The following is a 56025-nucleotide window of genomic DNA, read 5'->3' as shown; positions in this document are numbered from 1 at the left end:
TGATACTCCTGGTAGGCAGATTCATACTGAGTGGCAGTCTCTGGATTAATAGGAATCGTATGCTCATGGAAAAATAGCTTCATATATTCTTCAGACGCTTCTTCATATGCCGAATGCGATGCTTCCGAATGAACAAGTACATTCCATTCAACTCCATAGGTCAGCGCGGATCGAGATAAATTGGACGAACCAACAATGACAGCGGCTCTCCCGTCATTTTGCCCGAATAAATACGCTTTTGGATGAAAAGAAAGCCCGCCACTCTGCCACAATCGCGCCTCAACGCTACCGTTCAGATCAGCGAGAATAGCTAGCGCTTCCGGCTGTGTCACATACAAATAGTCACCTGTCAGAAGCTTAATTTCCGCACCGCGACGTTTGGCTTCTATTAGATGCGGACGCAGCAATTCAATACCCGACTTCATAGTGAATGACGTTAAAATATAAATAGAAGAAGCCTGCTGCATCTCCTGTATAATCTGCTGAATTACCTGAGAAGTAAGCAATCGAATTTCGTTCACTCTTTCACCTCAATCAATACGATGCCTTTCGCAAATCCTCCACGCTCTTTTGCTTTTTGAATGCGAAGTGTGTCAATATCCTGCAATGAGCTTCCATGTATATTCGCAAGAGCGCTAATTACCTCCAAGACATCCGCCAATTCCTCTTTTGCCTCTTCCTGTGTCTTTGCTTCCAGGTATTCTTTCACTTCTTCCTGCAGTTTGTTCTGCAGTGCAGCCTCATATTCTTCTTTTTCTACTTTTCGCGTTGTGCAGACTTTCCCGGCCTGCTCAATGATTTCCGGAATCAAATCGCGAACAAGCTTATGATAGCTAGGCATCATTTTCCTCCTTCTGATCCACAGGATACGGCACAAGGTTCGGAATCGCTTTTCTGATTCCGCCGCGCGGATCAGCCACATCGCCTTGATAGCGCGGAATCAAATGCAGATGCAGGTGCATCACAGTCTGCCCTCCATAATGCCCCACATTCACACCAATATTGTAGCCATCAGGCGCATACGTCTCATCCACAAGTGCTTTTCCTTCATGCAGTAAGCGATGCATAGCCAGGATTTCTTCTTCTGCTGCCTCAAAATACGTGGCGACATGCCGCTTTGGTACAATCAAGAGGTGTCCTTTTTGCACCGGGTAGAGATCATAGAATGCTTTTGCCAGCTCATTTTCCAGCACAATCTGTGAAGTCGGCATCCGACAGAATGGACATGTCATATCTCTTCCCCCTTTGCTTCAAACACGACCGTAACAAAGTCAATCCCTTTGTCCTTTAACGCTTCTTTATACACAGTAAGCTCTTCTTCCTCTTCAAAAAACAGAATATCATTTGGTTTCTCCGTCTTTTTTACACTTCCATCTTCACCAAATCCGGCAAAATATTCAACACCAAAATGGATGGCATATCGTTTCTGCATCGTCCGCTCTCCTTTCCATCATCACATGCTCAGCCACCATACTTGTCCACTAGCTTAGACAGCTCCCTTTTTATACCACCCAACAGCTCCGGCGGCTGCTCCACCGTTCCTTCATTACATAAGCCAATGAAGAACTTCGCAAAAAACGAAAGATCACTTTTTACAATGGTTCCCTCAAGCCAACCGGTTCCATCCGGCCGAGTATGAAGCATCGGTGCCGACCAGGGCTCTGCTTCACACACTTCTACACCCTCTTTCGTCAATTCCACAAAAAGAGACAGACTCTCCTCCCCGCTTTTCACTTCCCTATTTTCAAGGTGAATATGCTGCAGGTCCATCGGCTTTGTTGTCGACCGAGCGACCGAATGAATACGATCACAGCGGAACACACGAATGTCATCGTTCTGATAGCAATAGGCCGGACAGTACCACAGACCGTTTCTTGTATAGATTCCGATGGGCTGTATCTCCCGCTGGGACCGCTTTTTTCGGGATTCATAGTCTATGAGCAGAACGTTTTGCTGGATGGCGGCATCAAGCAAGGCGGATACATAGGGTGAACTGGCCTGCCTGGTAGGCGTTACAAAATCAACACGATTCCTCATTTGATTAATCCGGTTCCGGATGTCCGGTGGCATATGGTGATAAAATTTGCTTACGACCGAAGAGGATTCCGCTTCAAAAGGAAGAGATGAATAGTGGCGGAGAGCATGGATGGCAAAAAATATCGCGACGGCTTCTTCCTCTGAGAACGCAATCGGCGGCAGAATCCGTTCCTTCAACACACGATATCCGCCATGCGGTCCTACTTCAGAATATAAGGGGACCCCTATTTCACTTAACTCCTGTAAATCCCGCAGGATCGTTCGCTGCGAGACACCAAACTCCTGAGAAAGCTCCTTCACAGTAAACGTCCGTTTTTGATTGACGGTCATTAATAATTCCATGAGTCGTTTTGATTTGGACATGGCAGGACTCCATTTTTTTGATTATGACAGTTTCTGTCACTATTATCTGTTATCGTTAAGGCGAAGTCCAGTTGAATATGATTTGAAACGAAAAGGAGGACATGACATGCTTACTTCCGAGGGCAGTCCCTTACCAACGAGACATGATTTCACATCAGGCAATCTTACGCTTTCCTATCTTGATTTTGGTGGAGAGAGTGACAAGCTGCTGCTTATGCTGCATGGACATATGAATGATGCCAGAACATTTTTTGAAATAGCTGCTAGATTTACGGATTGGCGCGTGATTTGTTTGGATCAACGCGGCCACGGTTGGAGCGATCACTCTCCGGAAAGGGACTATACAAGAGAAAGCTACCTAGAGGATATGTACAACTTAATTCATACGGAGCTTAGCGGACAGCCTGTAACGATCCTGGGCCATTCCTTGGGTGGTGTAAATGCGTATCAGTTTGCCGCGCGCTATCCCACTCTTGTCAATGCCGTCATTGTGGAGGATGTCGGTGTAGAGATTAACGCTGACCTCTCCTTTACAGAAGACCTCCCCGATCGTTCTGCATCCTTAGAGGAACTAAGAGCGTCGCTTGCGCGTGTAGGGGTTAGAGCCATTGATTATTTTGCGGAAAGTGTGTTTGAAGATGAGAGGGGCTGGGGCTTTCGTTCTGATGTGAAGGGAATGAAATTTTCTCAACAAAATGTAAATGGCGTTTGGTGGGAAGACTGGCTGTCCTCTTCGTGTCCGATTTTGCTGATTCACGGTAAGAAAAGCTTCCTATTGGACGCCAATCAAGCTGAACAAATGGTGTCACGAAGGCTGAACACCAGGCTTGCGGTATTCGAGAAGTGCGGTCACGGTGTCCATATCGATGACCCGGATGGTTTTTATCTAGTCGTAAAGAGTTTTCTTGATGAGCTGCAGTAAAAGCATTCACCCTGGACAAAAAAGTGGAGAAGGGCAAACAATCCGCTCTTCTCCACAATCACGATCTTACCCCATGCGCAGGCTTTGTAATGCACGACTCCAGGAGAGAACTTGATCGAGCATTTCATTCGCATTTTTTGCATGATGCGCTGCTGGATTGAATCTCTTCATGTTTTCAAAGTCGGTGATGACAGAAAATGTGACCGCTGTACGGACATCGGCCACTTGCAGCTCACCTAAAATAAGCCGCAGATTTTCTATGGCCCGCGCACCGCCCAGCCCGCCGTATCCTACAAAACCGGCGGCCTTGTTGTTGACTTCTGCATTCAAGTAATCGAGTGCGTTTTTAAGGACACCTGTTGTTGCGTGATTGTATTCAGGTGTGACAAAAATATATCCGTCAAAGGCGGCCATTTTTTCTGACCAGGCTTTCACACTTGCCGCCGCCCTCTGCTGCATAACAGCAGGGACCACCTCTCCAAAGAACGGAAGAGGATACGCCGCAAGATCTACCAGTTCATACCGTACGTGATCGTTGCGATTTACAGCAAAATTATACATCCACCGGGCAACCGCTTCCCCGTTGCGCCCCTGACGTGTACTCCCAAGCACAATAGCGATATTCAACATGGGAATGCCTCCTTTTGTTTTTCCTTTGACTTACATCGATGTGCTTTTTTTATTCACCTGTTCTTTTCTATTCAAGCTGCCAAACTGAAAATAGTAGAAAAGCAGAATCGCTATATGCAAGGCGGCAAGAACAAGAAAGATATTGCTGTAAATCGCACCACTTGAATAAAAATTGACCGGATTCCAATGGGTCGTGGATCCGATATCTACGACTCTGCCATATACCCCGGTAGCCATTCCACCCGCAATGAAATTCAGCATGGATAGCATTCCCATGCCCACACCCGCCTGTTCCTTCGGCAGTGTCATCGAGACGGAATTGGACATTACAATCATCATAAACGATTGCCCGACATTACCAAAGATCAGAAACAAAGCGATGAATACAGCATGTGAACCACTGAAAGTGGAAAGCAAAATAAAGCATGTCGATAACAAGCCAGATGCTACAAAGAAAAGAAATGCGTTGCCTCTCGAGTCTGCGAGCTTCCCTCCTTTTCTTCCCAGAATGGCAGAAGCAGCAGCGGCAGGGACCATGGCAAAACCGATCCAGTTGGCTGGCAGCTTATGAACATCGGCCAATAACAAGGGACTCAGAAAATATAATGAAAAACCAATGCCGCTAACGAGAAACGCAATCACCAGGCTGAGTGTGTAGCGTTTGTTTGTGAAAAGCTTGGGCGGAACGAACGGCTCAGGGGTCGAACGTATTCGCAGGATAAACAAGACTAAAGCAGCCAATCCGCCCAGAAACCAGGCCGTTCCCATGGTTATACCCAGCAGCAGCAGCGTAACGCAAGCGGCAAGCAAACCACCCCCTAACCAGTCGAGTTTTGTAACGCTTCCCTTTTCATCCCCTAAATATTTACGATAAAAAGGCAGTGTACATACAATAAAGAGCGGGATGCAGAACAGCCAGCGCCAATGGCCAACACTTACAACGAGTGCCGAGATGACAGGCCCAAGCGCACTGCCAAGAGCAAGCCCGACAAATATTGTTCCCATTGCTTCCCCTCTTCGTTCAGGCGGGAAATAGCGCAGCGGAATCAGCATCGCTGCAGCTGGAATGACAGCGGCCCCTGCTGCCTGCAGACATCTTCCTGCTACTATCACCGGGAACGTTTGGGCGGTAAGGCCGAGAAGCGATCCCCCTACAAAAACGATTAATCCGAATGTCAGCAAATTCTTTAGCGCAAAACGATCCGCCAGCTTTCCATATATGACTGTACCGATTCCATAAATCAGAGCATACGAGGAAGAGATCCAGCTTACCTGAGCGTTTGTCAGATGAAACTCCGCACTGATTTGGGGAAGAACAAAGTTAAATACGAGTACACTCATAGCGGAAATGGTAAGCGTAAACATGAGAACGCCCATCAATTTCTCGCCCGCTTGCCTTCTTCCTTTCTTTTTCATATTCTGCAGCCTCCTAGAATAAAACCTCATCATAGAAAGTCAGTGCTAACTGTCATTGACTATAAAAAGAACACTAGGGTGTCAGTGCCCTAGTAAAAAGCGCTGCCGTTTGTTCGATAAAGCCTTCCATATGAACAGAAGTGAAGATCGGATCTTTATTGATCCTGCCTAACGCTGCGCCAAAATTCATATATAAAAAGGCAACCGCCATTTTCTCAGAATCGATGGGAATGATTCGTCCCTTTTTACCCATATCATCAAAGTATTTGGTTAAGTATTCTTTTAGCTGTTCAGGATGCTTATGTGTAGTTTCACGAAAGCCGGGAAGGTTATCTCCTTCCTTCATCGCGATTTGGAGCATTTTTCGGTTTTGGTACATGATTCGATGATAGTTCTGACAAATCATCAGCAAATCAGCATGAAGGTCCCATGTGATGTGCTGATCGAAGAGGGTCTTCATCTCCTCCGCATAATGATAGCGGTGAAAGGCGGCCTCCAGCAGCTTTTGCTTGCTTTGAAAATGGCGAAACAGGGTTTTTTCACTAAAGCCGGCTGTTTTGGCTATTTCTTCTGTCGTTACGCCATTGTATCCTCGTTTTGCCATTAGCTCGATGGCAGCCAGCATTATTTTTTCGGATGTATCCTGTTTTTTATGTACATGCATAGTAACAACCTCTATTTCTACAATGAATGTCAGTGATGACTGTCATAAACATATTCCATTATTTTCTTGATGCCAAGATTTATTTTACATCTTTTTACACAAAAAATCTTTTCGTAAATAGGAAATGATACGTCGAACCTCCTCTATCAGAAGAGGAAGTCTGCCATGCATGCATTCACTTACGCCCCAATGAAAATCGATGGTAAAAGGCTCTACACCGATCAATACGCCTTTCTTTTGGTGTTCAACCTGGTGCAGAAGATCAATAAAGTGTAAATGATGTAAAGACAGACCCGGCTTATTGGGTACCATCTCAGATAAGGGGAGCATCGAAACTTCTCCGGGTTGTTTCCCCGTCACCACAGCATCAATGACAATGATATATTCTCTGTTCTCGACCACATCCAGGCAATAATCCAGATCTGTTTCCCCAACAGCGTACTCTATCTGCGAATCCATAGGTGACTTCAGCATCAGCGCTTCCACCAGTTCGACACCGAGTCCATCATCCATCATTAACCGATTACCTAATCCAAGGACGAGTATGGGCTTCATCCAAATACCTGGATGGTGACAGGATCTTGACCGGGGGCATAGACATGGGTAGCGCATGACATGCAGGGATCGAATGAACGGAGGATTCTTCCCAGTTCCACCGGTTGGCTTACATCTTCAATCGTTGTTCCTATGAGCGCCTGTTCAGCTGTTCCGTTTATGCCTTTTGCATCCTGCGGTGAGAAATCCCACGTGGACGGCGTAATGATTTGATAATAGGAAAGAAGCTGATCCTCTATTTTTAACCAGTGTCCTAATGCGCCGCGCGTCGTATCAACCAGCCCTGCTCCCATCGCATGCTGCGGCAGCTCCCATTCCTTTTGAATGGAAATGCCGGGATGAATGCGGCTGAGCAGTATATGCAGCACATCAGCTACTTTTTTCAGCTCCAGCACTCTAGCAACGGTCCGATCCATAGTTGAAATGCCCCGCCGGTATTCGCCGCTGAGCCACAAACGAGCCAGTGGACCAACTTCAAAGGGAGCGCCGCGATAACGCGGAGCCTTGACCCAAGTATAGGCACGCGGCTTCTCCATATCCGGCTCAGGCATCTCTTCAAACGGAGTATACTCATTCTTTCCTTGGTACCAGGCATAGTCGATTTGTTCTGTAATGTTTTCCGCTTGTAACGGAAGGGTGATTCCGTTTTGGTATACCAGTGGATCTACATACAGCGTGCCGATCTCCTGGTATCGGTCAAAGACCCCGAAGCTGAGCAAATTTCCGGGTCCCTTGCCCATATGATAGTAATCATCATAGTAACGAGCGATTGCATACACATCCGGAATGGCCTTCGTTTCGATAAAACGCGCTAATTCACTAAGAATGGACTGCATCTGAACGATTTGGTCAACCGTTGGCGGTGTTGCCACGCCGCCAATGAATACTCCATGATTGTGAGGCGCCTTTCCTCCCATAACGGCTAGCATTTGATGCGCCAGGCGGCTCATCTGCAGAGCTTCAAAATAATGGGCCGTGAGCTCCTCATTGATCTGTCTGGGCAGACGAAAGTCTATATATTCCGTTTGGTAGATACGGCTAACCTCGGGCAGCTTTGCATAGTCAGGAAGCGTATATTGATAGAAATGCCTGAGATGATTTTGTAAAAACTCACAGCCATGAATGATATCGCGCAGATAACGGCCTTCTTCGCTTACCGTCACCTGCATCGCCTGCTCCAAAGCCAGAGAGGAACCCACAGAGTGTGCGGTCGAGCAAATCCCGCAAATTCTCTGCGTTAAGTAAATGGCATCGAACGGATTTCTTCCCACCATCATCTGTTCGAATCCACGAAACAAATTCCCTTTCGTTTTTGCGCTCACGACCACATGATTCTCGACGAGGACATCTATTTCCAAAAATCCGCTGATCCTTGTTAACGGATTAATAACAATTCTTTTTTTCATCCTCTACTCCCTTGTAATGTCATAGGAAACAAACGGGCTCATCTGATCCGGAAACCCGAACTGGGAACAGCCAATACAGGTACTCACGCCGATCGGCCAATTCACATGGCCGTTCCACTGCCTTGTCGGACAATCGATCCTTGTGACAGGTCCACGGCAACCGAGCTTGAATAAACATGTGGATTCTTCCAATGTCTTAGCAAATATACCTTTTTGAAAGAAATGAAGACGCGGACAACGTTCATGAATTGTTGTCCCGTAAAACATAAGCGGCCGGTCCATCGCATCGAGCGGCGGCTCCCCATACATCACCACATGAGCAAGCGTGCCTAGGAACCAGTCAGGGTGACAGGGACAGCCTGGCAGCTTAATCATGGGTCTTTGCACAACATCCGGTACGCCCACGCATTGGGCGGGGTTCGGCTTCGCAGCAGAAGGGCCGCCGTCCACAGCACAAGCACCTACTACGATGATATGAGCCGCCTTTTCCCCCAGCATCTGCGCTGCCTTTAGCGCTGTCAGCGGCTCACCCTGCCAGCTTCCAATAATGTTGTACAGGCCATTATTTTTGAGCGCGACAGCCCCTTCGACCGCTAAGATAAATTCTCCTTCTGTCTCCGTCATTAATTGTTTGATGGCCTCTTCCCCTTCGGCAGCCATTAAACTGTTGCTGTATACCAGATCCACCATCTCTGTGATTGCATATTCAAAATCGGGGGCGAAGCCGTCCAATAAAGAAATGATGTTACCAGAGCACCCGGTCAGCTCCAGCCATACGAGCTTTTTCCTTCGCAGCGTCCCTTCCCGAATGCGCTCTCTTACTTGTTGGGTCAAGCGCTGTGCAACCGCGTCTGCTTGGATCGATTCCGGGGGCAAAATGTATTCCTGATTCATCCAACCAGCCTCCCCACCGGCTTTAATGTGCGTAAAATCCACTGCTGCCCTGCATGGCAGGAGGCAAACTCTTTCGTCAGGTCCTTCCCCGCAGATAAACCAAAATGGGAGGCGGCGGACCACGCTTTATTATTGGTCACATCATATACGATGCCGTTAACGGCCACATACGCAGGCTGACCGTTTCTGCCGTTATATGCTGCCAGCTGACTCCTGCTTATGGAAGGTACGTTCTCGACGGATGGGGACGGAGTAGATGAATTCGTCGTTGTCACCTGCTGTGTCAGCTGCGGTAACGTGGGGGTGATGGGGAGGGAAGGAGATGGCTGATCCAGTAAGGCAACAAGAAAGTGCAGCAGCGAAATTTTGTTCCACAGCTGATTGAGTGTTAAATTTTTTGTATGATAATCCGTTGTCGAGTACAGTAGACGAATGAGGTACTGAATTTCATCAAAAGCCACCTGAATCTGCCTTTGAATGATTTCTTTATTGTTCATACTCTGCTTCTCCTTCGCTGACAAACTTTATGGGCCATTCTATTCGCTAAGGGAAGAAGAGGTGTATTTTACGATAGTGCCGAGAACGCCCCTTATTTTCAATGAGGGGCGTTCAGCGCAGGAATCTCGCGACTTCAGTCGTGAGTAGTTCAATTGAATACATGAATGGTAAACCCAGGCTCGGTCTTCCTCTCATTCTGCATCCGATGCTGCAGTGCTTCTAATGATTGTCGGAGTTCTTCCGCTTTTTGCAGCGTTATGGCAAAAGCGGTGTCCCACTCATTCATGCCCCTGTGCTCGGCGTGCTGTCTCCATTGATCGGTCGAACGCTCTACATATGCCGCCAATTGCTGCAGCTGTGCAACGGCTATGTGAATGTCCGATACGGACGCCCTTGTCTGACACATAAAAATACCTCCTTGTATGCATTAACAAATCCTTGGAAGCGGCGCACCTGACATCCTCTCTATTCTCCTCGTTCCACCATAGGAAGTGTTCAGCCAAACACAACCTTCACCGCTCTTTACTGTACCAATGATAGCTGCAAGAGATTGCTGGAACTGTTCTTTCAGCCAGTCAACTACCGCCTCCGCTTCTTCCTCGCCAACGATTATGATTACCTTTCCTTCATTAGCCAGATAAAGCGGATCAAGCCCTAAGATTTCCGTGACTCCACGAACATGTGATTGAATCGGAAGCCATTCTTCCTGCAGCATCATATCGACAGACGCTTTCCTCGCGATCTCCTGCAGGGCGGCAGCCACGCCACCCCGGGTAGGGTCACGCATGAACCGTATGGTTTGAAACCTCTCCAGCAAAGACTGCGTCATATGATTAAGCAGCATACAATCACTATAAATAGGAATCGCATGCTCCAGTTCTGCCCGGACACTCAGCACAGCAGCAGCGTGTTCTGCGATTCCTCCATTAATCAAAATACGATCACCCTGCCGTATTTTTGCATACCCCAGTCGATGTGGATATGGATTGATCCCTATTCCCGTCGTATTAATGTACAGACCATCTCCCTTTCCTTTTTCTACAACCTTCGTATCGCCTGCTACTAATCTTACTCCCGCCTGCTGGGCAGTATGCGCCATGGAATACACAATTTTCTCCAGCACTGCCACTGACAGGCCTTCCTCTAAAATGAAGCCGGCCGAAAAAAACTGGGGAATCGCTCCACTGACAGCCAAATCGTTTACCGTACCCGCTATTGCCAGCTTTCCGATATCCCCACCCGGAAATTCCAGGGGCGAAATGACGAAACTGTCCGTGCTCATCATGATAGCTCCCGATGCTAGAGTAAGGGCGGCTGCATCGTTTTCCTCATGCAAAATATCATCCTGAAATGCGGCTTGAAAAATATTGTTTATGAGCTCATGGGTGAGCTTTCCCCCATCTCCGTGGGATAATAAAATTTCCATTACGGCTCCCCTCTCTCATACAAATAATGCGCCGAGCAGGCCCCTTCTGATGAAACCATACAGGGACCCAGTGGTGTCTCCGGCGTACAGGCACGGGCAAAAAGCGGACAATGCATCGGGCTTGCCTTTCCCGTAATCACCTCGCCACAGCGGCAGCCCCGCGCTCTGTGGCTCCTCGATGCCTCCAGCGAAAAACGAAGCCTGGCATTATATTTGATATAGGCTTCCGATAGGTCCAGTCCGCTTTCAGGAAGCGAGCCAAATCCTCTCCATACAACTTCCTTTGTTTTAAACACTTCCGCAACCACCTGCTGCGCTCGAATATTTCCCTCTTCTTTTACCATGCGCGGATAATGATTAACGACCTGTCTATACGGCTTCCGCATTTCCTGGATCAGTCCGTACACCGAAGCGAGCAGATCAAGAGGTTCAAATCCCCCAATGACCGCCGGCTGGTTATATTTTTCTAAAAAGCGCCATCCCTTTCTTCCAATCACTACTGAGACATGACCCGGCAGGAGAAACCCATCAATCTGGTGTCCGCCTTCAACCAGAGCTTGAAGTGCGGGGGGAGTGCATTTATGAGCGGAATATACGGAGAAGTTGTTTACATTCTCTCTACGTGCAGTCTGAATCGCCAGGGCGGCGCCCGGAGCGGTCGTTTCAAAACCAACCCCCAGAAGTACAACCTCCTTATGTGGGTGCCGCTTCGCCAGCTCTACTGCGTGAGCGGCACCATGTACCACCCTGACATCTGCCCCTCTTGCCCTCTCGTGGTACAGGGTCGTGCCGGTTCCCGGAACCTTCATCATATCTCCATAAGTTGCGATCATGACCTCTTTTTGCCTGGACAGAGAAATCATTTGATCTATATCTGTCTGATCCGTGACACACACAGGGCATCCCGGGCCGCTCATTAACTCCACATAAGGCGAAAGAAGCTGACGAACCCCTGTTTTCGAAAAGGATACCGTATGGGTGCCGCATACCTCCATTACCCGAAGCTTCCGACCCAACGATTCCTGCATCTCTTCGAGCACGGGAGCCATTTTTTCAAAAAGAGCGGCAAATAGCTTTTCATCCCGGTATGTCTGTACGTTCATTCGTCTGCAATCCATCCTTTCCAAAGCTGTATGGTCTCCCGCGCCCGTTCCTCATCGATAACTTGAATCGCTTCTCCGGCGTGGACGAGAACGTATTGGCCGGGGGTTACCTGCTCAAGAAGGGCCACGCCGACAACCATCTGCGTTCCGAAGTATTCTACTTTGGCGCGAAGCAGCGCATCATACACTTCTAGAACTTTGGCCGGTACCGATAGACACATGCTGATGCCACCTCCATAAAGCAGATACAGCCTGCCCCAACGCAATGCCGCCATCTCCTGCCGGAATCCGCTGCGGCGTATATACGGTAAACCCTTCCTTTGTAAGCAGTCGCCTGGCATATGAAAGAAGGTAGCGATTGTTCCATACACCTCCGCCGAAAACGACGGTGGAGCAGCCGGTTTCTTCTCGGGCCAGCCGCGCTCCTTCATACAGCATGCGGGCTATTGTATGGTGAAATGTACGGGCAATCGTTCGAACTGGAACCGATTGCTGCACATCCCAGATCAGTTCCTGTATCAAAGGGCGAAGCAGAAACTGACCCGCTTTCAGCTGAACAGAATACCGCGCTTCATGCAGAGTGCTCTGACCCGGTTGATCCGCTTCCTCTCCCAATAAAATGGCCGCTTCACCCTCATAAGAACTCTCCAGACATACGTTCAGTATCGCGGATACTCCGTCAAATAATCGGCCTGCGCTTGTCGTGCGGGGAACAGGAATTTTTCCTTGTAATTGAGCCAATACAAGGGGGATGCTCTCTTTAAAAGCAGGAAAACAGGCTTCGGCCCAGCGTCGTGTGCATTCTGCGTCTTGAGTATAGTGATAATGAAGAGAAACGGCCTGCATCCACGGCCTCCGAATGGCCGCTTCGCCCCCCGGCAGCGGGATCGCTTCTAAAGAGCAGACACGAGAAAAATCGATATAGTCTCCCGTTAAAATTTCGAATCCCCAGAGAGTTCCATCCCTTCCGTATCCCGTACCATCCAAGATACATCCGATAACAGGGATATCCAATCCATGCTCAGCCATACAGGCAGCCATGTGTGCATGATGATGATATACTGGAATCAAGACAGCCTCAGGCTTTACCGTCCGTATTTCTTTGGATATACGAAATCCTGGATGAGGATCATACGCAACAATGTCAGGGTCCATGCGCAAAAGTCGGGTCATATGGTGCACCTCTTCTTTCCATACAGCCACCTGCTCCTCGTTCTCAATCTCACCAAAATGCTGGCTGAGAACCGCTTGCTGCCGAAGCAAGCAAACGGTGTTCTTCTGCTCCGCTCCGATCGCTAAAATGGACACCTCCCCGGTACTATCCGGGGGTTTTGGTATGTCGATGGATTGCGGCACATATCCCCGGGAGCGGCGAATAAGCTGTATCTCTTCATCCACCACCTGGCATACTGAATCTTCTACGCGCGCTTGAATATCTCGCGGGTGATAGACAAAAAGATCAGCAATATCGTGCAGTTGTACAGCGGCCTGTTCATTTGTTTTTACGATCGGATGCCCGTGCAGATTTGCACTCGTGGCAACAAGAAAAGGGAGAGCGTCGGAAAGCAGCAGGGCATGAAGCGGGGTATACGGAAGCATGACTCCCATGCGGGTGTATCCACATGCAAGGTGCGCAGTTGAAACGTACGTCTCCAAAAGCGAAGTCGGCTGCAAGAGAACGATGGGGGCTTTTTCGCCCACAAGCAGGCGTTGTTCTTCAGGGCTTACATGAAAACATTGGCTTACGATTGAGATATCCGCTGCTAGCAGTGCAAAGGGCTTGCGGACTCTTCGCTTGCGCAGACGAAGCTTTTCGATTGCCTGCGGCTGCGCGGCATCACACAGAAGATGAAAGCCCCCTAACCCTTTAACAGCGACAATGTCTCCACGCAGCAGAGAGTCCTGCACGACGGTACGCCACTCTCCACGGACGAGAACGTGATCACGATCTCTGAGCTCCACAAGCGGCCCGCAAGCGGGACAGCCGAGGGTTTGAGCGTGGAACCGACGGTTTGCCGGATTGTTGTATTCTGCTTCACAGGAGGCACAAAGCGGAAAAGGCTGCATCGCAGTATACGCCCGATCATAGGGCAGGTCGCAAATGATAGAAAAGCGCGGACCACAATCTGTGCAGCTGGTAAATGGATAACGAAACAAGCGATGGGCAGGGTTCTGAATTTCTAGCAAGCATGATTTGCAAACAGATAAATCCGGAGGAAAAGTGCAGGCGGCGGCTCCGTTATTTTCACTTGCACGAATGGTAAACTGTTCATAGCCGATAGGAATAAGCGAGGTGGTGCTGATTGTATGAATTTTTGCTGGTTCTTTTGTTTCATGCAGCAGCGCCTCTGTAAATGCCTGAAGCTGTGCTCCCGTTCCCTCTACCTCGATCGCTACCCTATCCATCTCGTTGCACACATACCCTTTCAGCTCAAAGCCTGCCGCCAAGCGGTACACAAACGGACGAAATCCAACTCCTTGTACCACACCGCTTACTTCGATTCTCCTTCGCTCTCTCTTTTGAACTCCGCCTGCTGATGCTGCAGCCAGCGAATCCATGAATCGATTCCCTCCCCACTCAGTGCACATATTTCAAATATGCGGACATCCGGATTCATTTCCTGTACTGCCTGATAAACATGTTCGAGGTCAAAGTTCACATACGGCAGCAAATCCATTTTGTTAAGGATGACCGCATCCGAGCATTGAAATACAGCTGGATATTTATGTACTTTATCTGTGCCTTCCGCTGTACTTAATATCGTAACGCGAAGATGTTCCCCTAGATCAAAATCTGCAGGGCAAACTAAATTTCCCACGTTCTCAATGATGAGCAGATCAAGCTCATACAAATCAAAGGCGGGCAATACGGAGGCAATCATGCCGGCATGTAAATGACAGGCCCCATGCGTGTTAATTTGAACTGTCTCCACGCCGGATGAAGAAATTCGTTCAGCATCGAGCGTAGTGGCTACGTCTCCTTCAATTACAGCCATCCTTAGTTTTCCTTTTAGACTCTCAACCGTTCTTTCCAGAAGGGTTGTCTTTCCGGCGCCCGGTGAACTCATCATGTTGATCGTTAGAACCGATCCCTGCTGAAACAGCATCCGATTCTCATCTGCTTGTATCCGGTTTCCTTGCAGCACATCCTTATGCAGCATTACTCTCTTCATCTGCTATGATTCTCCTTCAATATACTCAATATAAAAATCGTCTCCTCCCCTCTTCTCCATATCGAGAATGGCTTCATCCAAAAAAGCCGACTCTTTTTTAATAAAATCAAAGGCAAACTGGAAAGAAGCAGCATGGATCATACGTTGCGTACCTATGACCAACTTCACTTTAGTAACCTTTCTCAGCTCATGTTCTTGAACCACTTCGGTAAGAAGGGATATGAGATCTGCAGCTACACTAAATTCATGCATAGTTGATTATATTCATCACCAAACGAGTTATTCAGAAAACAAGGGAAAGTGCGGACGTTCCCAGGCGATGGTTTTCCTATCGTTTACCGGGGTACATATACGGGTATAGGAATAAAAATTCTTTTGCCAAGGAGAAAATCGTATGCACAAAAAGGTAGCCAGCAGCCTGATCGGAATGATGAGCCTTTATGGATGGATGAATGCGGACCCTGTTTTTGCTGAGAACCCCTCTCCCCCCTATTCGTCTTATGCGCATGACCAAGCAGCACGCTCTTTCGGTCCGCCTGCATGGCAGCAATACAGAATGAATCCGACCAATAACGCTGTTTTCGCAAATCAAAACGAAGACGCCATCAAGCAGAAGTATCTTACAAACAACGAAGTCCGGGGAAATCCTGTCATTGTTGAGGACACGCTCTATATCGGAAATCACGGAACAGGAGATGTTTTCTCTTTTGCGATCAAAAATGGACAGCGTAATTGGAAAAGCAGCGTCCCCAATTGGATACACGGAGATACGATCTATGCTGAGGGGAGGCTGTATATTGGGTATGGCAATCGCAATTTTACAGACTTACAGGAACAGAAAATCAGAGGAACAAAGGAGAGCGGCGTTGTTTCCCTGGACGCGAAAACAGGGAAGACCATCTGGCAATACAAAACAAAAGGAGAGGTTATGCCTACGCCGGTTTACGATAAAGGAAGCGTCTATATCGCGACTGGGGACAATAAGCTGTACTCGCTTGATGCTGCCACAGGCAGTATGCAGTGGAGCCTGGATTTGCCCGGATGGGTAAGCATGTCTTCTCCTGTGCTCAAAGACGGAATGCTGTACGTAGGTTCCTTGGATACGCTTGTTGCCGTGGATGTAGAGGAGCGGAAAATAAAATGGGCGAAAGAGCAGTTGGGAACCGTGACCGATGTACCTCCCGCCATTTCTGAAAACAATGTGGTCGTGATTACAGGAACGAAAAAAGTCAATGATCCACTCAACCCCTCCTTTCTTCTAACGGAGGAGGAGCGGAAACAATACGGAACGGCAGCAGCTAATTATCACTTTATCTATGCGTTTGACGCTTCTACAGGCACCCTGCTGTGGAAAGACCTATTGGGAACAGGCCCCAATCAATCCAGGCCCTTTCCCCTCACGAATACATCAGGCGCGCCTGCGATCGCAGGAGACTACGCTTTCGTCGGAAGCCCGTATACCAAGTCTTTCTTCGCCTATCATCTCCCTTCCGGCAAAAAAGTATGGGAATACAAAACCGAGGCAGGCATCAAGGGAGCACCTGCCATCAAGGATGGACTGGTATATGCTGGCGATACAAAAGGAACGTTATACATCTTACGAGCAAAGGACGGCAGCCTGGTGAACAAGCATAAAATAGGGGGCGCTTTATCGCCCGGAGGACCGGTGATCATGAATAACACCCTGTTTATAGGCAGCCAGGACGGCTATGTATATGCCAAGCCCATTGCGGAATTGCTGCCATAAACATCCCTCTATACACAGGATGAATTTGTGGTAATGACTGCATGTGGGCCTACACTCCATACTATTTACAAAGGAAGTGAGAAAGAATGAGCACAGCAAACATCCTCCCTGACACGAATCAAAGGGTAGAACAGAATACGGCCGCCCATATCAATAAAAAAATAGCGGAAACGACGGAAAGAAATGTTGCTCAGTATGCGGATGCAGATATCTCTGCCCGGATCAATGCACTGGATCGGGAATGGGATATCGAAAGAACACTGGAGGCCAATGCTGCTACCCTGATCGTAGCCAGCACAGCTCTTGGTTTTTTCGTAAACAAAAAGTGGTTTGCTCTTACGGGAGTGGTCGGAGGCTTCCTGCTGCAGCACGCGCTGCAGGGCTGGTGTCCTCCTGTTCCCGTTTTTAGACGATTGGGAATCCGCACCACAAGTGAGATTCATACAGAGAAAATGGCCCTTAAGCAGCTGCGCGGAGATTTTCAACCTACCACCAATCCGAACGCAGCCGTTATGCAGGCTAGAAAAGAATAGGAAATACGCTTTCCATGCTCTAGGATATAGCGGCAATTCGTGTCATACTATATACAGCCCGTTCACCATAAAGCATTCTTTATTCATTTATCTCATTACATTTCAATCAAGGAGGGGCATGGGTATGAAGATAGAGGAACAAGTCGTAGTCGTTACAGGTGCCAGCCGCGGATTAGGCGCTGCCATCGCTCGAGCATTCGGCGCACAAAACGCTCGGGTCATTGTGAACTACTACCAGAACAAAGAAAAAGCAATGGAGGTCGCAGCGTCGATCGGAGAGCATGCCATCGCTATCCAGGCTGATATTCGGGATCAAGAGGCGACACAGCGTATGTTCAAGCAAGCAAAGGAACACTTTGGACAACCGGTTACAACCATTATAAATAACGCCTTGGTACATTTTCGCTTCGATCCTATCGCTCAAAAAAACGCCGACAGCATTACGTGGGAGGACTATCATACTCAGCTAGAAGGCAGCATTAAAGGCGCGCTGAACACGCTGCAGGCTGCTCTTCCGGATATGAAAGAGCAGCAATTCGGCCGCATTATCAGCATCGGCACGAACCTGTTTCAAAATCCCGTGGTTGCTTACCATGAATATACGACAGGCAAAGCCGCCCTGCTTGGCTTTACCCGGAACATGGCGCGTGAGTTGGGTGCCTACGGCATTACCGTAAACATGGTATCCGGCGGATTGCTGCAGACAACGGATGCGAGCGCGGCAACAACAGAGGACGTATTTGAGATTATTAAAGCAACGACGCCCATGCAGCGGGTGACGACACCGCAAGAAGCGGCGGATGCCGTTCTATTTTTTGCTTCTCCATGGGGGCGAGCTGTGACCGGTCAGAATCTTGTGGTCGATGGCGGACTTGTCATGGACTAATCCAGTTTGGTACCAGGAGCACTTTCACTCACCGCTCCTGGTACCTATCTTCCTTTCTTTTAGCAAGCAGGCCTATTTCTAAGCCTGTTTGCCGAAGATCGGCAGCGTGATTTCTACTGTCGTTCCCTTCCCTAACTCGCTTATGAACTCAATGGTTCCGTTGTGTTCTTTAATAATTTTAGAACATACCATTAAACCAAGTCCGCTCCCCTCTTCTTTCAAACTATAGAATGGCTGACCGAGCTTGGCGATACGATCCTTCTCGATCCCGCATCCCTCATCACGAATATACACACAGATATCATCAGTCCCAAGACGCATCACCTCTACCATGATTCTGCCACCGTTCGGCATCGCTTCAATCGCATTCTTAATCAGATTAATAAACACCTGTTTTATGGCATTCTCTGCGCACATAATCATAGGAAGATTAGATTCTACCTTCATGATCAGTTCAATATTAAATAAGTTGGCTTGAGCAATCAAAAGACGATGTACATTCTCCATTAACTGCTCCGCTCTTATCGGCTTACATTCATATACCTGCGGTTTTGCTAAAAGCAGAAATTCATGTGTAATGGTCTCGATGCGGTCCAACTCGGACTCCATCAGGTCGAGATACATTTCACTCTTATTTCCCTCTCTTATAAACTGAATGAATCCTTTTAAAGTTGTTAATGGATTTCGAATCTCATGTGCCACACCCGCAGCCAGCTCACCGACCGCAAGCAGCTTCTCTGTTAAGCGCAGCCTCTCTTCTGCTTCCTTAGATTGTGTGATATCACGGGCAATCACGGCAAAACTAGTAATCTTGTCTCCTTGATGGTCGCGCACCGCGATCATTGTCGCTGCAAGCGCCAGCCAATGTCCTTTGGCATGTCGAAGCCGGAACTCTATCGTTATCGTTTGTCCATCCACAAGCAGACGATCCAGCTTTTCCATAACCATATGTATATCATCCGGATGAAAAAGTTCTTCTCGCAAATTCTCTTGTAAATATTCACATGTATAGCCAAGCCACTTTTCATGCGAAGGAGATACATAACGTGCTCTTCGGAATGGGTCCCAGACAGAAACCATATCCATTATATTTTCTGCAATCAGCTTATATATAGTTGTATTCGATTGCGTTTCATAGAAACTACCTGATTCTTTTACGTGATTTACAAACGCCCCCACTACTTCCACGATCCTTCCATCGTTTGAATCATATTATCTATATACCTTTTTATATGTTTCTCTCCTCTATACAATACCATAGGGATATTATGGTTATACAGTGTGTAATAGGAAAAAAAGAAAGAAAAAAATCATCCCCTCCGCTTCACGCAGACGGGATGCATGTAAGAGGCTAGTGAAATGATCTCCAGAAGGCCCCCTGCGTATCAATGATATTCATAATCTCAACATACGGAATCGTAAATGTCGGAAAGCCTGCCACATACGCAGCGATCTCGTAAGGGGTAAAGTATATATACAGCGCATGTTCCCCTACATAAAACGGCTGATTCGGCGCAATGCCTTTATACTGATCCTGCCATATATACGAATACTTTGGATTCGTTTTAATTTGTTGTTCAATAATCGAACTCAGCACCTTCACATAGTCACTGTTCTTCTTAAACAAATCTTTCAGTTCATAGAAGCGGCCGGTCTGTAGGTCAATATGCGGATATACTTCTGTGGGCATCCCGTGGGCGGCACCAAAATAATATTGATATCCAATCAGCTTAATGACCAGCAGATTCTTGCGGAAAAACCAAACCGTAAAATCTCCAAGATAATTGTAATCGAGCTGTACATTTGGATCAATTTCCTTTATACCGGACTGCTGCCTTAGCTTCTTATTAATGGAGGCTTCGACCTCAGGGTGAGACAGACCCGTGACCTGCGGATAATAGACAAGATAATCTTTATTCGGCTTGAACTTCTCTTCCTTGACCTTGTATGTTCCTCGCAGCGGAATCACTGTGTTCTGCTGCCATACTACCCGCCCTGAACGATCCACATACGATAGGCGGTTGTCTATATCTGCCCGAATAAGCGCCCCTTCAATAGTCAATGTCCCAGTCCCGCTAACAACTGGCCATCCTTCGGCCCTGCGCCCGCTTGTATCAATGAAAAATGTCTCCGTACGATTGTGCACGGAAGCGACGCCCTGCTTATATGGCATTACATTTTCATATATAAAATCGGTTCGTTTATTTCCATCCTTATCATAAATGGCATACATTGATCCAATGAATGGCTTTTTACTGTCCAACGCGACACCAACAGCAAACCGTCCCTCTCCAAGTGGTTCAATATCATTGAACTGCGGTTGAATAATAAACGCACCTGATCGGTCAATTAAGCCGTATTCATTGGTATAATCAGCGGCAAGATTAACGACTGCACGACCATTTTGAAACGGTTGGGCGCTTGTATAACGCGGCGTAATAATAACATGCCCGCCCTCATCCATATAGCCGTACTTGCCCTGCTCTGTTTTGCGAAACGCCAGCAGCCCGTCTCCCGGATTACCGACGAATGCATATGGATATTTTATTATAATATCACCATGTATCGTAATGAGCGCATATAGGCCATCCTTCACCTTCACTACTGCTTTTCCCCTATGGAAATCGGTTGCCTCCTTATAAATCGGAGGAATTGCTTCCCTGCCGGCAGTATCTAGGTATCCGTAGCGAAACTCGCTGTCCTGAAAGACCGCCCGCCCCTCGTGATAGGGAGCGATATAGGAATACAGCTTCGTCGTTAGCATATCCCCCTGTTCATTGATTACGGCAAAGCCATCCTTCACATTCACGATAGCCAATCCTTCAGTAAACGGGCTGATATATTCATATTTTGGTTCTATAACAAATGCCCCGGATGAATTAATGACACCTGATCTTCCTTTTTCCTCTACAACCGCTAATCCGTTTGCCTGAAACGGGTTGGCATAGCTATATGTTGGCGCAATGAAAAAACGCCCCTCTGCATCAATATAGCCCCAGTTCGTTCCCCCTATTTGCTTTATTGAAGCCGGGTACAAGGCCGTCTGTCTTGTATGCTGCTTCTCCATTGCTTGTTTCTTCAACGCAAGCCACGCAGCAGGCGGCGGATACGATGGTGAGAGTGCGAGACCAGCCTGAATGGAGAGAAGCGCCTGTTCAGGCATGCCGGCTTTAAGCTGTGCATCCGCAAGATAATAGCGATAAAACGCTGCCTTCGGCTCCTCCCGTACTCTTTGCTCATAATAGGCGGCAACTTTTTTAAAATAGTATGGATAGACATCTGTGGCAGGCGTCCATTTGCCATCCTGATAGCGATATATCTTTACCTTATATGCTCTACCCGTATCATGCTGCCACAAGGCTATTTCAGCGCGCCCATCTCTTCCCTCCTTTCCTGGCATATCCTCTACTTCAATCTGGCTGTAGAATAGATCACCGGGGACTTTCTTCCACCCTTGGTCGGTGTATGTACATACTACAAGTTCCGACCATATGGCTCCCCGCTGCCATCCAATAATAAGGTCACTTTTTGATGGACTTGTGATCTTGGCTGCCCCCAGGTAAGAAATCGCATATCCGCTGCCTTCTACTGTAGCTGATTTGTGCCAGGCATGGTTATCGTAGCGTAAAATCATGACATATGGATGCCCGCTCCATATATAACCCGCCGCCACTTCCTTTGCACCACTCCCAGCAAAATCAGCAAGCACAACCGCCGGTTTTGGCAAAGGCCCATCAAGCATTGCTAGCGTAGAACCCGGGGGCAAATAACGCCGGACTAACGCCTTGATTTGTGTATCCTGCTGCATTCTCCCACTTCCCTTCTGCATCAAGCTCCATCTACAGTATATGAGCGGACCCGAATAAAAAAGCACCGGATGAGAAGAAGCTTTCTCATCCGGTGCCTGCTAGGCGTACAGATTATCCACTTATTTTACTACTTTAAATTCGTGAATCAACACTTCAAGTGCCTGTGCCATAGATGACAGCGATGCAGCGGCCTGCCGCATGTCATTCATATTGGCCAACTGTCCTTGTGAAGAAGCTGCCACCTGTTTTGTACTAGCAGCAGATTCCTTCGCAATGCGTGCCATCTCCTCAACAGAAGCGCTAACTTGTTCTGTGCTTGCAGACATCTCTTCTGATACAGCAGACATCTCTTGGATTTGACTCGTAATGCTCTCAATCGCTGTCATGATCTGTTCGAAGATGCTGCCAACCTGATGAATGGTCGCAATCCCATCCCCTACGTTCATCTTGCTCTCCTCCATCGAGTGCACCGCTTGAGCCGTATTGGATTGGATTTGCTCGATTAGCGCCTGTATTTTCGCAGCCGAACTTCCCGTCTGATCAGCCAGCTTTCGAATTTCATCGGCAACAACCGCAAATCCCCGGCCCGCCTCACCAGCTCGAGCCGCTTCGATAGCCGCATTTAATGCGAGCAGATTAGTCTGTGCCGATACTTCGGTAATCAATTGAAGAATACCACCTGCTTCCTCCGAATCTCGTTGCAGTGTCTGAATCGCCGATGCCGTCTCATCGGTCACCGTGCGAATTGACTCCATCTGCCTGATTGCCTGCTGCACAGAGCCGTTGCTTGTCCGAACTTGATTCGTAATATCGCTAGACGCCTCTGCAATCGAGGAGGAAGCTTCCGCTACACGCTGAATTCCAAGCGCCATTTCTTCCATCGCCCGAGCACTTTCATCCGCACTCTGCTCCTGCACGATTGAGCCGCTGGCAACCTCCTGTACCGCCCGTACAATCTCATCAGCTGCATGCACACCCTGATCGGTGCTGCGCTGTAGCTGTGCCGCCGATGCGGACACCGTGGTTGCATGATCTTTCATTCTCTCGATCATAGCTTTCATATTCTCTTTAATACCAATAAGCGATACAGCAAGCTCGCCAACCTCATCCTTGCGCACAAGATCCCGCTCAGGCACTTCGAATGTAAAATCCCCATCTGCCATTTGCTTGCAGTAGGAAGCAGCGGTCGTAATCGGCCGCACTACGGCACGTACAATGAAATGCAGAAGAATCGCCAGGATGATTGTCCCGATCAGCGCCATACTTAAACTCAACAGCATCATACCATTGGCCGAAGCAAGCACTTCATTCAATGGAACTGCGATAACATAGGACCACGGTGTAGCTGTGCTGCCAACCGCAATCGGTTCAGTTACTTTGTACAGTTCGCTTTTCGTTGTTGGTGAATAGTCAAGGATAGTATAGGCCGTACCTGTTTTTACCGCATTTTTTAGCTGCTCCACATTTTGCAGACCTTTTAACTCTGTCACATTTTTTCCGATATTCTCTTTCGTTGGGTGCGCCACAAATGTTGCGTTATTTGAAAGAATGACGCCAAATCCGCTATCATAGAGCTTGATCTTGCTATTCATCTCCTGAAAATAATCAAGTGACAAATCCACCCCAATAACTCCTACAAATGTATCGTTGATAGTCAGCGGAACGATTAACGAAGTCATCAATACATTCTTGCCGTTGATTTCATACATATACGGGTCCATAATCGTTTCTTTCCCCGTTTTCTTCGGCAGCATATAAAAATCATGTGTTCCTTCCTTCATATTTTCCGTATTCTCAACACCCGCACGCTCTATCCCATTCCCATTACGCGCCCAGAAGGATACAAAGCGTCCCGTTTTGTCATAGGCTTGAGAATATGCAGTCTGCACTGTTTTATCGCCAAACACATTGGGTTCGGTAACAATCCAGGTCCCAAGAAATGTCCCATGCTTCTCTGTCATATTCTTCAATATCACATCATATGTGGCAGGAGAGTAATTACCTGTCTTAACCATAGATTCGAATGTAGCGGCAAGACTGTGAGCCGCATTCAGAGGTGTCTGTAACTCATTCGAGATGCTGTTGGCTTGCTCTTTGGCAAAAGATGCGGTAATCTTCTTTGCTTCCTCTTCCGCTTTATTCTTTGATAGAACGGAAACCGTCCCAATGATTGATGCAAACATTAAAATAACGATGCCAAGAATAGCAAGAAAAACACGCGTATGGATCTTCATGATCGCCTCTCCTTATATAAGTATATTTACATAGTCTATATTTACTAAAAATCATACAAAAAGAAAGAAGAAGAAGCAAGATACACAAGAAAAAAGTCCTGATTATTATTAATCAGGACTTAGCAAGCATAAACTAGTTGATTTTCTTTTCTATTAGAAGACCGGAACAACGGCTCCTTTGTATTTCTCTTCAATAAATTTCTTCACATCATCGGATTTTAATACCTCGATCAGCTTTTTAATATCTTCTCGGCCTTCATCGCCCGTACGTACACTGATGATATTAGCATGCTGCTTTGCTGCATCGGACTCCTTTTTCTCCATAGCAATGGCAGTATCCGGCGCAAGTCCGCCTTCCATTGCATAGTTACCGTTGATTACAGCGTAATCTACTTCATTCACTGCACGAGCAAGCATTGCAGCCTGCATTTCTTTTACCTGGATGTTTTTTGGATTTTCGACAATGTCTTGTTTTGTAATGCTATTAAGCTCTTTATTCGGCGTCAGTTTAATCCAGCCCTGTGTTTCAAGCAATTTCAGCGCACGTGCACTGTTTGTCACATCGTCCGGAATCGCAATCACTGCGCCCTGCTTTGGCTCTACTCCTTTTTCTTTACCAGGGTAGAGACCCATCGGCTCGAAGTGGATACCATCAAGCGCTGCAATATGTGTACCGTGCTTTTTATTGAACTGCTCCATATACGGAACCGTTTGGAAATAGTTCGCATCTAGCTGCTTATCTTCAAGCGCTGTATTTGGCAGGACATAATCATCAAACACTTTTACTTCCATCTCAATGCCCTGTTCTTTCAGCTTTTCCTTTACATGGTCTAAGATTTCCGCATGCGGCACAGCGCTTGCACCTACTTTAATTTTCTTCGGTTCCTGTGCTGTCCCTCCATTTGCTGCTTTTTCTTCTTTTTGCCCGCATGCAGCCAAAAGTCCAATGCTCAATACAACAAGCAGTGCCACCAACCATTTCTTCATTATGAATCCCCTCTTTCATCTTTTTGTCTTTGGTATGTACCCATCGCGAAATTCCAACAAAAAATGGCCTCTTAAGATAAGAGGCCATCGGATACACAATAGGGTCCGTTCGACCTCTTATCTTTCAGAACTACAGTTCTGCTGGAATTGGCACCATTACACAGCAATATGCCGGTACGGTTGCCGAGGCTTCATCGGGCCAGTCCCTCCGCCTCTCTTGATAAGAGTCATTGTTTATTCAATTGCTTGCTTTTTATCTTAATATTATTAAACTCATTCGTCAACTATGTTTTAGAAACTTTTTTCTCTTCTTATTTTTCCGACCATAGCAGCATGTAATTTATAGGTCCACCTACTACAAAACACGAACATTTTTCCGTTGTTTTATTCGATGCGCATTTAACCATTGAATAATGTTCGTGTTTTACTTACAATCTTGTTAGTGCTACATGAACTTTGAGGAGGACGCACATGGTTAACTATGCCGATCTTGTTGAATTGGGCAAGCTGATCCGCCACCTAGAGCAAGGCATAACAGAAGCTTCACTCAATATTCTCACATATGAGCATCGCGAAGAAATCGCCCGCAATCTTATCACAGGTCTACTTGGGCAAGCAGATAAACATGCGATGAAGATTGAAGCCAGCTCAGGAGAGTATACGAATGAAATCGCTGTCTTACAGGTGGGTAAGAATAAATATAGACTTGAAAAAGATCATCAAGATGTATTTATTAGCAAAATAAATCACTACAACTGCCGAATTGTACCAGGTACACACGGTATTCTCGTCTATCACATAGATTACCCTGGCGTGATCCGCGACGTGTCGCGCATCCTCGCCACACATCATATTAATATCTCTAGCATGAAAGTATCACGTGAGCAAAAAGGGAAAAACGCGCTGCTCGTCTCCTTAACCGATGAACATATCGATGCGGAGGTAATGGATACGATTACGCGCCTGCCCCAGATTACAAACGTGGTGGCGCTGCGTCCTTTAGAACATGATGATTATTCTGCTTAGAAAACAGGAGGCTATACGATGAAGTATCGCTCTGTATTTGATATTATCGGACCGGTTATGATCGGTCCTTCCAGCTCTCATACAGCCGGCGCAGCCCGGATTGGCCTGATCGCAAGAAATCTGTTCGGGAATCAGCCGACGAAGGCGGAGATTACCTTTTACGGTTCATTCGCCAAAACATACAAAGGCCATGGAACGGAAATTGCGATTGTAGGCGGCATCCTCGGATTCGATACATTCGATCAGCGTATCACCGATTCGCTGGCTATTGCAAAGGATCTGAATGTGGAGATTACGATCCGTACGTCCGATGATATACCGAATCATCCTAATACGGCCCGCCTTGTTCTTTATGACAAAACCCGTGCTCTTGAAGTGTGCGGGATTTCCATCGGCGGTGGCAAGGTAGAACTGACCGAAGTTGACGGCTTTTCCGTACGTTTGACCGGGGATATGCCTACCCTTCTCGTCTGGCATGAAGACCGCTACGGCTTGGTCGCCTCCGTATCAGAGGTGCTCGCAGCACATAAACTAAACATCGGGTACATGGAAATGGCACGCAAATCCAAAGGAGCCGAAGCGCTTATGGTTATTGAAACCGATCAATCTGGAGCAGATGAAATCAAGCAGGACATCTGTGCGCTTCCTCATATTAATCGCGTGTCTAGCATTCCCGCCCTGTAACAACATGGAGAAGGAAGTGATGTAGGATGTCTTTTCGTACCATTGCAGAACTGGTGGAGCGCTGCACCACTGAGAATAAATCCATTGCCGAGGTTATGATCGAGACAGAATGCGACATGTCCGGCAAAAGCCGCACAGATGTACTAGCAATGATGACACGTAATCTAGATGTTATGGAAGAAGCCGTACAACGCGGCATTAAGGAAGCGGATCGCTCACATACGGGACTAACCGGTGGCGATGCGGTATTATTGCAGACTTATCTGCAGGAGAAAAAACCGCTGTCAGGCACACTTTTGCTTGATGCTGTCAGCAAGTCGGTGGCGACGAATGAAGTCAATGCCAAGATGGGTACAATCTGCGCCACACCGACGGCTGGTGCCTGCGGCATTGTCCCGGGTACACTATTCGCTGTAGCCCCGAAGCTTAATGCAAGCCGCGAGCAAATGGTCAACTATTTGTTTACGGCAGGCGCTATCGGCTTTGTCATTGCCAATAACGCATTCATCTCCGGAGCAGCAGGTGGATGCCAGGCTGAAGTCGGATCTGCAACCGGCATGGCCGCTGCCGCCATCGTAGAAATGGCAGGAGGCTCACCGGAGCAATCGGCACAAGCTGTGGCGATCGCGCTTAAAAACATGCTGGGTCTGGTCTGTGATCCGGTAGCAGGTCTAGTGGAGGTTCCCTGCGTGAAGCGAAATGCCATGGGAGCTTCTAACGCTATGGTCGCGGCTGATATGGCGCTTGCAGGAATCAAAAGTGCGATTCCAACAGATGAGGTCATTGAAGCGATGTACCGCATCGGCTGCGCAATGCCGAATACGTTAAAAGAAACAGCGCTCGGCGGGCTTGCCGCTACACCGACCGGACGCGAGCTGGAACGAAAAATCTTTGGAGAGAACACCAAGTAAGACAATATTCTTGAAACCTTGCCAGCATATAACCGTATAAGGAAAACGACACCACTTACAACCTCGGAAAGGAGTCTACAATGACGGAGCTTATTCTTGCCTTTGTAGAAATCCTAAAAGGACTTTCGTATTTTGGATTGATGCTGGCATTAACATTCGAATTCGTTCCGGCCGAACTCGTACTGCCCTTGGCCGGATACTGGGTTTATCAGGGAGAGATGAATTATTGGCTTGCCGTGCTGGCAGGAACTATCGGCGGCACCCTTGGCCCACTTACGCTGTACGCTGTCGGACGTTATGGCGGGCGCCCCTTCATCCTGCGGTATGGGAAATATCTTTTCATCCGCGAGCAGCAGGTGGAAAAGGCCGATCGCTTTTTTCATAAGTACGGGCCGGGCGTTGCTTTCTTTGCCCGCTTTCTTCCCGGTGTCCGCACGTTGATTTCAATTCCGTGTGGCATGGCCAAAATGAATGTATGGCAATTCTCTGTGTATACCTTTGCCGCTACGCTGCCCATTACGGCCGTCTATGTATACGCAGGCTATGCTTTCGGCCCCCACTATAAACAAGCGGCAGCCGCTGTGCAGGAATATTCGCCCTTTATCATCGGCGGGGTCCTGCTGCTGCTTATCGGCTATGTCTTAGTCATAAACAGACGTGCTGCGTACAACCTTGAGAGATAACACAGCTCTTCTCAACCCTCAGAAGCCAGCCCCGACTCTTTTTCATCAAGAGCCGTGGGCTGGCTTTTGATTATATCCACAGCGCACGTATACATCCCTTTCAATTTCCATGTACAACCTGTATGTTTTTTTTGTTAAGGTTACTCTATATCATTACATAACCTGCTTGATCGTATTTATTTTATTGCCGAAAGGAGTCTTCGTCTTGAAATCGAAGCATATGACCACACATGCGGTTCATGCAAGCGCACGTCTTCCGGTGTCGAACGATTCTGAATCGATGCCCATTTATCAGACTTCTGTTTTTACATTTCGTGATCTCACCCACTTAGAGAGCTATTTTGAGGGGCAGAATGATAGTTATCTATACTCGCGAAATGGCAATCCGAATACAGCCGCCTTCGAACAAGCAGCTGCTGTGCTCGAAGGTGCAGAAGCCGGTGTTGCCACATCTTCCGGCATGGCTGCCATCCTTTGCGCTATCTTAACTTTCGTCAAGGCCGGAGATCATATCCTCTGCTCAGATGAGATCTATGGTGCAACCGCCTCGCTTCTCGAAACGGAACTAACCCGCCTTGGGACTAGCATAACTTTTGCTTCGTTTCATTCTGCGGCATCCATTGAACAGGCAATGACGAGTGCGACCCGTCTACTTCTGACAGAAGTCATCACCAATCCCCTCATCAGTGTCATCGATATACCCATGGTCGCAGACATCGCACACCGACATGGCGCGAAGCTGGTTGTAGACAATACATTTACTTCTCCTTATGTCGTACAACCGCTACCAATGGGAGCGGATCTTGTCGTCCACAGCGCCACCAAATATTTAAACGGGCATAATGACGTAACTGCCGGTGTTGTCGTAGGCCCAAGCGATATCATTGAGGTTACACGGCAGCGCATGGTACTCACCGGATGCAGTCTGGGACCGTTTGAAGCGTGGTTGGCTCAGCGAGGAATGAAAACTTTTGCCCTTCGTATGCGGCAGCATTTAGCCAACGCGGAAAAGGTAGCCGCCTATCTGGATTCTCATCCAGCCATTCAAACCGTCTACCACCCTTCTCTTCTCACGCACGAAACGGCGGCGGTCGCCCGTAGGATCGGTCTGCATGGAAGCGGAGCTATGATGAGCTTTCGCGTTACGGATGACATCAAAAAATTGGATGCGTTTTTTCATGCGCTGCAGTTCATCACAATCGCTCCCTCGCTTGCCGGTGTAGCAACCACATTGTCTCACCCGCTTAAGACTTCACACCGTTCGCTGTCAAAAGAGCGGCAGCAGGCACTGGGCATTTCTATGGGGCTGCTTCGCCTATCTGTTGGAATTGAGGAAGCGGAGGATATCATAGAAGATCTAGAGAAAGGACTGCATTTCCTATTATGAATCTTGATGATTACGTCGGTAAAACCGTCACCGTTATATATGCCTCTCCCTCAGGAGAGAGATCTAGCACTGGCTATGTCCTATCCTCGAATGATCGAATGGCGCTCACTTTGCAATGCGACGATGACACGATTGTTATTGCCTGTTATCGCATTTTGTCTGTTCACGCAGAAAAGGGATAAGGCTTTACGCCTTATCCCTTGCATTTTCTAATGTCTTTATTCTTCTTGGCGCAGGCGTGCGTCAAGCACGAACGTACCAAAGGGGATAATGGATGCGACAAGAGCACCTATAACCCGTCCAATTGACCAGCGCAGCTTCGACCATACTTCAGCAACAGAAGCAATATAGAGCACAAATAAAATACCGTGCAAGGCACCCACGATAGTCACAAATATAGGAATGTCAGCAAAATACTTCAACGGCATAGCAATGCCAAGAAGGAGAAGAAAGGAAATACCTTCAACCAATCCGATCACACGTAAACGTCCAATGGGCGTTCGTAACAATGTCTGCACCTCCAAAAATCATCCATATTCAATATATTACTATTTTGCACTTCACTCTCCTATACTATAAACCAAAACAAGATAAACATGTGAGAAATAGTGTTTTGTTCAAAATACGTTCATTTTCTTTCGCACGATCTATAGAAATTGGACGCAAAAACGCCCGTAACAGACCGAAGTATGATACGGACGCTTGACCCAGTATGTATCAATTAACGTAAGTATACTCGCTACACAACGCGCCTGCACCGGAAACTGGAAGTAATGGCGGATCACCTGACGCACCATCCGTTGAACTGCTTGTTTCCATGTTAGAGAAAATCTAGGCCGCTTTTGTGTCCGCGCAAGATAAAATCGTCGAGGACATCTACTGAATTCCTCAATATGGTCACCTGCTAAGGTTGTAACAGAGTTATAAGGCTGTTTTTCGGTCATCAGGCACTCCTCCATACTTTACGCTTGCTTCACTCCGATGGCTTCAGCGATCTGGCGTCCGAACGATTTGCACCGCTCAATATCTTCACCGCTCGGATCGAATTCAATCTTTAATCCTTCCGCTGCCAAAGTGCCTCCCTGGCCCGCAATAAGTGCCTCAAGCACATCTACCGCACCACAAAAAATCGGATAGGACGTATCACCGGAACCGAATACGGCCAGCGTCTTCCCCGTCAGATCAAGCTCTGACAGATCGTCATAAAAATCAAGGAACTCATCTGGAAGTTCTCCATCTCCCCATGTATACGCCCCTAATACAACACCATCGTAGTTAGCTATTTCATCAGTCCGGGCATCGAATACTTCCTTCTTGACAACATCCATACCCGAGAGCTGCATCCCTTCCTCTACCAGATTTGCGATGGTTTCTGTATTTCCCGACATGCTTGCATAGATCAGCAACACTTTTGCCATAAGACTTCCTCCCGCTTTTTTAGTATGTATTTGTACTTTGCGTAGTTACATATAATAAAATCAATAATGATAATCATTATCATATATTATGATAAAGAAAATGAGAATCATTGTCAACTATAAAACTCTTCACCCTACAGTATAATAACTGAGCGAATGAAGAGTTTTTTATTGATGGTTTGAACTTTTTACTCAGTGGCAGATGGTTCTACTCTTACGGCAGAGGCAAGCAGTGCTTCTGCAATTCCGATAAAGTATTCAGATTCACGCCGAATATGGTTAAGCACAGTAATCGCAGTAGGATTGCTCTTTAGGGCCTGGCTCTCTTCCCCCAGTTGATTTAACAGTAGAACAAACTGCCGACTTTGCTCTAGCGCAAAGCGAACCAGTTGCAGGATCTCCTGATATAATTCCGGACTGACCTTATGCTCGAGTCGTACAACCTGCTCAATATACCGGACAAACGTCGCTTCTGTCTGCGATAATGCCTGTTCCCATGCGGCAAGCGCCTGCACAAAGGGTTCTTCAAGCGTAGGAACCAGCGCGCGGATAACTTCCGTATGCTCTGCCTCTTGCCTTTTCCAGAATTCCCCTTCATCCAAAATCCGTAACGGCATTTTCTCCCCATAATAAAACTGCATCCTACGATCCCCTCTCTTCATAAAAATTAGCCCACCCTACTGTATGTATGCTACTAATCGGTAAAGAGTGAGTGTACACAAAAAAACCGGATGCCTGCACAGCATCCGGTCTTCGTATACACTATATCTTCCAAAAAAACATAATGTGAACAAACAAAGCGACGATGGCACCAAAATTACGGATTGCCAACATATATTTCTGCTTCATTAGTGTAATTACAATTCCTGCTATCCCAATAATGAACACAGCCATTGCGGTATATACGGCTAGATATAAGCTGCCGCTGCTATAAGAGATCACATATACCACAATAGCCGCAATAAGCAGGCCTTCAATTATCGTAACCATCTTTCCGTTCGTATTCATGCATCCCGTCCTCTTCCATCTATAAATATTGTCGTTCTTTATTAACAATTTAAGCATAGTACTTTTTCTGTCTAAAATCCAGTTTGGGCTGTGCAGAGAGCGTTTACCGCCATAGAAAAGCACCGGCTGTGCATGGCCGGCGCTTTTTTCCTACCGCTATAGATCGTCAAACCCGTTCGCTGTCGTTACCTTGGCGTACGTGCGGGATTTTCCTTCAAAGAAATCTGTCTTCGTCTGATTCAGCGCTTCATCAGAGAATGGGCGTATCCATGGCATGCAGTTGTCTACACCGGTATAAGCTTTGGCAAAACCCATCATCTGCAAGCGCTTGTTAGCAATGAATTTGATGTAGTCGCTAAATTCGATTACATCAATTCCTTCGATGCCTTCTAACACATAATTCGCCCACTCGATCTCAAGCGCTACCGCTTGATCAATCGTTTCATATACGTACTGTCGATTCGCCTCTGTATCGAGTTCAGGAAAGTCTGCCAATAACAGCTTGCACACCTCCCCGAAGAAATACGCATGCTGTGCTTCATCCCGCTGAATATAGCTGATCATCTGACTTGTTCCCAGCATTTTCTGATTGCGGGCCAAGTTATAGAAGAAGGCAAAACCACTATAGAAGAAAATCCCTTCTAGAATCATATCTGCTACAATCGCCTCAAAGAAAGTCTGCGGGCTCTTCTCTTCACGGAAGCGCTGGTATGCACCTGCAATGAAGACATTGCGCCGACGCAGCAGTTCATCGTGCTTCCAGTATTCAAACACTTCTTTTTGCGTTCCATAATCAGCAATGCTTGATAATACATACGAATACGACTGATTATGAATGACTTCCTGTTGATTAATGATCGCAGCAATGGCTACCAGAGAGGAATCCGTGACATACTGCCCCACATCTGTTATAAAATTCGTCTGCATGCTATCAAGCACTGCCAAAAGCCCAATGATCTTCTTATATGCTTCCTGCTCGGCTGCCGTTAATTGCTGAAATTGCTGCTTATCCTTGTTCATGGGGATCTCGGATGGAATCCAGTGATTGGCTACCAGTACTTTATACAGCTTATACATCTCAGGATGACGGATATCATCCCAGTTCAAGACGGCGGAGCATTCCCCGTTAATGATTTTTGTCGCGCGGTTTGGCGCTTCGGTATTGAATACTTCCTGTATTTTTAACATTGATTTTCTCCCTTCTCCTACTATCAACAACTACATGCACGCTTCACATTCATCAAGCTCGACAGCACGACTGCGCACATAATACGTGGTCTTCAATCCATGCCGCCATGCTTCAAGATGCAGCGCGAGAAAATCGCGGGCATGAATATCCGGGCGCACATAGAAATTAAAGCTCTGTCCCTGATCAATGTGGCGCTGACGCACAGCGGCCTGGCGAATGGAGAAATGCGGGTCAATATGGAACGCGCTCTTATAATGCCAGATCGTCTGCGGTGACAAATCCGGTGCAGGATTTGCAATTTTGTATGTTGTCTTCTCCTCATAAGAAATAAGGTCATACACTGGATCAATGGAGGCGGTGGAACCTGCAATGATGGAGGTAGACCCCGTAGGCGCTACCGCAAATAAGTATCCGTTGCGCAGGCCGTGCTGCTTCACTTCAGCCGCAAGCTGCCTCCACTCCTCCGTACAATACTCCCTGCGCGCAAAGAAATCTCCGCTCTCCCATTCGCTGTCCGCAAACAATGAATACGCACCCTTCTCTTTAGCCAGTTCAAGGGAGGCGCGAATGGTTAAGAAATTAATTCGCTCATACAGACGGTCATTATACTGCACTGCCTCTTCGCTCTCCCACTTGATTCCTTCAAGCGCAAGCAGATGATGCAGGCCAAACGTACCCAGGCCAATCGCACGGTAGCGCTTGTTCGTAGCCTGCGCCTGCAGCACGTCAATGCGGTTGATATCAATTACGTTATCGAGCATGCGCACCTGAATCGGGATAAGGCGCTCTAGTACATCGTCTGGAATCGCCCGCCCCAGGTTAATGCTTGAAAGATTGCAGACCACAAAATCACCCGGCGTTTTCCGAATGACAATCTCCCCGTCCTCCATACATTCTTCCCGCACGGTGGTCGCCGACATATTCTGCAGAATTTCTGTACACAAATTGCTCGAATAGATCATGCCTTGGTGCTTGTTCGGATTCGCGCGATTCACCGTGTCACGATAGAACATAAACGGTGTGCCCGTCTCCAACTGCGAGATCATGATCCGCTTCATAATGTCGATTGCAGGCACCGTAATCCGACTGAGCGACCCATGTTTAACGCATTCCTCATACTTTGTACGGAAGCTGCCGCAGCCAGGCTCTTCATCATAGAAATCCTCGAGCGAATAGCCCATCACCTGCCGTACTTCGTGTGGATCAAATAAATGAAATTCCTCTCGTTTCTCTACCGCCTCCATGAATATATCCGGAATGCAGACGCCAGGGAAAATATCGTGCGCCCGCAGCCGCTCGTCTCCATTGTTTAGCTTTAGATCCAGGAACGCGAGAATATCTTTATGCCAAATATCCAGGTATACTGCGACACTTCCCTTGCGTGTGCCGAGCTGATCGACGCTAACCGCTGTATTGTTCAACTGCCGTATCCACGGAATAACTCCGCTCGACTTGTTTTCATAGCCGCGAATGGATGAGCCGCGCGCGCGTACTTTTCCAAGGTATGTGCCAATTCCGCCGCCCATTTTGGATAAGCGGGCCACATCCGTATTGGAATCATATATTCCCTGCAGCGAATCATCCACCGTATCGATAAAGCAGCTTGATAATTGTCCGCCGCGTGCCTTTCCGGCATTTGAGAGCGTTGGTGTGGCCACCGTCATATACTGGTTGCCAAGCGCCCAGTACGCTTCTTTCACCAGCCCAATCCGCTTCTCCTTCGGCTCACCAATCATCAACTGCATTGCAATGACCATAAAACGCTCCTGCGGAAGCTCGTACATCCGTCCTGAGAAATCCGTTGTCAAATACCGCTCCGCAAGCGTCAGCAATCCTATGTACGTGAACTTTTTATCAAGCTCCGGATCGATCTCTTGCCCCAACGCCTCAATCTCCTCTGCCGTATAGGAAGCAAGCAGTTCCGGCCGATAAATATTCTGGTCGGTTAATGTTGCAAGCAGGCGATAGAAGGAGCCGTATGGCTGGTCTGCGTACGATTTATAGCCACGGTGATGGGCTGCCTCTTTATACAGCTTAGTCAGGTAGGCGCGGGCCGCAACATAGGTCCAATCCGGCTCCTCCTTAGAAATCAACTCCACTGCAGACATGTACAATGCTCGAGTAATGTCTCCAGCCCTCATCTCGTCTTTTTTCAGCTTCGCCTGCACGCCAGAGAGCAAGTCCTCCACGCGCAGATGAGGATAGTCACCTATGATTCGCTCCATGTATCGCTCTATTCTCTCAATCTCAAATTGCATTCTGCGGTTTTCCGCTTTAATTACAATACTCATCCGTCTGCCTCCTCCATGATCAATCCAACTAAAAAAGCACCTTCCCACATAGGAAAGATGCTCGCATTTGTATCGTATCCAGCGAAAATAAGGCCACCCGCCATGCCCTGCCACACTCGGCGCTTCATTCGCTGTCTACACCGCCCCATTCCTCGTGGTTCAACCAGTGTGTGATGTATGGCAGGTTTCCTGGCTCTGGATTTTCGTGTGTGTTCAGCCTTCCCATGCTGCTTGCCGCAGCACAGTGGCATATGTGAACCACACTCCCCATTACAGTGGCGGGACCGCGTCGGCTTTTCACCGAACTTCCCTTTTAAGCGATTGATAGTCTGTCTTCTCTCTATCAGCCGCACCATAAATCCAATATATAGTTATTAATTAAGACTTTAACACAACATATTGTGAAAAACAAGAGCTAACAGCATACAACGGTTCTGGACTGCTTGTTTGGCACTCACAAAAATGTACCATCTACAGACAAACTTGTACAGTTTATTTCAAACACAAAAAAATTGTTGACTTTAATTATTTTTCTATGTTATATTTTTAATTTTGCCAACTTCAATGAAATATGGTATCCTTAAAAAAGAGACTTTTGTGGGGGTGTAATTTTTGTTTCAAATTGGCGACAAGATCGTTTATCCAATGCATGGTGCGGGTGTAATTGAAGCAATTGAAGAAAAGGAAATCCTTGGAGAGAAACAGCAATACTATATCATCCAGATGCCTATTGGCAATATGCAGGTCATGATTCCGATTGGGAATGTATCTAATCTGGGCATACGCTCAGTAGTTGACCAGCATACAATGGAAGAGGCACTGTCTGTTTTTCATCACGGAGAAACGGATTCAGAACTTCCTTGGAATCAGCAGTATCGTGCCAATATAGATAAAATCAAAAACGGCGATGTACAGGAAGGTGCGGAGGTCGTTCGAGATTTACTAAGAAGAAAACAAAAAAAAGCATTGAACACAAGCGAAAATAGCATGCTGCACAATGCAAAACGAATCCTGATCAGCGAATTGGTACTGGTTACTGGCGTAACAGAAAGCCAGGCGAATGATTTATTAGATCAACCGAATACTTAAAAAAATAACAGCCTACACGAGAGGCTATTTTTTTATGTACGGGCATTCCCCTCTACCTCAATTGCTGAAGTAGAGGATTTTTTTATGGGAACTACACCTGAATATAAAAAGGCCGCTGACAGTAGTCAGCGGCCTTTACTCATTCGTCTCTTACAGTTTTACTACGTTTGCAGCTTGGTCGCCACGGTTGCCTTGAACGATATCAAAGCTTACGCGTTGGCCTTCTTCAAGAGATTTGAAACCTTCGCCTGTAATTGCGGAGAAATGTACGAATACATCGTCGCCATCTTGTCTTTCGATGAAGCCAAAGCCCTTTTCTGCATTAAACCATTTAACTGTACCTGTGTTCATGTAAAAACCTCCAAAAATTTACTGTAATATGTTACTTAATATTTTCCGTAAAAATAAAAATTCACATATTATTACGGGCTACATACACATCGAATCTATAACCCCTAATAACATGTGAATTATAAACATCAACATATAATCATTGCTTGAGTTGATTATAGCATACGCATTTGAACATAACAACCACAGAAGCAGCTTTTATTAAAAACTGGCCCCATCGAGCCACAAACCTTGTTTATTTATGGCTCGATAGGAAAAATATCCTATACATTTTGGCGCAGCAACGCCAAATCAAAATTCGGCACTAACCCTTCTTCGGCAGCCCGACTTAGCAGCGCCGTGACCGCCGCATATCCGTCCTCACCCAAATTAGCGGTGAATTTGTTCACATATAGATCAATATGTGCCTGAGCTACCTCCGGGGATAGTTCTTGTGCATGACACATCACATAATCCTGTGATACTTCAGGGTGCGCCCATGCATACTCAACGGACGCACGAATCCAACCTGAGATTGCTTCAATATCAAGTGTGCGCCGGGCAATAATCGCACCAAGCGGAATCGGCAGACCTGTATCTTCCTCCCACCAGCTTCCTAGATCACTGAGAAGATTCAATCCGTATGACGGGTAGGTGAATCGTGCCTCATGAATAACCAATCCGGCATCAATAGCGCCATCGCGTACGGCTGGCATGATTTCATGAAACGGCATAATGACAATCTCACCCACGCCTCCCGGCACATGCTTAGCTGCCCACAACCGAAACAGCAAATAAGCGGTGGATCGTTCGCTTGGAACCGCCACCCGACGTCCAGCAAGCGCTGCCGGATCGGTATTGTCCCGCGACAATACCAGAGGACCGCAGCCTCTGCCAAGCGCGCCGCCGCATGGAAGCAGCGCATACTCGGACAGCACCCATGGCAGAGCCGCATACGAAATCTTAAGTATATCAGGCCCATTCGAATTAGCTGCCATGCTATTGGTAATATCAATGTCTGCATACGTAATCTCTAGCTTCGGCGCATTAGGCACCAAACCATGCGCCCAAGCATGGAATACAAACGTATCGTTAGGACAAGGAGAAAAAGCGATTTTCATCGTACCACCTCCGGTAATAATGAACTTGCTGTCTGCAGCGCCTGCAGCGCTTCTTTCATGCGCCATGCCGTTCGATCCCGCGGGCCGACAGGGTTTGAAATGGCCCGCAGCTCCAGCACCGGCACACCGCTCTGTTGGGCTGCGATCGCCACACCGTATCCTTCCATCGCCTCAGCAGCGGCGCCCGGAATGCGGGCCGAAAGCTCCGCTGCAGTCGCAGCCGTACCGGTTACTGTAGACACGCTCAGCACAGCTCCTGTCGTGACAAGCAATCCCGCCTCATTCAGCACTGCGGCCAGCTGCTTTGCCAACACGAGATCCACCGGCACACGAGCGGAGCCAAAGCCCAGTTCGTCCACGCTGATAAACCCATCGGGAGTTTGTGCGCCAAGGTCAGCGGCAACAATTTCATCCGCCACCACAAGTGAACCCACGTCCGCACGGCCGACAAAGCCACCGGCAATACCCACATTTATTACCAGAGCATATATATCGGAGGCCAGTGCTATCGCCGTACTCGCCGCCGCTGCTGCTGGTCCGACGCCCGCCACCAGCACATCAAATCCCTCGGCATTAGTAAGCCCACGTAATACAGCCTCCCGTTCGGCTGCAACAGAGGTCACCACGAGGACACGCTGTCCAGAATTCTGCTGTATGAAAGGCGCGTCCATAGACGTCTCCGTATGTAAACGAGCATTCACCTTACCATCCCCTTTGCTATGTACCATACACTTACTAAAGGTAGCCCTATTTTGCTGTCATGTAAAGAGGGACGTCCGTGCCTTACTCTCTTCTCTTCATGAAGACTCTGATGGCGCGTATGATGTAAAGCTACCGGCTTGCAAAACGTCGTGCCCCTTGCGCCACCATATGCGCCGGATTTTTTGACCTCTCAACCGAACATACTTCCCAAAGCTGCGGAAGCGTATACTTTTGTGCAGTCCGCACAGCCGCCTCTTCATATCCCTCATACTGAAGGGTGCCGCCGCCCAGTATGAATCGTTCCGGATTAAACAGATGAATAACCGTCGCCATTCCCAATCCCAGATACTCACCTGCCGTATGAATAAGCTGCCGGGACGCCTCGTCTCCCTGTTCTATTTGCTGTCGCAGCCTTGCAGCGCTGACTCCTGCTTGTGCAAGAATACCCGCTCCGCTTGCAACCGTATCAAGTGTTCTTATCCCATCAAGAGTCGGTATCGGTATGCTTCCCAATTCGCCAGCCCATCCCTTACAACCTGTAAGAATCTTTCCGTTGGCCTTTACTCCGATAGCGATTCCTGTTCCAACCATTAGAACCGCGGTTGTCGCGTGCTCATCTACAGCCGCACTCTCTTGTATGAGTGCGGCCTTAACATCATTGATGAGGTAGATTGGATAGTCGCCCATACATAAGAAATCCGTCGTCATTCCCGCAATAGCCGGCAGGACGTCAGAAGCTACTACGACCCGTTCCTCCTCAACCAATCCCGGAACAGCCACGCCTATACACGAAGGTGTAAAAGGCAGCATTGCAACAAACGCAGAAAGCTCCTTTTTTATGTCGGTGCTGGTACATGTCATGCCAGTCGGGAGTATTTTCGTTAATTTTTCTCCCTTATATTCTGCTAGCATCAACATTTTTGTGCCGCCAATGTCTACCCCAATCGCTTTGTCCATAATACTCTTCCCCCCTCCTCTAAATACCTCATCACACACGTAATTACGGCAGGGCATCGTATATATAATGAGTTAACGTCACAATATCGAAGACAGGCAGCTGTATGTCCTGCTTGATACGATCACGATACGGAGGCATATTTGTACACTCAAGGACGATGGCTTTCATGTCAGGATGAGTCTCCTTCATCTCCTTCGCTTTTTGCACGATTTCTTCTTCAATGGCTTGTTTATCCAGATGTGCCGCTCCCTCCAGGATGGACTGACGAAAAGATGGACACTCCTCCATACCAGCTATATGGATGGGCAGATCAGCTATACCAGCAGCAGTAATATGCCTCGGACTTAGTGATGATTGATTTGCCGTAATAATGCCGATTGAGCCGCCTGTGCCTGCAACGGTATATACAAGCGGAACTTGCAGGAGGCTTGACGAATAGAACGAAACGCTGACCTTTGCAGCGATTTCTTTTTGAAATAACGCCAAAAAACCACAGCTTGTCGTAATCGCCTGTACACCGTGCGCTTCCAACTCTTGCGCCGCTTCAATAAACGGCTCAAGCAGCGCAGCGTCATGCTCATGTACCACTCGTTTAACCGTCGCTCCCGGAATAACTTTATACATCACCGGAAATGGAAAGGTTGCAGGATTTCCAATGTCTCCTTTCATTCGAGGAAACGTCGTATCCAGCATAAGAATACCGATCTTCGCATCCGATGAACTCTGCATCTTCATTATAATCTCCCTCCCTTTCCCACATGCACAGCATATCAAAAATACCCGGCCAAGACACAAGCTTCTATCTCAGTGTGAAGCAGATCAATTAACTACCCTAGGATACGCTTCTCTGCTCTATTTTCTTTTTCTCTGTGAATTGTACATCCTTCCAAGCCATTGTGATAGCCAGACCGATCATTAGAATCACGGAAGAAAACAAATACGGAAAATGAATGTTCATATCGAACAGTATACCGCCGACTGCCGGACCTACAATATTCCCTAAACTTGTGTATGTTGAATTCATCCCAGCCACAAAGCCCTGTTCATGCTGGCTGGCTGCTCTGGAGAGAAACGTCATGAGTGCCGGCCGAAGCAGATCAAATGCTAAAAAGATCATGCAGGTGACAGCCAGAACAAGCCAGAAACTCGAAATGACTGTAGAAATAACTGCGAGTATGCCGCCTGCCACCAGACATATTTGAATCAACTTCTTCTCACCCAACACGTCAATCATTTTCCCAAATAAAAACACCTGCACCACGCCACCAAAAATCGAGCTGAGCGTGATGATATATGCGATATCTTTTGAGGTAAATCCAAATTTATGGTCTGAAAACAGGCTGAATACCGTTTCATAGATGGATAAGCCAAACGCTAGAACGAAGACAATGATAAACGCAACAATATAAATGGGCTGTAATGATTTTTTTAACTCCTGCAGATGACTCGTATGTTTATTTTTAGCGGATATTACAGCCAATTTTTCTTTGGATAGCGATTCTTTAAGAACGAGTAAGGAAGCGATTCCCGCAATAAAAGCAAGGGCCGCTGCAACAAAGAATGGCAGCCGGATTCCATATTCAGCAATAAATCCTCCAATTCCCGGTCCAATAATAAAACCCGTGCTCACAGCAGCTGAAATGTATCCCAACGCTTTGGGACGTTCTTCTAATGAAGTAATATCCGCAACACAGGCTGTTACGCCAGGCATAATAAAAGCTGCACTAATCCCACCTAAAATTCTTGACAAATACAAGACAGATACGTGGGTTCCAATACCGAATAGAAGTTCAGAAATACCAAAAACAAATAGACCAAGGACAATCATTTTTTTCCTGCCGAACTGATCGACCCATCTTCCTGCTAAAGGAGACATCAATAATTGTGCAAAGGCAAATGCTGCCACCATATAACCCATGGTTGTTCCCGATAAATTCATTTCATTCATAAAAGCTGGCATAATCGGAATAATTAAGCCAATCCCTAAAAACGGGATAAAAATATTGCCCAGCAATATAACTAATGCCATCTTTTTACTGCGAACTGTATTCACTTTTTTACACCTCTACCCTTCTTGCTCTCCTCTTTATCGATGGCCTGTTCGATTCCAAACCGACTACGAGAAAGCCCTTTTTTGAGCACATTTTATTTTATCGGCAACAACTAAAATTCTGATGATACCCCATCCCACATCAGCAGCGGCGAGTGAGATTAGACATATCCGGTTCAGCGAGCAAAGCAACTGCCTTTCATTTCTACATACTGCTGCTGAAAAATACACATTCGTATGGCGTTATGATAGCTGCCGTTAACGAAAAACTCATCCTGCAGCTCGACAAAAGCCTCATAAGGCTCTTCAAACCAATACGACATAATATTCGCGTCATTATTCAAGTCATGAACAAATTTCAAATTTTCCCGTTCCAAAGGACGCAATTTAAGCTCCTCATGCATTTTCTTATACCTCCTAAATATGTAACGCCTACATACCACAATGTCATGCTTACACTACTTCATATATACACACCCTCACTCATTTGAATGAATGTCAGTCATTAAAGTATTAATAAAGAATAACTGGGAACACCCCAATCACTTCTTTATATCCGTCGCAACAATATCTTTGTACGAATCTGTGCTAGTAAAGGTTTCATCCACCGCAGCATTTACCTTATTCCAAAATATTACTTCACGTACACTCTTACGGATGCTTTCTCATTCGAAAGAGGCTGGCACCGCGTTCATTTAATGCGATAGCTAGAAGGATAATAGCTGTGCCTACCCACTGAAGCGGCGTTACCGCTTCTGATAAAATAATGCTCGCAGATAGAATGGCGATAGGTAATTCAATAGATGTTAAAATATTTGCGACTCCTCCTGAAACCAAAGGTATACCTACCGCAAAAAATAATGGTGGGAGGACAGCTCCAAATAACGAAACACCAGCCGCGATCGTTAACAAATCCCCCTGCAATGGCAGTACAGTTGGTATGTCGTGCATGAATAAGAGAAAAACTAAAATGGTTGAGCCTGTAATCATCAAAGAGCTTCGAGCCCATGGACTCACATGTACAGCAACCTTTCCACTAAAAAAAAGAAAACCCGCATACGTGAAAGCGGATAAAATGCCAAAAACAAAACCTTTAACCGGTAGGCCCTGTATGTCTCCATTTAAAATATTTGAAGCAAAAAAGACCCCAACTAAAATTAAAATGATAGACAAGAAAGTTACAGGCGCAGGTTTTACCCTGCTGAAAATCCACTCTAAAACAATCCCGATCCAAACAAATTGAAACAGTAATATAATGGCTAGTGAAGCGGGCAGATATTGCATCGCACCATAATAAAAAATGCTTGTTAACCCGACAAAACAGCCGGTCATCATCAGTTGAAGAACATTTTCCTTAGTAAGTCCCGTAAAATTAGATCGTTTACATAAAGTAAAAGACCACAATAAGAAAAAGGAAATCATCATTTGAACGATGTTAATTTGACCAAGTGAATAGCCATAGCTAAAACCCAATTTCACAAATATCGGCGTAAAGCCAAAGCATGAAGCACCTACTAATACAAAAAGGACACCTTTGTTTATTTTCATTGTCTGACCTCCGTGATTAACCTTACTATCATAACACACTTCACAAGAAGGTAAGAGTTGCATCTCTTGTTGGAAAAGCGCCAGGAGATAGTGGATGCTCTATGATTTGCTACCTATTACTTTTAGAAAACCCTGTAAGGATAAAGCACGTAATAAAAGCTACTGCTGTCACAATAATACCCAACAGTATGCCAATCGCACGCATAAAAGTGTCTTCGCCAGGATAGGATGGCTGTAATGTGACTAACCAATAAATAAAAACCAAACTTAGCATTATATAAAAGCTGCTTCCCACTACCCCCATCTTCAAACGATTGACCTTACTCCCCTGCCATGTTTGATTTATTGTGATCCAAAGCAGCACACTACTAATCACAGCAAGCAGCATAATAGCTATAGGAGCGAAAGGAACCTTAAAATAGACAAGGGAATAAAGGATTCAGCCCGCTAAAGAAAAGAGAATCGCATTACTAACAAATAAAAACACCCCTGCTTTCCAATGATTTTGAAACCATGTGGTATTTTTACATTTTTGAGCTACTTTATCATTCACACTAACTTTCCTAATTAGTGTGTTTTTAACGAGTAACAGAACAAAGATTGCAAATATCCCGATGAATAAAAGTGAAGTGAACGCCATACTACTCCCCTTTCATTTGCAACACGCAAGTATATCACCTTTATTTTACAATAAAATGCAAAAGAGCTGCCGAAGCAGCTCAGCCCATACACTTACTCCCCTGCTTCATTTCGCAAAACAGGAATCCAAATCTCACTTTCGACAGCTGATGAAGTTAAATCAGTGCCTTTGATGGACAAAATTTCGGGTCCCTCTGTTTGTTGATAGCTTGAGGAAGGAAACCATTCGGAATATATACGTCCCCACGTTTCCTGTAACGTCTGAGGGAAAGGCCCTACTGACTTGAATACAGCCCAAGTAAAGGCGGGAACCTCAAGTATAGAGAATTCTTCTGGACACGCATGCGTTGTCGCTACACCTATATAATGGTCAAGCCCCCCTTTTTCCTCCATACGCCCTTCCGAAAAGTTAGTGGATGCTTGAATGATCCCTTTTGGTTCAACGTTAGATAGCTCTTTAAGTTGATTGATCTTCTCCATGTTCAAGGATTTCCACATGGCAGTGATTTCCGGATTCTCCCCCTGAAAAATAATAGGCACCCTTTTCTTAATACCTACTATGTGAAAAGCTTCTTTTTCTTCAATTCGGTAGTTCATTTCATTTCCTCCCTTAATTGATAATTGGAAGGTCATACGCGGATAAGCTTTTAACGCTTGACCATTGTTTCTGGCTTCTGAAGGAGTTACACCATGCAAACTTTGAAACGCTCTAGTAAAAGAATCTGGTGAACGATATCCGTATTTAATAGCGATATCAATAACCCTTACATTGCTGTTATTCAGTTCAAATGCTGCAAGAGTAAGGCGCCTTCGACGGATATATTCTGATAACGTGATGCTTGCAAGAAAAGAAAACATCCTTTTAAAATGATATTCAGAACAGAAAGCTATCCTTGCCACTTCTTTAAAGTCAATGTCATGCTCAAGATTTTCTTCAATATACTGTATCGCTTTGTTCATGTTTTTAAGCAAATCCATTACGCGACCTCCTTACTCAAAAGAATAGCAGGTGTTATATATGTTCTTCCGACATTTTGTGCACAAGTATGTAGGGTCTTTTTGTATCACTGACACCGTATGATTTTGAAAAGGATAACGTAGCCTATTTCTCTAAAATGCTTGCCCACGCTTCTTTTAACAGGATAATACCGGTTTCCATATCCGCTTCACTCATCCCTCCAAATCCCAAATAAATATGTGGATATTCCAATTGAACGGGATTCATCCACATTTGCTTGAAGTCATATACTTCAACTCCTTTATCTTCTGCTAGTCTGACTAACTCCCCGGCGCTCATGCGGGTCTTCACAGTGACCTGAATATGAAGTCCCGCGCTATGTCCAGTAATCTCAACCGCACTCCCAAAATGAGTACGTATGAATTCTATTAATCTAAGATGCTTCTTTTTATAAAGGTTCCGCATTCGGCGAATATGTCGGTACCAATGCCCTTGTTCCATAAAACTCTTCATGGCCCATTGCTCCACACGAGATGGACATAACAGCAAGTGACGTATGTTTCCTAGGCGGCTCACCAATTCTACAGGTAAAACCATATAATTCATGCGCAAAGCGGGAGTAAAGGCTTTGGAAAATGTTCCGATGTAGATGACCCTCCCGTTTTCATCAAGACTTTGCAGGGAAGGGATCGGTTTGCCAAAATAACGAAATTCGCCATCATAATCATCTTCTATGACGTATGCACTTTGCCTGTTCGCCCAATTGAGCAGGTATTTTCGCTCTGAATACGGCATAACTCTTCCTGTAGGAAACTGGTGGGACGGTGTAACATACACCATTTGTGCTTTGCTTCCCTCCAATTCTTTTATGAAAAAATGATTACGGGCAACAGGAATAGGAAGCAGCTCGAAATGGCTCAATTGAAACTGTTCCCTGGCTGATGCAAATCCAGGTTCTTCAAAAGCGATATACTGAATTTCTTCAAGTAATTTTGCAAGAATGCTTATGCTGTATGAGATTCCTACACCCACCACAATCTGTTCCGGTGAACAGATCACCCCCCGGGAATTTTTCAGGTAACCGGCTAATATGGCACGAAAATCTTCTTCCCCCTGCATGTCGCCATATCGGCCAATGCTCTTTGCATGGTCCTCTATAGCGTTATTGATCATTTTCTTCCAGGTTCTGAGCGGGAACATCTCTTTGTCTATGGTAGCGGGATGGAAATTGATATTGATTTTTTTCTCTGCTGGTTGAGTCTTGTCGTTTATAGAATGCTTTGCACGTGAAGGTATATCATTTATTTTTTGGTCAGGAAGGATGCCCTCTTCTATATTCACCGCAAAAAGGCCCGAGCGCTCTCTGCTTATTACATATCCTTCCATATTTAACATGTGATAGGCTGTTTCAATCGGTGTCTTGCTTATGTTTAATTGTGTTTGCAGCGATCTAATAGAAGGAAGACGCGCCCCATGCGGAATCACTCCCTTCCTGATATGATCACGTATTTGCTTATAGATCTGCATATAAAGCGGATTCTTTCCCATATCCATCTCTGAAAGTAAAATATCGAACAAAGCGCTCCCTCCCAACTGTCTTTTTATACGTATATAAACTGTCCGTTTTCTAAAGGTCGCTTCTATTATACATTTTGGATGTAATGGTAAAAACATGAATCAAAGGATAAGCATGAAGTAAAATTCATCGGAAAGCAGGGATGATATATATGCCGCGATCGCTTTTTTTCGTTTTGATTTCTCTTAGCCTGATTTGGGGCGGATCATACTTCTTTATTAAAATACTGCTTGAGGACTTTGGGCCATGGACGATCGCTTTTCTCAGGTCATCGCTCGGCCTGGCTACAATCATAATGATTATGCTCATCTCAAAACAGAAGATGGGACTCAGAAGAATTCCCTGGATCGCCATGACAATTATGGCTCTCATCAATACAGCCATTCCCTGGGCCATCATCGGATTTAGCGAGACAAGATTAACAAGCAGTATGGCATCTGTTTTAAACGCCATCACTCCGCTATGGACAGTTGCTATCGGCGTGATCTTTTTTAAAAGCAGGACAAATCGCTATAAACTGCTGGGTATGGCAGTTGCCGTACTTGGTGTAATTGCCTTGCTTGACCTGAATCCGACTTCGATCATATCGGTTGATTTATTGGGTTTTGTCTGTATGATTCTTGCATCCCTGCTTTATGCGATCGGATCTCATCTTTCCAAGCGTCTTTCGAATGGGCTGACGATGTATCAGATCACGTTTGGAACCTTGCTCTGCTGCATGATCGGGAGCGGGAGCATGGCAATCGCAACAAATGAGTAAAATTCTTTTTCGAGCCTGTTGAATTACCCTACTCTTGCTGCTTGGATTGGGCTGGGGGTCTTTGGCTCGGGAATTGCCTACATTCTTTTTTATTTCCTTGTCCAAAAAGGGAGTCCAGAATTGGCAACCATGGTCACCTACCTCATCCCTGTAAGCGGCATCATTTGGGGATACAGTATACTTAACGAGAACATTCATGTGAGCCTATTGACGGGTCTAGCATTCATTTTATTTGGTGTGTTCCTTGCAAACAAGGAGACCTCTGAACAAACAACAAATCATAAAAAGGAAGAAGATATAAGGATTTCTTCATAAGCCGGTATCTTCATGTCTCTTTCCGTTTAGTAAACAGACCTTCGAATGTATTCGACTCCTCGCTGGTTTGGGTGTGGAAGGCGATGCACACATGGGAAAGACCGTAAAGCATCGTTCACGTGTAGCACAAAATCCGAATCAGCCGAATCTTCGCCAGGTTCACTTCCTTCATGCAGAGTTATTTGATGAGCTGCGGGATGCTGGCTTTCACGTCGAGCCTGGACAGTTAGGTGAAAACATTGCTACTCGTGGGATCGATTTGCTCGGACTACCGACAGGAACAATGCTTTCTATCGGCGAGGCTGCAGTCATTGAAATTACCGGGCTTCGCAACCCTTTTGCACAAATAGACAATTTCCAAGCAGGGCTCTTGCGTGCAGTTTTGGGTCACGATAAAAACGGAAACCTCACCCGCAAAGCGGGAGTAATGGGCATTGTGGTAACCGGGGGAGAAGTCAGAGTTGGGGACCCTGTCCGCGTGAGCTTGCCAGCGAAGCCATTTCGCCCTCTCGAACGCGTCTGACACTGCCTGTATTGCAGATAATGTGAAAGCTGCCTTAAAGGGATGAATTCATCCCTTTGAGGCAGTTTTTTGTTTATGATGTGCCAATATCAGACGCGTATCGTCCCATTTTCCCTGGTTTTCTTAGCCGCTTTACAGTCAATCGAATGAACAGCATAAAAACATACATGGAGAGGCTCGTCGCAGCAATGGATGCGCCTAATTCGATCGCTATTCCCCTACTGGCACCACGTGTTGCACCTGCCACCAAAGCTACTTTTCCATGTAAAAGTTTCATGCTCTGTTATACTCCTTTCATTGATTTATCGTTCATTATAGACCTTAACTATGTCAACCTGTGTCATATTTATAATAGTGAAGGGATCTAATGCAATTTTGGGTCCTCCATCCTTTGAAAAAGGGCGAACAAATGGTTGTCCATCCAATCAAATAACCCTCTATCTCCATAAAATATAAAAACAGGACAAGGGGGTGAGAGATATGAAAAGAGGAAATTTTAGAGGACCCTCCCTACAAAGACAGGCCTTGGCTTACGCTCTATCCGGTGTAACTGTAACTGCAGTCCTTGAAAATGGATTTTTTGTTCGGGGCAAAATCATTGATGTTGATATTAACGCCTTTCGCATGACAATCATCACAACTAATATTCCTGGATTAATTGTAGGAAACATCGCTACCATAAACTTTGGAGAACTTCTGGTCATTTCAACTGCTTAAAAAAGGAGCCTTTTTTTCAATTGGACGAACCAATATGGTTTGTCCTTTTTGTTTATGTAATAAATAACAAAAAGGCAGTGAGTTTTACAGTATACAGCATGTCGGTCCCATCTATTAAACATGTTTTTTCTCATTTTCGACGTAGGACTCTAAAATAATTTTCCCATGCTTGATTTTTAAATAATAATGCGTAAAATTATTGCGTTTCCCCTTACTTTCCACAAAGCAGCCTTCCTTTTTTTGTATAATGAATGAATATACCATGTTCAAAAGGAGGAGAAAAAACAATTTCTCGACTACATATCGAAGAGTTACATTGGTCTCCAACGAGTGAATCAAACAGCATCGCTATTATTATCGAACATCTCAGTGGAAATATGATCTCAAGATGGACGGACTTTCTGGCAACAGATGGGGAGAAACCAAGCAGGAACAATGAAAACAAGTTAGTTGCTTATATTCAATAGCATCTCTCTTCTCAAATTACCAATTTATAAAAAAAACGGAATCTGTTTTAATATTTTACATAAAAATACCATTATGGTACCCTATTTTTAAAAAAGGTATGGTATCTGCTAATGAACATTATTTTGTTTGGGCTACTAGGCGTTATTCTTTCCATCATATTTCATGGCGACGGTCCCCACCTAACTGAAGTTTTTTTGGCCATCATAGCGGGTGCTTTAGTTGATATTTACCGCATACTAAAAAAAATGCTCGATGAAAAAGAGGCTGTCCGAAAAGGGCAAATTCCCTCCAATTTAAAAATCAAGAACACTGATACATCAACGTTCTTGAACATAAAAAGGGGCGTCCAAAAGTCAAAAAATCGACTTTCTGGACAGCCCCTTTTTCATTAGCAACATGATCAGACGCTATATGTTATACATTTTTCTCTCTACTAAGCAAAGCGCACCAAACACAATGTCGGTTACGAAATACAAAATCCCAAATAAAATGCTTTCTGCACTTATTATTTGTCGCAGTTCTCCCCCACCTATCAGCATAACCAGCAGTGTTAGTAGCACTCCGCTTGCAAGAATACAACTCATATACACCACGCCAAAAGAGGCCGAGGACACTTTAGTTCTAAGAAAATCAAACAGACCAATAAACAGCGGGATACCAAAAATCAGATAGGTCATCCCTCCATATAAGGCAACAGATGATAAATCAGTAGCATCCTGGTTGTATATGATTTTGCAAGCTGCATAATATGCCAACAAACCAATCGGAAATGAAAAAAAGATGGCAAGGATACGAATCCATAAAATGTTACGCATTGTTGTATACTTCATCCCTCTTCCTTTATTTTACTTAAAAATATACAATAATGTAACCCAAATTATCGGACGTCCTATGTCTATCATTCCGTTTCTCTCCTTACTCTTGTGTTAAAATAAGGAAAAACGAGGTGATATTTTGCAGAAAAATAACATAATACCTCCCCGTAGAAGCTTTTTACAAAGTGAAGGTCTTTACATATTGTACCCTGCTTTATGGCTGCTTTCTACGATTACTCGTCATACATATCGTCCGATTCACCGAAAATTGGTGAAGGCAAAAAAAGAAATCGATGCGATGCGGCATATCCATTAGAAATAAATAAGCGGACGAGATACAGCATCCTACTTTCCACGCATCTGTTTTACCCGCACTTCCTTCTATTGACGCCTGTTGGTTATCATAATATGCTAACTTACAAAAAGTATATAACGAACAATGAAGTAAGGAGTGTATACACATGACACCTTCGCTTTTCTTAGCACATGGCGCCCCGCTCATTGCAATTCAAGATAATGACTACACTCGTTTTCTTCGCAAACTTGGCGCACAATTTAAACCAAAAGCTATTGTCATCTTCACCGCTCATTGGGAAAGCGAGACGCTCACCATTTCGGCAACAGATGATGTGTATGATACGATATATGATTTCTCCGGCTTTCCTGATGAACTGTATAGAATGAAGTATCCGGCCAAAGGTTCTACCCGAATCGCTGCGATGCTTGCTGAGCGCTTCAAAAAGCAGGGCATTCCGGTGCAGCAGGATACGAAACGCGGCCTAGATCACGGCTCGTGGACGCTCCTCCATCACCTGTATCCTCAAGCAGATATTCCTGTCGTACAACTATCCGTCAATCCATTTCTTGCGCCTAGAGAACAATATCGCATCGGTGAAGCGCTGCAAGGACTTAATCAAGAGGATATTCTTGTCATTGGCAGCGGCGTGACGGTTCATAATTTGCGGATGCTCCAATGGGGAGACTCAACGACAGAAGCATGGGCAATTGAATTTGATGACTGGCTTATCGAGAAGATGCAGAACAAGGAATGGGAAGCGCTTTTTGCGTATGAGGAAATGGCACCCCATGCCCGTCTTGCTGTGCCACGTGCCGAACATTTTGTTCCGCTCTTTATTGCTATGGGAAGTGGCGGAGCGGACGCGGATGCAAGCGTTATTTATCGAAGCTATGAGCATGGTACACTAAGCTATCTTTGCCTGCAATTCTAATCATTTCTTTTACAAGAGCCAAAAGGAATGGATTGAAGGAGCGGTTGAAAAGATGACACGAACACAGGAAATAGGCGCATTCATACTTCGCCTAGTACTAGGGCTTACTCTTTTTATTCATGGTATAGCCAAATTTCAAACGGGACTTGGAAATACCGCGCAATTCTTTGAAAGTCTAGGTATCCCCAGCTTTCTCGGATACATCGTAGCCATTATTGAGCTTGTAGGCGGTTTCGCCATGCTTCTCGGACTTGGAACCCGGATTGTCTCTACTCTATTCGCATTCGTTATGCTTGGCGCAATCTTCACAGTGAAGCTTGCTGCCGGATTTATGGGCAATGGCCAAATGGCCGGATATGAATTCGATCTGGCTCTGCTTGCAATGTCAGTATCTCTTTCCCTTACAGGCAGCCAATTATATGCACTCGACTCGTTATTCCGCAAAAAATAATGGTACGATACCCATTCCATTTCTTTGTATGGAATGACTTGAAGAATATCACAATAAGACAAGAAGGCGATAAGGATGGTGGATAGGATGAGTATTTTAGGAAAAGTATTCGGTGACAATACAGACGCACAGGCTGCAAAGGACTTCTATGCAGCAGTAGAGAACCGACGATCTATCTACGGGATTAGCAAAGATATGGTTGCTTCAGATGAACGGATTCAAGAAATAATCAATCACGCTGTAAAACATACCCCTTCTGCATTCAATTCGCAAAGCGCTCGTGTCGCTGTTCTACTGGGGGAAAATCATGATAAGCTGTGGAACATTACAACCGAGACGCTACGCAACATTGTGCCTGCCGATCAATTTGCTCCAACGCAGGAGAAGATGAACGCATTTGGAAACGGCTATGGAACCGTGCTATTCTTTGAAGATCAAGAAACGGTTGCAGCACTCCAAAGACAATTCGCTGCGTATAAGGATAATTTCCCCCTATGGTCTCAGCAATCATCCGGTATGCTTCAATATGTTGTCTGGACCTCCTTAGAACTTGAGGGATTCGGCGCCTCCCTCCAGCACTATAACCCACTCATCGATGATAAGATAAAGAAGGAATGGAACATCCCTGCCAACTGGCAGCTGATCGCTCAAATGCCATTCGGCAAACCGACGGCTCCTGCTGGTGAAAAGCAATTCAAGCCGCTTGAAGAACGAGTCATGTTCTTCAAATAGAAGCAGACATTCCGTATGAGAGAAGGAAGAGGACGAGATTATACCTTGTTTTCCCTTCTCTTTTTTATATGTATGCTGCTTTCACTTCTGAGCATAAAACTCTTCAAAAAGGAAAACAGTAAAAAAAGCGCCTTTTGAGAGGATGAGATGAATGCAGGATACATATGATGCGATTGTAGTAGGAGCAGGACCTGCCGGCTCCGTTGCCGCCTATATAATGGCACGCGGCGGTTTAAAGGTATTACTACTGGAAAGGGGAGCCTATCCGGGAAGCAAGAATATGTTCGGTGGTACCATTTACGCTGTGCCGACCGCTGATATTTTCCCCGGATTTTGGGAAGAGGCACCCTGGGAGAGAGCCGTCACAGCAGAATATTTATACTTTCTTGATGACAACTCCGCTTTTCAAGTCGGTTTTACAAATCAAGCATACGGAAAGCCGCCGTATAATAAACTGGTCATTCACCGCAGTAAATTTGATAGCTGGCTCGCACAAAAAGCTGTACATGAAGGAACCGTCTTGCAAACCCACTCGCTTGTCACTCGATTGGTATACGCGGAGCACATGTTTGGCAGAGGGCGATTACAAGGCGTGGAGCTGGATAATGGACAGAAGTATTATGCGGATATCGTCATTCTGGCGGAAGGAATCAATGCATTCTTAACCAAGCAGGCCGGATTGCGCTCTGATCTTCCAGCAGAGACTGTCAAGCTGTATGTGAAGCAAGTATTCCATTTGCCACAGGATGTTTTGGAGGAGCGGTTTCAGCTTCAGGGTAATGAAGGAGCCATCTATGGATTTGTCGGCTATCCGACCGCAGGTGTCGTGGGGAAAGCAGGCATCTGGACAGGAAAAGATACACTCGGCCTTATCGTTGGCGGTTTTCTAAATCAACTGGCACAGAAAAGAATGAGTCCTTATGAACTTCTCGAACGCACGAAGCGCCACCCACTGATCAGTCGGCTGCTGAAGGGGGCCGAGCCTATCGAGTACGCTGCGCATATGATTCCAAAAGGCGGCTTCAAAATGATTCCCCAGCTCTATGATCATCATCTGCTCGTGGTGGGGGATGCTGCGACCATGGTAAGCGGCAGGCGTGGTACAGACTTGGCGATGCTCTCTGGAAAAATGGCGGCTGAAACAGCACTGCAAGCACATGCTAAAAGCGATTTTAGTCAGGATGTATTAGCCGGATACGGTTGGAAAATCAATCAAAGCTTCTTCATGTCAGATATTCGGGCAAAGAAAAACTATGATAAGTACGTCATGAAATATCAAGACAGCGACTACTTAATTAGCCGGGCGATGAATGAATTTGGCTCGGAGTTTTTTCATGTCGATATGAGTACCGAACAGGATAAGATAAAGCGAATCCAACAGGAATTAAAGCAAATCCAGCTTCCTTTAAAATCCGTGACAGACATTTGGCAGGCACTACAGCATTGGGAGGTACTGTAATGAAGCACACGCGTACGGATATGGCACCGATGGAACTCGTTCAGCGCATTCCGTCCGATCGAACATTTATCAATATGATCGATCCTAAAATTTGTCTCACCAAATGCATCGACAAGCCATGTACGTACTTTTGTCCATCACAGGTATATCAATGGCGTGAGAATCACATCGAGATTGATCAGGAGCGCTGTATCGAATGCGGAGCTTCTGTTATGGGCTGTCCCTACCACAACATTCATTGGAAGTATCCATCCAGTGGAACAGGCGTCATGTTTCGTCGCACATAGTTCGCAAAAAACAGGGAAGCTCCGCAGACAGTAATCTCCCTCGTATACGCCCCATCACAGTGCTTCTTCTCTACACTTCACTTGATTTCTAGAGGATAGCAGCCTATACATAAATACGCATCCGACATACCCTATAGCAAGATTGTTGAAGCTTCATCACCACTCGCTACTACAACGAGGCCCAAATGATTTCACTTCTTTCACGATGCGGAATAGCAACACGTCTGAGAGGAATAAAGAGGAGGGTGTAGGAACACTGTGAATATCGACTCGATCCATATTGAAAAAAAGAAACATGAGATCATTATTCAGATAAAGATAACAGACTATAGCCGAAACGACATCAAGGTTGAAATCTCAAACGACTCATTAGCCATCAGCGCCGCTCACACGCCGAACCGCATCATAAAATCAATTCCATTGCCACAACATGCGCGTACAGAAAAAGCACGAGCCTACTATCGCCATAACGTACTAACGATTTTGATTCCGCTGCAAACTTCCCACGAGATGAGGATGCATCTCTTTCATAAACCCCGCATTCTTCCCATTGAATAAGCAAAAGAGAAGCAACAGGATGCTATAGGGTATACGAGCTGAACCATTTATGTAATAGTAAAGGAAAAAGAGGATGTACAAAGATGGGAGAAAATCGTCAGCTTGAAATATTACTGTATCTGCTTAAAGTAAAGAAGACCACGCATGCCGAACTTGCATCCACCTTTGAAGTAAGTATAAAAACCATTCAAAGAGATATCGACAAATTATCTGTAATGGGCATCCCCATTACTTGCAAGCAAGGAAATCAAGGCGGCATATTTATTGATGAGCATTACAAGTTATCAAGAAGCTTTTTTAGCAATGAAGATCTGCAACGAATCATCTTATCCTTATCTCTCTACGATAGCATGTCAGCGAATAAGCAAGGGTATCATATTATTAATAAATTGTCCCTGATTGCTCCTGACATCATCCATTTGTTTGTGCATGATGCCAAGGAATACTTTATTGTCGATCTACTTGATGAAGAAATCGATATGAACCATCGGATTTGTCAAGACATCAATCATTGTTTGGATGAAGAATATTATCTTAGCGTCCAGGTTGGTAACGAGCAGCTCCTCATCGCCCCCATTAGCTACGTATTACGGTCTGACGGATTATATTTATATGCTTTTGAGAAAAAATACGTATTGATAAAAATCGCGCATATTGCTTTGTCTCAGATAACAGAAATAGAATTTGTGCGAGACTTTATCCCCTATAAAAAAAACAAAAATGTAGCAGTCAAATAAGACATTCCGTGTCCAGTTTGACTGCTATATTTTTTATGGAGGGATAAATCAATGACTACAACCATCTATGAGAAATATTCGATCAACCGCTTGCTTGTTAGCTTTTCCTTACCTGCCATCGCC

At 46.0% G+C, this 56025-nt stretch carries 64 protein-coding genes, 1 pseudogene and 2 riboswitches (2 of these 67 running past the window's edge); of the genes and pseudogenes, 23 read left to right on the top strand and 42 right to left on the bottom strand.

Annotation, left to right across the window (positions count from 1 at the left end; translation table 11 throughout):
* The 5 genes in view from AB3351_RS04060 to AB3351_RS04040 are tightly spaced (at most 29 nt apart) and all read right to left on the bottom strand, a layout consistent with a single transcriptional unit that may run on beyond the window.
* A protein-coding gene (locus AB3351_RS04060; RefSeq protein WP_371145849.1) for a DEAD/DEAH box helicase family protein crosses the window boundary here: on the bottom strand, positions 1–521 show its 5' portion. It extends 1918 nt beyond the left edge of the window; the window shows 521 of its 2439 coding nt (coding positions 1–521); it begins with the start codon at positions 519–521; its stop codon lies off the left edge, out of view.
* The gene (locus AB3351_RS04055) at positions 518–841 is read right to left on the bottom strand and encodes a phosphoribosyl-ATP pyrophosphohydrolase (RefSeq protein WP_371145848.1); all 324 of its coding nucleotides are present in this window, start codon (positions 839–841) and stop codon (positions 518–520) included. Before AB3351_RS04055 ends, AB3351_RS04060 begins: the two co-directional genes overlap by 4 nt.
* Positions 834–1232, bottom strand: coding sequence for an HIT family protein (locus AB3351_RS04050; protein WP_371145847.1), 399 nt, complete (start codon positions 1230–1232; stop codon positions 834–836). Before AB3351_RS04050 ends, AB3351_RS04055 begins: the two co-directional genes overlap by 8 nt.
* Positions 1229–1432 carry a hypothetical protein gene (locus tag AB3351_RS04045; RefSeq protein WP_371145846.1) on the bottom strand — a complete coding sequence of 68 codons (204 nt, stop codon included), beginning with the start codon at positions 1430–1432 and terminating at the stop codon, positions 1229–1231. Before AB3351_RS04045 ends, AB3351_RS04050 begins: the two co-directional genes overlap by 4 nt.
* A 29-nt stretch (positions 1433–1461) precedes the next feature.
* Positions 1462–2400, bottom strand: a complete 939-nt coding sequence (locus AB3351_RS04040) for a helix-turn-helix transcriptional regulator (RefSeq protein ID WP_371145845.1) — start codon at positions 2398–2400, stop codon at positions 1462–1464.
* Positions 2401–2506: 106 nt separating this feature from the next.
* Between AB3351_RS04040 and AB3351_RS04035 the strand changes: the two genes are divergently transcribed.
* Positions 2507–3322 carry an alpha/beta fold hydrolase gene (locus AB3351_RS04035; RefSeq protein ID WP_371145844.1) on the top strand — a complete coding sequence of 272 codons (816 nt, stop codon included), beginning with the start codon at positions 2507–2509 and terminating at the stop codon, positions 3320–3322.
* Between the two features lie 66 nt (positions 3323–3388).
* Here AB3351_RS04035 and AB3351_RS04030 read toward each other — a convergent pair whose 3' ends face one another.
* From AB3351_RS04030 to AB3351_RS03965, 14 genes are all read right to left on the bottom strand, one after another.
* Complete coding sequence (locus AB3351_RS04030; protein ID WP_371145843.1) at positions 3389–3952, bottom strand: NADPH-dependent FMN reductase; 564 nt, start codon at positions 3950–3952, stop codon at positions 3389–3391.
* A 30-nt stretch (positions 3953–3982) separates the two neighbouring features.
* Entirely contained in the window at positions 3983–5368 is a 1386-nt protein-coding gene (locus AB3351_RS04025; protein WP_371145842.1) for an MFS transporter, read from the bottom strand.
* A gap of 73 nt (positions 5369–5441) precedes the next feature.
* On the bottom strand, positions 5442–6032 hold the full coding sequence (locus AB3351_RS04020; protein ID WP_371145841.1) for a TetR/AcrR family transcriptional regulator: 591 nt from the start codon (positions 6030–6032) through the stop codon (positions 5442–5444).
* An 84-nt stretch (positions 6033–6116) separates the two neighbouring features.
* Positions 6117–6587: a hydrogenase maturation protease gene (locus AB3351_RS04015; protein WP_371145840.1), complete on the bottom strand. Its 471-nt coding sequence runs from the start codon at positions 6585–6587 to the stop codon at positions 6117–6119.
* Entirely contained in the window at positions 6584–7993 is a 1410-nt protein-coding gene (locus AB3351_RS04010; protein ID WP_371145839.1) for a nickel-dependent hydrogenase large subunit, read from the bottom strand. The genes AB3351_RS04015 and AB3351_RS04010 overlap by 4 nt, the downstream gene beginning before the upstream one ends.
* Positions 7994–7996: 3 nt before the next feature.
* A complete protein-coding gene (locus AB3351_RS04005) occupies positions 7997–8887 on the bottom strand; it encodes a hydrogenase small subunit (protein WP_371145838.1) in 891 nt (296 codons plus the stop codon).
* Entirely contained in the window at positions 8884–9384 is a 501-nt protein-coding gene (locus tag AB3351_RS04000; protein ID WP_371145837.1) for a cytochrome b5 domain-containing protein, read from the bottom strand. Before AB3351_RS04000 ends, AB3351_RS04005 begins: the two co-directional genes overlap by 4 nt.
* Positions 9385–9533: 149 nt before the next feature.
* Positions 9534–9791, bottom strand: coding sequence for a hypothetical protein (locus AB3351_RS03995; protein ID WP_371145836.1), 258 nt, complete (start codon positions 9789–9791; stop codon positions 9534–9536).
* 21 nt (positions 9792–9812) lie between these two features.
* Entirely contained in the window at positions 9813–10811 is a 999-nt protein-coding gene (hypE, locus tag AB3351_RS03990; protein ID WP_371145835.1) for a hydrogenase expression/formation protein HypE, read from the bottom strand.
* Positions 10811–11914, bottom strand: a complete 1104-nt coding sequence (gene hypD, locus AB3351_RS03985) for a hydrogenase formation protein HypD (protein WP_371145834.1) — start codon at positions 11912–11914, stop codon at positions 10811–10813. The genes hypE and hypD overlap by 1 nt, the downstream gene beginning before the upstream one ends.
* A complete protein-coding gene (locus tag AB3351_RS03980) occupies positions 11911–12135 on the bottom strand; it encodes a HypC/HybG/HupF family hydrogenase formation chaperone (protein WP_371145833.1) in 225 nt (74 codons plus the stop codon). The genes hypD and AB3351_RS03980 overlap by 4 nt, the downstream gene beginning before the upstream one ends.
* Positions 12095–14473, bottom strand: coding sequence for a carbamoyltransferase HypF (gene hypF, locus AB3351_RS03975; RefSeq protein WP_371145832.1), 2379 nt, complete (start codon positions 14471–14473; stop codon positions 12095–12097). The genes AB3351_RS03980 and hypF overlap by 41 nt, the downstream gene beginning before the upstream one ends.
* On the bottom strand, positions 14407–15087 hold the full coding sequence (gene hypB / locus AB3351_RS03970) for a hydrogenase nickel incorporation protein HypB (protein ID WP_371145831.1): 681 nt from the start codon (positions 15085–15087) through the stop codon (positions 14407–14409). The genes hypF and hypB overlap by 67 nt, the downstream gene beginning before the upstream one ends.
* Before the next feature lie 3 nt (positions 15088–15090).
* Positions 15091–15339 (bottom strand): hydrogenase/urease maturation nickel metallochaperone HypA, encoded by a 249-nt coding sequence (locus AB3351_RS03965; protein ID WP_371145830.1) that lies wholly within the window; start codon positions 15337–15339, stop codon positions 15091–15093.
* 142 nt (positions 15340–15481) lie between these two features.
* Here AB3351_RS03965 and AB3351_RS03960 point away from each other — a divergent pair, with 142 nt between their 5' ends.
* The 3 genes from AB3351_RS03960 to AB3351_RS03950 all read left to right on the top strand — a co-directional run bounded on the left by AB3351_RS03960 (position 15482) and on the right by AB3351_RS03950 (position 18253).
* Positions 15482–16834, top strand: coding sequence for an outer membrane protein assembly factor BamB family protein (locus tag AB3351_RS03960; protein ID WP_371145829.1), 1353 nt, complete (start codon positions 15482–15484; stop codon positions 16832–16834).
* Between the two features lie 86 nt (positions 16835–16920).
* Entirely contained in the window at positions 16921–17367 is a 447-nt protein-coding gene (locus AB3351_RS03955) for a YgaP family membrane protein (protein WP_371145828.1), read from the top strand.
* A gap of 124 nt (positions 17368–17491) precedes the next feature.
* A complete protein-coding gene (locus AB3351_RS03950) occupies positions 17492–18253 on the top strand; it encodes a 3-oxoacyl-ACP reductase (protein ID WP_371145827.1) in 762 nt (253 codons plus the stop codon).
* Positions 18254–18331: 78 nt separating this feature from the next.
* Here the strand turns inward: AB3351_RS03950 and AB3351_RS03945 are convergent, their stop codons facing one another.
* The 4 genes from AB3351_RS03945 to AB3351_RS03930 all read right to left on the bottom strand — a co-directional run bounded on the left by AB3351_RS03945 (position 18332) and on the right by AB3351_RS03930 (position 25283).
* Positions 18332–19441: an ATP-binding protein gene (locus tag AB3351_RS03945; protein ID WP_371145826.1), complete on the bottom strand. Its 1110-nt coding sequence runs from the start codon at positions 19439–19441 to the stop codon at positions 18332–18334.
* Between the two features lie 163 nt (positions 19442–19604).
* Positions 19605–22061 (bottom strand): WG repeat-containing protein, encoded by a 2457-nt coding sequence (locus AB3351_RS03940; protein ID WP_371145825.1) that lies wholly within the window; start codon positions 22059–22061, stop codon positions 19605–19607.
* A gap of 120 nt (positions 22062–22181) precedes the next feature.
* Positions 22182–24296, bottom strand: a complete 2115-nt coding sequence (locus AB3351_RS03935) for a methyl-accepting chemotaxis protein (protein ID WP_371145824.1) — start codon at positions 24294–24296, stop codon at positions 22182–22184.
* Between the two features lie 153 nt (positions 24297–24449).
* Positions 24450–25283 (bottom strand): MetQ/NlpA family ABC transporter substrate-binding protein, encoded by an 834-nt coding sequence (locus AB3351_RS03930; protein WP_371145823.1) that lies wholly within the window; start codon positions 25281–25283, stop codon positions 24450–24452.
* A 114-nt stretch (positions 25284–25397) separates the two neighbouring features.
* Positions 25398–25510, bottom strand: a riboswitch (SAM riboswitch).
* A 244-nt stretch (positions 25511–25754) separates the two neighbouring features.
* On the opposite strand from AB3351_RS03930, the gene AB3351_RS03925 reads away from it, so the two are divergent.
* The 5 genes from AB3351_RS03925 (at position 25755) to AB3351_RS03905 (ending at position 29974) form a co-directional block, all read left to right on the top strand.
* Positions 25755–26309, top strand: a complete 555-nt coding sequence (locus AB3351_RS03925) for an ACT domain-containing protein (RefSeq protein ID WP_371145822.1) — start codon at positions 25755–25757, stop codon at positions 26307–26309.
* An 18-nt stretch (positions 26310–26327) separates the two neighbouring features.
* Positions 26328–26993 carry an L-serine ammonia-lyase, iron-sulfur-dependent subunit beta gene (gene sdaAB, locus AB3351_RS03920; protein ID WP_371145821.1) on the top strand — a complete coding sequence of 222 codons (666 nt, stop codon included), beginning with the start codon at positions 26328–26330 and terminating at the stop codon, positions 26991–26993.
* A gap of 26 nt (positions 26994–27019) precedes the next feature.
* Positions 27020–27904, top strand: coding sequence for an L-serine ammonia-lyase, iron-sulfur-dependent, subunit alpha (gene sdaAA, locus AB3351_RS03915; RefSeq protein ID WP_371145820.1), 885 nt, complete (start codon positions 27020–27022; stop codon positions 27902–27904).
* Between the two features lie 80 nt (positions 27905–27984).
* Entirely contained in the window at positions 27985–28587 is a 603-nt protein-coding gene (locus AB3351_RS03910; RefSeq protein WP_371145819.1) for a DedA family protein, read from the top strand.
* A gap of 205 nt (positions 28588–28792) precedes the next feature.
* Complete coding sequence (locus AB3351_RS03905) at positions 28793–29974, top strand: trans-sulfuration enzyme family protein (protein WP_371145818.1); 1182 nt, start codon at positions 28793–28795, stop codon at positions 29972–29974.
* A 218-nt stretch (positions 29975–30192) separates the two neighbouring features.
* Here AB3351_RS03905 and AB3351_RS03900 read toward each other — a convergent pair whose 3' ends face one another.
* The 7 genes from AB3351_RS03900 to AB3351_RS03870 all read right to left on the bottom strand — a co-directional run bounded on the left by AB3351_RS03900 (position 30193) and on the right by AB3351_RS03870 (position 36008).
* Entirely contained in the window at positions 30193–30483 is a 291-nt protein-coding gene (locus AB3351_RS03900) for a DUF3817 domain-containing protein (RefSeq protein ID WP_371145817.1), read from the bottom strand.
* Between the two features lie 453 nt (positions 30484–30936).
* Positions 30937–31392 carry a flavodoxin gene (locus tag AB3351_RS03895; protein WP_371145816.1) on the bottom strand — a complete coding sequence of 152 codons (456 nt, stop codon included), beginning with the start codon at positions 31390–31392 and terminating at the stop codon, positions 30937–30939.
* Positions 31393–31580: 188 nt separating this feature from the next.
* Positions 31581–32033 carry a DUF2935 domain-containing protein gene (locus AB3351_RS03890; protein ID WP_371145815.1) on the bottom strand — a complete coding sequence of 151 codons (453 nt, stop codon included), beginning with the start codon at positions 32031–32033 and terminating at the stop codon, positions 31581–31583.
* A 121-nt stretch (positions 32034–32154) separates the two neighbouring features.
* Positions 32155–32400, bottom strand: a complete 246-nt coding sequence (locus tag AB3351_RS03885) for a hypothetical protein (protein WP_371145814.1) — start codon at positions 32398–32400, stop codon at positions 32155–32157.
* Positions 32401–32556: 156 nt separating this feature from the next.
* Entirely contained in the window at positions 32557–33588 is a 1032-nt protein-coding gene (locus AB3351_RS03880; RefSeq protein ID WP_371145813.1) for a ribonucleotide-diphosphate reductase subunit beta, read from the bottom strand.
* Between the two features lie 30 nt (positions 33589–33618).
* On the bottom strand, positions 33619–35880 hold the full coding sequence (locus tag AB3351_RS03875; protein WP_371145812.1) for a ribonucleoside-diphosphate reductase subunit alpha: 2262 nt from the start codon (positions 35878–35880) through the stop codon (positions 33619–33621).
* Positions 35877–36008 carry a hypothetical protein gene (locus tag AB3351_RS03870; RefSeq protein ID WP_371145811.1) on the bottom strand — a complete coding sequence of 44 codons (132 nt, stop codon included), beginning with the start codon at positions 36006–36008 and terminating at the stop codon, positions 35877–35879. The genes AB3351_RS03875 and AB3351_RS03870 overlap by 4 nt, the downstream gene beginning before the upstream one ends.
* A gap of 34 nt (positions 36009–36042) precedes the next feature.
* Positions 36043–36252: riboswitch (cobalamin riboswitch) on the bottom strand.
* A 240-nt stretch (positions 36253–36492) separates the two neighbouring features.
* Here AB3351_RS03870 and AB3351_RS03865 point away from each other — a divergent pair.
* Entirely contained in the window at positions 36493–36969 is a 477-nt protein-coding gene (locus AB3351_RS03865) for a CarD family transcriptional regulator (protein ID WP_371145810.1), read from the top strand.
* Between the two features lie 150 nt (positions 36970–37119).
* Here AB3351_RS03865 and AB3351_RS03860 read toward each other — a convergent pair whose 3' ends face one another.
* The 10 genes and pseudogenes from AB3351_RS03860 to pdxR form a co-directional block, all read right to left on the bottom strand.
* Positions 37120–37320 carry a cold-shock protein gene (locus tag AB3351_RS03860; protein ID WP_371145809.1) on the bottom strand — a complete coding sequence of 67 codons (201 nt, stop codon included), beginning with the start codon at positions 37318–37320 and terminating at the stop codon, positions 37120–37122.
* Between the two features lie 263 nt (positions 37321–37583).
* Positions 37584–38420 carry a 1,4-dihydroxy-6-naphthoate synthase gene (locus AB3351_RS03855; RefSeq protein ID WP_371146258.1) on the bottom strand — a complete coding sequence of 279 codons (837 nt, stop codon included), beginning with the start codon at positions 38418–38420 and terminating at the stop codon, positions 37584–37586.
* Positions 38417–39091 carry a futalosine hydrolase gene (locus tag AB3351_RS03850; RefSeq protein ID WP_371146257.1) on the bottom strand — a complete coding sequence of 225 codons (675 nt, stop codon included), beginning with the start codon at positions 39089–39091 and terminating at the stop codon, positions 38417–38419. The genes AB3351_RS03855 and AB3351_RS03850 overlap by 4 nt, the downstream gene beginning before the upstream one ends.
* Positions 39092–39251: 160 nt before the next feature.
* Complete coding sequence (locus AB3351_RS03845) at positions 39252–40079, bottom strand: ROK family protein (protein ID WP_371145808.1); 828 nt, start codon at positions 40077–40079, stop codon at positions 39252–39254.
* Positions 40080–40122: 43 nt separating this feature from the next.
* Positions 40123–40815 (bottom strand): aspartate/glutamate racemase family protein, encoded by a 693-nt coding sequence (locus tag AB3351_RS03840; RefSeq protein ID WP_371145807.1) that lies wholly within the window; start codon positions 40813–40815, stop codon positions 40123–40125.
* Between the two features lie 97 nt (positions 40816–40912).
* A complete protein-coding gene (locus AB3351_RS03835; protein WP_371146256.1) occupies positions 40913–42109 on the bottom strand; it encodes an MFS transporter in 1197 nt (398 codons plus the stop codon).
* 293 nt (positions 42110–42402) lie between these two features.
* A pseudogene (locus AB3351_RS03830) lies at positions 42403–42534 on the bottom strand (spermidine acetyltransferase); the annotation flags it as partial.
* A gap of 247 nt (positions 42535–42781) precedes the next feature.
* Positions 42782–43678, bottom strand: a complete 897-nt coding sequence (locus AB3351_RS03825; RefSeq protein WP_371145806.1) for an EamA family transporter — start codon at positions 43676–43678, stop codon at positions 42782–42784.
* A 732-nt stretch (positions 43679–44410) separates the two neighbouring features.
* Positions 44411–45295, bottom strand: a complete 885-nt coding sequence (locus AB3351_RS03820; protein ID WP_371145805.1) for an AraC family transcriptional regulator — start codon at positions 45293–45295, stop codon at positions 44411–44413.
* Between the two features lie 124 nt (positions 45296–45419).
* Positions 45420–46853 (bottom strand): MocR-like pyridoxine biosynthesis transcription factor PdxR, encoded by a 1434-nt coding sequence (gene pdxR / locus AB3351_RS03815; RefSeq protein ID WP_371145804.1) that lies wholly within the window; start codon positions 46851–46853, stop codon positions 45420–45422.
* A gap of 149 nt (positions 46854–47002) precedes the next feature.
* Here pdxR and AB3351_RS03810 point away from each other — a divergent pair, with 149 nt between their 5' ends.
* From AB3351_RS03810 to AB3351_RS03800, 3 genes are all read left to right on the top strand, one after another.
* Positions 47003–47611 carry a DMT family transporter gene (locus tag AB3351_RS03810; protein WP_371145803.1) on the top strand — a complete coding sequence of 203 codons (609 nt, stop codon included), beginning with the start codon at positions 47003–47005 and terminating at the stop codon, positions 47609–47611.
* A gap of 18 nt (positions 47612–47629) precedes the next feature.
* The gene (locus tag AB3351_RS03805; protein WP_371145802.1) at positions 47630–47926 is read left to right on the top strand and encodes a DMT family transporter; all 297 of its coding nucleotides are present in this window, start codon (positions 47630–47632) and stop codon (positions 47924–47926) included.
* 91 nt (positions 47927–48017) lie between these two features.
* Complete coding sequence (locus AB3351_RS03800; RefSeq protein ID WP_371145801.1) at positions 48018–48449, top strand: MOSC domain-containing protein; 432 nt, start codon at positions 48018–48020, stop codon at positions 48447–48449.
* A 73-nt stretch (positions 48450–48522) separates the two neighbouring features.
* Here AB3351_RS03800 and AB3351_RS03795 read toward each other — a convergent pair whose 3' ends face one another.
* Positions 48523–48726: a hypothetical protein gene (locus AB3351_RS03795; RefSeq protein ID WP_371146282.1), complete on the bottom strand. Its 204-nt coding sequence runs from the start codon at positions 48724–48726 to the stop codon at positions 48523–48525.
* A 203-nt stretch (positions 48727–48929) separates the two neighbouring features.
* Here AB3351_RS03795 and AB3351_RS03790 point away from each other — a divergent pair, with 203 nt between their 5' ends.
* Positions 48930–49166 carry a hypothetical protein gene (locus AB3351_RS03790; protein WP_371145800.1) on the top strand — a complete coding sequence of 79 codons (237 nt, stop codon included), beginning with the start codon at positions 48930–48932 and terminating at the stop codon, positions 49164–49166.
* A 251-nt stretch (positions 49167–49417) separates the two neighbouring features.
* Positions 49418–49633 (top strand): DUF1572 family protein, encoded by a 216-nt coding sequence (locus AB3351_RS03785; RefSeq protein WP_371145799.1) that lies wholly within the window; start codon positions 49418–49420, stop codon positions 49631–49633.
* A 408-nt stretch (positions 49634–50041) separates the two neighbouring features.
* On the opposite strand, the gene AB3351_RS03780 is transcribed toward AB3351_RS03785, so the two are convergent.
* Positions 50042–50464, bottom strand: coding sequence for a hypothetical protein (locus tag AB3351_RS03780; RefSeq protein ID WP_371145798.1), 423 nt, complete (start codon positions 50462–50464; stop codon positions 50042–50044).
* A gap of 446 nt (positions 50465–50910) precedes the next feature.
* Between AB3351_RS03780 and AB3351_RS03775 the strand changes: the two genes are divergently transcribed.
* The 8 genes from AB3351_RS03775 to AB3351_RS03740 form a co-directional block, all read left to right on the top strand.
* Positions 50911–51678, top strand: coding sequence for a DODA-type extradiol aromatic ring-opening family dioxygenase (locus AB3351_RS03775; protein ID WP_371145797.1), 768 nt, complete (start codon positions 50911–50913; stop codon positions 51676–51678).
* 52 nt (positions 51679–51730) lie between these two features.
* Positions 51731–52129: a DoxX family protein gene (locus tag AB3351_RS03770; protein ID WP_371145796.1), complete on the top strand. Its 399-nt coding sequence runs from the start codon at positions 51731–51733 to the stop codon at positions 52127–52129.
* 87 nt (positions 52130–52216) lie between these two features.
* Positions 52217–52861: a nitroreductase family protein gene (locus AB3351_RS03765; protein WP_371145795.1), complete on the top strand. Its 645-nt coding sequence runs from the start codon at positions 52217–52219 to the stop codon at positions 52859–52861.
* 151 nt (positions 52862–53012) lie between these two features.
* Positions 53013–54320 (top strand): FAD-dependent oxidoreductase, encoded by a 1308-nt coding sequence (locus AB3351_RS03760; protein ID WP_371145794.1) that lies wholly within the window; start codon positions 53013–53015, stop codon positions 54318–54320.
* Entirely contained in the window at positions 54320–54607 is a 288-nt protein-coding gene (locus AB3351_RS03755; RefSeq protein WP_371145793.1) for a ferredoxin family protein, read from the top strand. Before AB3351_RS03760 ends, AB3351_RS03755 begins: the two co-directional genes overlap by 1 nt.
* 258 nt (positions 54608–54865) lie before the next feature.
* Positions 54866–55165: an Hsp20/alpha crystallin family protein gene (locus AB3351_RS03750; RefSeq protein ID WP_371145792.1), complete on the top strand. Its 300-nt coding sequence runs from the start codon at positions 54866–54868 to the stop codon at positions 55163–55165.
* Between the two features lie 83 nt (positions 55166–55248).
* Positions 55249–55902 (top strand): helix-turn-helix transcriptional regulator, encoded by a 654-nt coding sequence (locus AB3351_RS03745; RefSeq protein ID WP_371145791.1) that lies wholly within the window; start codon positions 55249–55251, stop codon positions 55900–55902.
* A 51-nt stretch (positions 55903–55953) separates the two neighbouring features.
* A protein-coding gene (locus AB3351_RS03740) for an MATE family efflux transporter (protein ID WP_371145790.1) crosses the window boundary here: on the top strand, positions 55954–56025 show its start. Its footprint extends 1293 nt past the window's final position; the window shows 72 of its 1365 coding nt (coding positions 1–72); the start codon lies at positions 55954–55956; its stop codon lies beyond the right edge, outside the window.

The sequence above is a fragment of the Aneurinibacillus sp. REN35 genome (assembly GCF_041379945.2).
Classification (GTDB): domain Bacteria; phylum Bacillota; class Bacilli; order Aneurinibacillales; family Aneurinibacillaceae; genus Aneurinibacillus.
The sequence above is the reverse complement of the archived record's forward strand: the minus strand, read 5'-3'. Positions and strand labels throughout refer to the sequence as shown.

Bases quoted from the DNA above. Each gene is read 5' to 3' on its own strand.
- AB3351_RS04055 (WP_371145848.1), bottom strand. From the start codon at position 841: ATGCCTAGCTATCATAAGCTTGTTCGCGATTTGATTCCGGAAATCATT.
- AB3351_RS04050 (WP_371145847.1), bottom strand. From the start codon at position 1,232: ATGACATGTCCATTCTGTCGGATGCCGACTTCACAGATTGTGCTGGAA.
- AB3351_RS04045 (WP_371145846.1), bottom strand. From the start codon at position 1,432: ATGCAGAAACGATATGCCATCCATTTTGGTGTTGAATATTTTGCCGGA.
- AB3351_RS04040 (WP_371145845.1), bottom strand. From the start codon at position 2,400: ATGTCCAAATCAAAACGACTCATGGAATTATTAATGACCGTCAATCAA.
- AB3351_RS04035 (WP_371145844.1), top strand. From the start codon at position 2,507: ATGCTTACTTCCGAGGGCAGTCCCTTACCAACGAGACATGATTTCACA.
- AB3351_RS04030 (WP_371145843.1), bottom strand. From the start codon at position 3,952: ATGTTGAATATCGCTATTGTGCTTGGGAGTACACGTCAGGGGCGCAAC.
- AB3351_RS04025 (WP_371145842.1), bottom strand. From the start codon at position 5,368: ATGAAAAAGAAAGGAAGAAGGCAAGCGGGCGAGAAATTGATGGGCGTT.
- AB3351_RS04020 (WP_371145841.1), bottom strand. From the start codon at position 6,032: ATGCATGTACATAAAAAACAGGATACATCCGAAAAAATAATGCTGGCT.
- AB3351_RS04015 (WP_371145840.1), bottom strand. From the start codon at position 6,587: ATGAAGCCCATACTCGTCCTTGGATTAGGTAATCGGTTAATGATGGAT.
- AB3351_RS04010 (WP_371145839.1), bottom strand. From the start codon at position 7,993: ATGAAAAAAAGAATTGTTATTAATCCGTTAACAAGGATCAGCGGATTT.
- AB3351_RS04005 (WP_371145838.1), bottom strand. From the start codon at position 8,887: ATGAATCAGGAATACATTTTGCCCCCGGAATCGATCCAAGCAGACGCG.
- AB3351_RS04000 (WP_371145837.1), bottom strand. From the start codon at position 9,384: ATGAACAATAAAGAAATCATTCAAAGGCAGATTCAGGTGGCTTTTGAT.
- AB3351_RS03995 (WP_371145836.1), bottom strand. From the start codon at position 9,791: ATGTGTCAGACAAGGGCGTCCGTATCGGACATTCACATAGCCGTTGCA.
- hypE (WP_371145835.1), bottom strand. From the start codon at position 10,811: ATGGAAATTTTATTATCCCACGGAGATGGGGGAAAGCTCACCCATGAG.
- hypD (WP_371145834.1), bottom strand. From the start codon at position 11,914: ATGAACGTACAGACATACCGGGATGAAAAGCTATTTGCCGCTCTTTTT.
- AB3351_RS03980 (WP_371145833.1), bottom strand. From the start codon at position 12,135: ATGTGTCTATCGGTACCGGCCAAAGTTCTAGAAGTGTATGATGCGCTG.
- hypF (WP_371145832.1), bottom strand. From the start codon at position 14,473: ATGGATTCGCTGGCTGCAGCATCAGCAGGCGGAGTTCAAAAGAGAGAG.
- hypB (WP_371145831.1), bottom strand. From the start codon at position 15,087: ATGAAGAGAGTAATGCTGCATAAGGATGTGCTGCAAGGAAACCGGATA.
- AB3351_RS03965 (WP_371145830.1), bottom strand. From the start codon at position 15,339: ATGCATGAATTTAGTGTAGCTGCAGATCTCATATCCCTTCTTACCGAA.
- AB3351_RS03960 (WP_371145829.1), top strand. From the start codon at position 15,482: ATGCACAAAAAGGTAGCCAGCAGCCTGATCGGAATGATGAGCCTTTAT.
- AB3351_RS03955 (WP_371145828.1), top strand. From the start codon at position 16,921: ATGAGCACAGCAAACATCCTCCCTGACACGAATCAAAGGGTAGAACAG.
- AB3351_RS03950 (WP_371145827.1), top strand. From the start codon at position 17,492: ATGAAGATAGAGGAACAAGTCGTAGTCGTTACAGGTGCCAGCCGCGGA.
- AB3351_RS03940 (WP_371145825.1), bottom strand. From the start codon at position 22,061: ATGCAGCAGGATACACAAATCAAGGCGTTAGTCCGGCGTTATTTGCCC.
- AB3351_RS03935 (WP_371145824.1), bottom strand. From the start codon at position 24,296: ATGAAGATCCATACGCGTGTTTTTCTTGCTATTCTTGGCATCGTTATT.
- AB3351_RS03930 (WP_371145823.1), bottom strand. From the start codon at position 25,283: ATGAAGAAATGGTTGGTGGCACTGCTTGTTGTATTGAGCATTGGACTT.
- AB3351_RS03925 (WP_371145822.1), top strand. From the start codon at position 25,755: ATGGTTAACTATGCCGATCTTGTTGAATTGGGCAAGCTGATCCGCCAC.
- sdaAB (WP_371145821.1), top strand. From the start codon at position 26,328: ATGAAGTATCGCTCTGTATTTGATATTATCGGACCGGTTATGATCGGT.
- sdaAA (WP_371145820.1), top strand. From the start codon at position 27,020: ATGTCTTTTCGTACCATTGCAGAACTGGTGGAGCGCTGCACCACTGAG.
- AB3351_RS03910 (WP_371145819.1), top strand. From the start codon at position 27,985: ATGACGGAGCTTATTCTTGCCTTTGTAGAAATCCTAAAAGGACTTTCG.
- AB3351_RS03895 (WP_371145816.1), bottom strand. From the start codon at position 31,392: ATGGCAAAAGTGTTGCTGATCTATGCAAGCATGTCGGGAAATACAGAA.
- AB3351_RS03890 (WP_371145815.1), bottom strand. From the start codon at position 32,033: ATGCAGTTTTATTATGGGGAGAAAATGCCGTTACGGATTTTGGATGAA.
- AB3351_RS03885 (WP_371145814.1), bottom strand. From the start codon at position 32,400: ATGAATACGAACGGAAAGATGGTTACGATAATTGAAGGCCTGCTTATT.
- AB3351_RS03880 (WP_371145813.1), bottom strand. From the start codon at position 33,588: ATGTTAAAAATACAGGAAGTATTCAATACCGAAGCGCCAAACCGCGCG.
- AB3351_RS03875 (WP_371145812.1), bottom strand. From the start codon at position 35,880: ATGAGTATTGTAATTAAAGCGGAAAACCGCAGAATGCAATTTGAGATT.
- AB3351_RS03870 (WP_371145811.1), bottom strand. From the start codon at position 36,008: ATGAAGCGCCGAGTGTGGCAGGGCATGGCGGGTGGCCTTATTTTCGCT.
- AB3351_RS03860 (WP_371145809.1), bottom strand. From the start codon at position 37,320: ATGAACACAGGTACAGTTAAATGGTTTAATGCAGAAAAGGGCTTTGGC.
- AB3351_RS03855 (WP_371146258.1), bottom strand. From the start codon at position 38,420: ATGAAAATCGCTTTTTCTCCTTGTCCTAACGATACGTTTGTATTCCAT.
- AB3351_RS03850 (WP_371146257.1), bottom strand. From the start codon at position 39,091: ATGGACGCGCCTTTCATACAGCAGAATTCTGGACAGCGTGTCCTCGTG.
- AB3351_RS03845 (WP_371145808.1), bottom strand. From the start codon at position 40,079: ATGGACAAAGCGATTGGGGTAGACATTGGCGGCACAAAAATGTTGATG.
- AB3351_RS03840 (WP_371145807.1), bottom strand. From the start codon at position 40,815: ATGAAGATGCAGAGTTCATCGGATGCGAAGATCGGTATTCTTATGCTG.
- AB3351_RS03835 (WP_371146256.1), bottom strand. From the start codon at position 42,109: ATGGCATTAGTTATATTGCTGGGCAATATTTTTATCCCGTTTTTAGGG.
- AB3351_RS03825 (WP_371145806.1), bottom strand. From the start codon at position 43,678: ATGAAAATAAACAAAGGTGTCCTTTTTGTATTAGTAGGTGCTTCATGC.
- AB3351_RS03820 (WP_371145805.1), bottom strand. From the start codon at position 45,295: ATGGATTTGCTTAAAAACATGAACAAAGCGATACAGTATATTGAAGAA.
- AB3351_RS03810 (WP_371145803.1), top strand. From the start codon at position 47,003: ATGCCGCGATCGCTTTTTTTCGTTTTGATTTCTCTTAGCCTGATTTGG.
- AB3351_RS03800 (WP_371145801.1), top strand. From the start codon at position 48,018: ATGGGAAAGACCGTAAAGCATCGTTCACGTGTAGCACAAAATCCGAAT.
- AB3351_RS03795 (WP_371146282.1), bottom strand. From the start codon at position 48,726: ATGAAACTTTTACATGGAAAAGTAGCTTTGGTGGCAGGTGCAACACGT.
- AB3351_RS03790 (WP_371145800.1), top strand. From the start codon at position 48,930: ATGAAAAGAGGAAATTTTAGAGGACCCTCCCTACAAAGACAGGCCTTG.
- AB3351_RS03785 (WP_371145799.1), top strand. From the start codon at position 49,418: ATGAATATACCATGTTCAAAAGGAGGAGAAAAAACAATTTCTCGACTA.
- AB3351_RS03780 (WP_371145798.1), bottom strand. From the start codon at position 50,464: ATGAAGTATACAACAATGCGTAACATTTTATGGATTCGTATCCTTGCC.
- AB3351_RS03775 (WP_371145797.1), top strand. From the start codon at position 50,911: ATGACACCTTCGCTTTTCTTAGCACATGGCGCCCCGCTCATTGCAATT.
- AB3351_RS03770 (WP_371145796.1), top strand. From the start codon at position 51,731: ATGACACGAACACAGGAAATAGGCGCATTCATACTTCGCCTAGTACTA.
- AB3351_RS03765 (WP_371145795.1), top strand. From the start codon at position 52,217: ATGAGTATTTTAGGAAAAGTATTCGGTGACAATACAGACGCACAGGCT.
- AB3351_RS03760 (WP_371145794.1), top strand. From the start codon at position 53,013: ATGCAGGATACATATGATGCGATTGTAGTAGGAGCAGGACCTGCCGGC.
- AB3351_RS03755 (WP_371145793.1), top strand. From the start codon at position 54,320: ATGAAGCACACGCGTACGGATATGGCACCGATGGAACTCGTTCAGCGC.
- AB3351_RS03745 (WP_371145791.1), top strand. From the start codon at position 55,249: ATGGGAGAAAATCGTCAGCTTGAAATATTACTGTATCTGCTTAAAGTA.